The organism is Microbacterium sp. zg-B96, from assembly GCF_030246865.1.
Lineage (GTDB): Bacteria > Actinomycetota > Actinomycetes > Actinomycetales > Microbacteriaceae > Microbacterium.
Map to the genome: position 1 here is coordinate 1,318,378 of NZ_CP126738.1, position 55,970 is coordinate 1,374,347.

56 protein-coding genes (2 of these 56 only partly in view) are annotated in these 55,970 nt (G+C 69.2%); 32 read left to right on the forward strand and 24 right to left on the reverse strand.

Annotated elements, in window-relative coordinates; translation table 11 throughout:
* The 4 genes from rpsA to QNO11_RS06030 all read left to right on the forward strand — a co-directional run.
* Positions 1–321 carry the end of a 30S ribosomal protein S1 gene (gene rpsA, locus QNO11_RS06015; protein WP_257509989.1) on the forward strand. It extends 1,128 nt beyond the left edge of the window, so only the last 321 of its 1,449 coding nucleotides appear in the window; the start codon falls outside the window, past its left edge; its stop codon occupies positions 319–321.
* A 91-nt stretch (positions 322–412) separates the two neighbouring features.
* On the forward strand, positions 413–1,057 hold the full coding sequence (gene coaE, locus QNO11_RS06020) for a dephospho-CoA kinase (protein WP_257509988.1): 645 nt from the start codon (positions 413–415) through the stop codon (positions 1,055–1,057).
* 9 nt (positions 1,058–1,066) lie between these two features.
* Complete coding sequence (locus QNO11_RS06025; RefSeq protein WP_257509987.1) at positions 1,067–2,782, forward strand: ATP-binding protein; 1,716 nt, start codon at positions 1,067–1,069, stop codon at positions 2,780–2,782.
* The gene (locus tag QNO11_RS06030) at positions 2,779–3,945 is read left to right on the forward strand and encodes a GGDEF domain-containing protein (RefSeq protein WP_257509986.1); all 1,167 of its coding nucleotides are present in this window, start codon (positions 2,779–2,781) and stop codon (positions 3,943–3,945) included. Before QNO11_RS06025 ends, QNO11_RS06030 begins: the two co-directional genes overlap by 4 nt.
* On the opposite strand, the gene QNO11_RS06035 is transcribed toward QNO11_RS06030, so the two are convergent.
* Complete coding sequence (locus QNO11_RS06035) at positions 3,942–4,313, reverse strand: response regulator transcription factor (RefSeq protein ID WP_257509985.1); 372 nt, start codon at positions 4,311–4,313, stop codon at positions 3,942–3,944. The genes QNO11_RS06030 and QNO11_RS06035 overlap by 4 nt on opposite strands.
* A gap of 137 nt (positions 4,314–4,450) precedes the next feature.
* Here QNO11_RS06035 and uvrB point away from each other — a divergent pair, with 137 nt between their 5' ends.
* The gene (uvrB, locus tag QNO11_RS06040) at positions 4,451–6,532 is read left to right on the forward strand and encodes an excinuclease ABC subunit UvrB (RefSeq protein ID WP_257509984.1); all 2,082 of its coding nucleotides are present in this window, start codon (positions 4,451–4,453) and stop codon (positions 6,530–6,532) included.
* Between the two features lie 11 nt (positions 6,533–6,543).
* Here uvrB and QNO11_RS06045 read toward each other — a convergent pair whose 3' ends face one another.
* Complete coding sequence (locus QNO11_RS06045) at positions 6,544–6,786, reverse strand: hypothetical protein (RefSeq protein ID WP_257509983.1); 243 nt, start codon at positions 6,784–6,786, stop codon at positions 6,544–6,546.
* A gap of 33 nt (positions 6,787–6,819) precedes the next feature.
* Between QNO11_RS06045 and QNO11_RS06050 the strand changes: the two genes are divergently transcribed.
* The 11 genes from QNO11_RS06050 (at position 6,820) to QNO11_RS06100 (ending at position 18,695) form a co-directional block, all read left to right on the forward strand.
* Positions 6,820–7,257, forward strand: coding sequence for a MarR family winged helix-turn-helix transcriptional regulator (locus QNO11_RS06050; protein WP_257509982.1), 438 nt, complete (start codon positions 6,820–6,822; stop codon positions 7,255–7,257).
* A 49-nt stretch (positions 7,258–7,306) separates the two neighbouring features.
* The gene (gene uvrA, locus QNO11_RS06055; RefSeq protein ID WP_257509981.1) at positions 7,307–10,210 is read left to right on the forward strand and encodes an excinuclease ABC subunit UvrA; all 2,904 of its coding nucleotides are present in this window, start codon (positions 7,307–7,309) and stop codon (positions 10,208–10,210) included.
* Positions 10,211–10,214: 4 nt separating this feature from the next.
* Entirely contained in the window at positions 10,215–12,125 is a 1,911-nt protein-coding gene (uvrC, locus tag QNO11_RS06060; RefSeq protein WP_257509980.1) for an excinuclease ABC subunit UvrC, read from the forward strand.
* Between the two features lie 27 nt (positions 12,126–12,152).
* Positions 12,153–13,028 carry an RNase adapter RapZ gene (gene rapZ, locus QNO11_RS06065; protein WP_257509979.1) on the forward strand — a complete coding sequence of 292 codons (876 nt, stop codon included), beginning with the start codon at positions 12,153–12,155 and terminating at the stop codon, positions 13,026–13,028.
* A 40-nt stretch (positions 13,029–13,068) separates the two neighbouring features.
* A complete protein-coding gene (gene whiA / locus QNO11_RS06070; protein WP_257509978.1) occupies positions 13,069–14,046 on the forward strand; it encodes a DNA-binding protein WhiA in 978 nt (325 codons plus the stop codon).
* A 126-nt stretch (positions 14,047–14,172) separates the two neighbouring features.
* Entirely contained in the window at positions 14,173–14,790 is a 618-nt protein-coding gene (locus tag QNO11_RS06075; RefSeq protein ID WP_257509977.1) for a superoxide dismutase, read from the forward strand.
* 154 nt (positions 14,791–14,944) lie between these two features.
* Positions 14,945–15,949: a type I glyceraldehyde-3-phosphate dehydrogenase gene (gap, locus tag QNO11_RS06080; RefSeq protein ID WP_257509976.1), complete on the forward strand. Its 1,005-nt coding sequence runs from the start codon at positions 14,945–14,947 to the stop codon at positions 15,947–15,949.
* A 2-nt stretch (positions 15,950–15,951) separates the two neighbouring features.
* Complete coding sequence (locus QNO11_RS06085) at positions 15,952–17,166, forward strand: phosphoglycerate kinase (RefSeq protein WP_257509975.1); 1,215 nt, start codon at positions 15,952–15,954, stop codon at positions 17,164–17,166.
* Complete coding sequence (gene tpiA, locus QNO11_RS06090; protein ID WP_257509974.1) at positions 17,157–17,945, forward strand: triose-phosphate isomerase; 789 nt, start codon at positions 17,157–17,159, stop codon at positions 17,943–17,945. The genes QNO11_RS06085 and tpiA overlap by 10 nt, the downstream gene beginning before the upstream one ends.
* Positions 17,946–18,091: 146 nt before the next feature.
* Positions 18,092–18,340 carry a preprotein translocase subunit SecG gene (secG, locus tag QNO11_RS06095; protein WP_257509973.1) on the forward strand — a complete coding sequence of 83 codons (249 nt, stop codon included), beginning with the start codon at positions 18,092–18,094 and terminating at the stop codon, positions 18,338–18,340.
* Between the two features lies 1 nt (position 18,341).
* The gene (locus QNO11_RS06100; RefSeq protein WP_257509972.1) at positions 18,342–18,695 is read left to right on the forward strand and encodes an RNA polymerase-binding protein RbpA; all 354 of its coding nucleotides are present in this window, start codon (positions 18,342–18,344) and stop codon (positions 18,693–18,695) included.
* A gap of 194 nt (positions 18,696–18,889) precedes the next feature.
* Here QNO11_RS06100 and pgl read toward each other — a convergent pair whose 3' ends face one another.
* From pgl to tkt, 6 genes are read right to left on the reverse strand one after another with little or no spacing between them, the layout of a single operon-like run.
* Complete coding sequence (gene pgl, locus QNO11_RS06105) at positions 18,890–19,675, reverse strand: 6-phosphogluconolactonase (protein WP_257509971.1); 786 nt, start codon at positions 19,673–19,675, stop codon at positions 18,890–18,892.
* On the reverse strand, positions 19,668–20,615 hold the full coding sequence (locus QNO11_RS06110) for a glucose-6-phosphate dehydrogenase assembly protein OpcA (RefSeq protein WP_257509970.1): 948 nt from the start codon (positions 20,613–20,615) through the stop codon (positions 19,668–19,670). The genes pgl and QNO11_RS06110 overlap by 8 nt, the downstream gene beginning before the upstream one ends.
* Positions 20,612–22,162, reverse strand: a complete 1,551-nt coding sequence (zwf, locus tag QNO11_RS06115) for a glucose-6-phosphate dehydrogenase (RefSeq protein WP_257509969.1) — start codon at positions 22,160–22,162, stop codon at positions 20,612–20,614. The genes QNO11_RS06110 and zwf overlap by 4 nt, the downstream gene beginning before the upstream one ends.
* 8 nt (positions 22,163–22,170) lie before the next feature.
* A complete protein-coding gene (locus QNO11_RS06120; RefSeq protein ID WP_257509968.1) occupies positions 22,171–23,796 on the reverse strand; it encodes a phosphoglucose isomerase-related protein in 1,626 nt (541 codons plus the stop codon).
* Positions 23,793–24,908 carry a transaldolase gene (tal, locus tag QNO11_RS06125; RefSeq protein ID WP_257509967.1) on the reverse strand — a complete coding sequence of 372 codons (1,116 nt, stop codon included), beginning with the start codon at positions 24,906–24,908 and terminating at the stop codon, positions 23,793–23,795. The genes QNO11_RS06120 and tal overlap by 4 nt, the downstream gene beginning before the upstream one ends.
* On the reverse strand, positions 24,905–27,004 hold the full coding sequence (gene tkt / locus QNO11_RS06130) for a transketolase (RefSeq protein WP_257509966.1): 2,100 nt from the start codon (positions 27,002–27,004) through the stop codon (positions 24,905–24,907). Before tkt ends, tal begins: the two co-directional genes overlap by 4 nt.
* A 263-nt stretch (positions 27,005–27,267) precedes the next feature.
* On the opposite strand from tkt, the gene QNO11_RS06135 reads away from it, so the two are divergent.
* Together QNO11_RS06135 and QNO11_RS06140 are read left to right on the forward strand one after the other, a co-directional pair.
* Positions 27,268–28,191 (forward strand): heme o synthase, encoded by a 924-nt coding sequence (locus QNO11_RS06135; protein WP_257510118.1) that lies wholly within the window; start codon positions 27,268–27,270, stop codon positions 28,189–28,191.
* Between the two features lie 217 nt (positions 28,192–28,408).
* Positions 28,409–29,266 carry an endonuclease domain-containing protein gene (locus tag QNO11_RS06140; RefSeq protein WP_257509965.1) on the forward strand — a complete coding sequence of 286 codons (858 nt, stop codon included), beginning with the start codon at positions 28,409–28,411 and terminating at the stop codon, positions 29,264–29,266.
* Positions 29,267–29,431: 165 nt separating this feature from the next.
* Here the strand turns inward: QNO11_RS06140 and QNO11_RS06145 are convergent, their stop codons facing one another.
* Positions 29,432–29,881: a dinucleotide-utilizing enzyme gene (locus QNO11_RS06145; protein ID WP_257509964.1), complete on the reverse strand. Its 450-nt coding sequence runs from the start codon at positions 29,879–29,881 to the stop codon at positions 29,432–29,434.
* 84 nt (positions 29,882–29,965) lie between these two features.
* Positions 29,966–30,898 (reverse strand): COX15/CtaA family protein, encoded by a 933-nt coding sequence (locus QNO11_RS06150; protein WP_257509963.1) that lies wholly within the window; start codon positions 30,896–30,898, stop codon positions 29,966–29,968.
* A gap of 250 nt (positions 30,899–31,148) precedes the next feature.
* On the opposite strand from QNO11_RS06150, the gene sufB reads away from it, so the two are divergent.
* The 7 genes from sufB to QNO11_RS06185 all read left to right on the forward strand — a co-directional run bounded on the left by sufB (position 31,149) and on the right by QNO11_RS06185 (position 37,827).
* On the forward strand, positions 31,149–32,567 hold the full coding sequence (gene sufB / locus QNO11_RS06155) for a Fe-S cluster assembly protein SufB (protein WP_257509962.1): 1,419 nt from the start codon (positions 31,149–31,151) through the stop codon (positions 32,565–32,567).
* The gene (gene sufD, locus QNO11_RS06160; RefSeq protein WP_257509961.1) at positions 32,567–33,757 is read left to right on the forward strand and encodes a Fe-S cluster assembly protein SufD; all 1,191 of its coding nucleotides are present in this window, start codon (positions 32,567–32,569) and stop codon (positions 33,755–33,757) included. Before sufB ends, sufD begins: the two co-directional genes overlap by 1 nt.
* Complete coding sequence (locus QNO11_RS06165; protein WP_257509960.1) at positions 33,754–34,080, forward strand: non-heme iron oxygenase ferredoxin subunit; 327 nt, start codon at positions 33,754–33,756, stop codon at positions 34,078–34,080. Before sufD ends, QNO11_RS06165 begins: the two co-directional genes overlap by 4 nt.
* A 1-nt stretch (position 34,081) precedes the next feature.
* Entirely contained in the window at positions 34,082–34,852 is a 771-nt protein-coding gene (gene sufC, locus QNO11_RS06170) for a Fe-S cluster assembly ATPase SufC (protein ID WP_257509959.1), read from the forward strand.
* A gap of 9 nt (positions 34,853–34,861) precedes the next feature.
* Entirely contained in the window at positions 34,862–35,191 is a 330-nt protein-coding gene (locus tag QNO11_RS06175) for a metal-sulfur cluster assembly factor (protein WP_257509958.1), read from the forward strand.
* A gap of 102 nt (positions 35,192–35,293) precedes the next feature.
* Entirely contained in the window at positions 35,294–36,469 is a 1,176-nt protein-coding gene (locus QNO11_RS06180; RefSeq protein WP_374113823.1) for a MalY/PatB family protein, read from the forward strand.
* On the forward strand, positions 36,466–37,827 hold the full coding sequence (locus QNO11_RS06185) for an MFS transporter (RefSeq protein ID WP_257509957.1): 1,362 nt from the start codon (positions 36,466–36,468) through the stop codon (positions 37,825–37,827). Before QNO11_RS06180 ends, QNO11_RS06185 begins: the two co-directional genes overlap by 4 nt.
* Positions 37,828–38,063: 236 nt before the next feature.
* Here QNO11_RS06185 and QNO11_RS06190 read toward each other — a convergent pair whose 3' ends face one another.
* The 6 genes from QNO11_RS06190 to QNO11_RS06215 form a co-directional block, all read right to left on the reverse strand.
* Positions 38,064–38,966 carry a siderophore-interacting protein gene (locus QNO11_RS06190; RefSeq protein ID WP_257509940.1) on the reverse strand — a complete coding sequence of 301 codons (903 nt, stop codon included), beginning with the start codon at positions 38,964–38,966 and terminating at the stop codon, positions 38,064–38,066.
* Positions 38,953–39,813, reverse strand: a complete 861-nt coding sequence (locus QNO11_RS06195; RefSeq protein WP_257509939.1) for an ABC transporter ATP-binding protein — start codon at positions 39,811–39,813, stop codon at positions 38,953–38,955. The genes QNO11_RS06190 and QNO11_RS06195 overlap by 14 nt, the downstream gene beginning before the upstream one ends.
* The gene (locus QNO11_RS06200; protein WP_257509938.1) at positions 39,810–40,835 is read right to left on the reverse strand and encodes a FecCD family ABC transporter permease; all 1,026 of its coding nucleotides are present in this window, start codon (positions 40,833–40,835) and stop codon (positions 39,810–39,812) included. The genes QNO11_RS06195 and QNO11_RS06200 overlap by 4 nt, the downstream gene beginning before the upstream one ends.
* Positions 40,832–41,878 (reverse strand): FecCD family ABC transporter permease, encoded by a 1,047-nt coding sequence (locus tag QNO11_RS06205; RefSeq protein ID WP_257509937.1) that lies wholly within the window; start codon positions 41,876–41,878, stop codon positions 40,832–40,834. Before QNO11_RS06205 ends, QNO11_RS06200 begins: the two co-directional genes overlap by 4 nt.
* Positions 41,879–41,883: 5 nt before the next feature.
* Positions 41,884–42,912: an iron-siderophore ABC transporter substrate-binding protein gene (locus QNO11_RS06210; RefSeq protein ID WP_257509936.1), complete on the reverse strand. Its 1,029-nt coding sequence runs from the start codon at positions 42,910–42,912 to the stop codon at positions 41,884–41,886.
* Positions 42,913–43,099: 187 nt separating this feature from the next.
* Positions 43,100–43,789: a DedA family protein gene (locus QNO11_RS06215; protein WP_257509935.1), complete on the reverse strand. Its 690-nt coding sequence runs from the start codon at positions 43,787–43,789 to the stop codon at positions 43,100–43,102.
* Positions 43,790–43,959: 170 nt separating this feature from the next.
* Here QNO11_RS06215 and QNO11_RS06220 point away from each other — a divergent pair, with 170 nt between their 5' ends.
* A complete protein-coding gene (locus tag QNO11_RS06220) occupies positions 43,960–45,558 on the forward strand; it encodes an ABC-F family ATP-binding cassette domain-containing protein (RefSeq protein WP_257509934.1) in 1,599 nt (532 codons plus the stop codon).
* 36 nt (positions 45,559–45,594) lie between these two features.
* Here QNO11_RS06220 and QNO11_RS06225 read toward each other — a convergent pair whose 3' ends face one another.
* From QNO11_RS06225 to QNO11_RS06240, 4 genes are read right to left on the reverse strand one after another with little or no spacing between them, the layout of a single operon-like run.
* Positions 45,595–46,482 carry an SURF1 family cytochrome oxidase biogenesis protein gene (locus QNO11_RS06225; RefSeq protein ID WP_257509933.1) on the reverse strand — a complete coding sequence of 296 codons (888 nt, stop codon included), beginning with the start codon at positions 46,480–46,482 and terminating at the stop codon, positions 45,595–45,597.
* 11 nt (positions 46,483–46,493) lie between these two features.
* Entirely contained in the window at positions 46,494–46,697 is a 204-nt protein-coding gene (locus tag QNO11_RS06230; protein WP_257509932.1) for a hypothetical protein, read from the reverse strand.
* Positions 46,694–47,056: a DUF3099 domain-containing protein gene (locus tag QNO11_RS06235; RefSeq protein WP_257509931.1), complete on the reverse strand. Its 363-nt coding sequence runs from the start codon at positions 47,054–47,056 to the stop codon at positions 46,694–46,696. Before QNO11_RS06235 ends, QNO11_RS06230 begins: the two co-directional genes overlap by 4 nt.
* Positions 47,057–47,097: 41 nt before the next feature.
* Positions 47,098–47,679, reverse strand: coding sequence for a DUF4190 domain-containing protein (locus QNO11_RS06240; RefSeq protein WP_257509930.1), 582 nt, complete (start codon positions 47,677–47,679; stop codon positions 47,098–47,100).
* Positions 47,680–47,791: 112 nt separating this feature from the next.
* Here QNO11_RS06240 and fabG point away from each other — a divergent pair, with 112 nt between their 5' ends.
* Positions 47,792–48,502 carry a 3-oxoacyl-ACP reductase FabG gene (fabG, locus tag QNO11_RS06245; RefSeq protein WP_257509929.1) on the forward strand — a complete coding sequence of 237 codons (711 nt, stop codon included), beginning with the start codon at positions 47,792–47,794 and terminating at the stop codon, positions 48,500–48,502.
* A gap of 155 nt (positions 48,503–48,657) precedes the next feature.
* Here the strand turns inward: fabG and serB are convergent, their stop codons facing one another.
* Positions 48,658–49,290 carry a phosphoserine phosphatase SerB gene (gene serB / locus QNO11_RS06250; RefSeq protein ID WP_257509956.1) on the reverse strand — a complete coding sequence of 211 codons (633 nt, stop codon included), beginning with the start codon at positions 49,288–49,290 and terminating at the stop codon, positions 48,658–48,660.
* A 33-nt stretch (positions 49,291–49,323) separates the two neighbouring features.
* Positions 49,324–50,568 (reverse strand): glucose-1-phosphate adenylyltransferase, encoded by a 1,245-nt coding sequence (gene glgC / locus QNO11_RS06255; protein ID WP_257509928.1) that lies wholly within the window; start codon positions 50,566–50,568, stop codon positions 49,324–49,326.
* A 75-nt stretch (positions 50,569–50,643) separates the two neighbouring features.
* Between glgC and glgA the strand changes: the two genes are divergently transcribed.
* The 3 genes from glgA to QNO11_RS06270 all read left to right on the forward strand — a co-directional run bounded on the left by glgA (position 50,644) and on the right by QNO11_RS06270 (position 52,990).
* Positions 50,644–51,837: a glycogen synthase gene (gene glgA / locus QNO11_RS06260; RefSeq protein WP_257509927.1), complete on the forward strand. Its 1,194-nt coding sequence runs from the start codon at positions 50,644–50,646 to the stop codon at positions 51,835–51,837.
* 9 nt (positions 51,838–51,846) lie between these two features.
* Entirely contained in the window at positions 51,847–52,641 is a 795-nt protein-coding gene (locus QNO11_RS06265) for an ABC transporter ATP-binding protein (protein WP_257509926.1), read from the forward strand.
* Between the two features lie 97 nt (positions 52,642–52,738).
* Positions 52,739–52,990 carry a type B 50S ribosomal protein L31 gene (locus QNO11_RS06270; protein ID WP_257509925.1) on the forward strand — a complete coding sequence of 84 codons (252 nt, stop codon included), beginning with the start codon at positions 52,739–52,741 and terminating at the stop codon, positions 52,988–52,990.
* Between the two features lie 103 nt (positions 52,991–53,093).
* On the opposite strand, the gene QNO11_RS06275 is transcribed toward QNO11_RS06270, so the two are convergent.
* Positions 53,094–53,837 (reverse strand): 3'-5' exonuclease, encoded by a 744-nt coding sequence (locus QNO11_RS06275; RefSeq protein WP_257509924.1) that lies wholly within the window; start codon positions 53,835–53,837, stop codon positions 53,094–53,096.
* A 70-nt stretch (positions 53,838–53,907) separates the two neighbouring features.
* On the opposite strand from QNO11_RS06275, the gene QNO11_RS06280 reads away from it, so the two are divergent.
* On the forward strand, positions 53,908–54,807 hold the full coding sequence (locus QNO11_RS06280) for an alpha/beta fold hydrolase (RefSeq protein WP_257509923.1): 900 nt from the start codon (positions 53,908–53,910) through the stop codon (positions 54,805–54,807).
* Here QNO11_RS06280 and QNO11_RS06285 read toward each other — a convergent pair.
* Positions 54,767–55,327, reverse strand: a complete 561-nt coding sequence (locus QNO11_RS06285) for a CGNR zinc finger domain-containing protein (RefSeq protein WP_257509922.1) — start codon at positions 55,325–55,327, stop codon at positions 54,767–54,769. The genes QNO11_RS06280 and QNO11_RS06285 overlap by 41 nt on opposite strands.
* Positions 55,328–55,400: 73 nt before the next feature.
* Between QNO11_RS06285 and QNO11_RS06290 the strand changes: the two genes are divergently transcribed.
* Positions 55,401–55,970 carry the 5' portion of a DMT family transporter gene (locus QNO11_RS06290; protein WP_257509921.1) on the forward strand. Its footprint extends 450 nt past the window's final position, so 570 of the gene's 1,020 nt are visible here — the first part of the coding sequence; the start codon lies at positions 55,401–55,403; its stop codon lies off the right edge, out of view.

Below are 55,970 nucleotides of genomic sequence, written 5' to 3' on the forward strand. Positions count from 1 at the left end.
GAGTTCGACCCGGCGCTGTACGGCATGGTCACGGAGTACGACGAGAACGGGGAGTACAAGTACCCCGAGGGCTTCGACGCCGAGACCAACCAGTGGAAGGAAGGCTTCGACGAGCAGCGTCTTGCTTGGGAGGCCGAGTACGCCGCTGCCCAGGGTCGCTGGGAGGCTCACAAGGCCGCCGTGGCGAAGGCTCTCGAGGCAGAAGCCGCTGCCGGTGTCGACTCCGGTGCGGGTACCTACTCGTCCGAGAGTGGCTCCGCAGGCACGCTGGCCGACGACGAGGCACTCGCGGCTCTCCGCGAGAAGCTCTCCGGCCGCTGATCCGCAGCGAAGGGCCGTCACTGTTCGCAGTGGCGGCCCTTCGCCGTACCCGGCGCGCTCGCGGCGACGTCGGATCTGGCATGCTCGAAACATGCCGCTCATCGCACTCACCGGCGGAATCGCGTCGGGCAAGTCGACCATCGCCCACCGTCTCGCCGAGCACGGCGCGACCGTGGTCGATGCGGACCGCATCGTCCGAGAGGTGCAGTCGCCCGGTTCGCCGGTGCTTGCCGACATCGCCGCCGCGTTCGGCGCCGACATGCTCACGCCGGACGGCGCGCTGGACCGCGCCCGGCTGGCATCCGTCGTCTTCGGTGACGACGACGCGATCGCCCGGCTGAACGCGATCGTGCACCCCGCGGTGCGGGCGGAATCGGCCCGTCGTTTCGCCGAGGCGCTGCGAGCCGATCCCGACGCCGTGATCGTCTACGACGTCCCGTTGCTGGTCGAGGCCAGGGTGGACGATCCCTGGGATCTGATCGTCGTCGCACACGCGCCGGCGACGCTGCGCACGCGACGTCTGGTGGAGTTACGCGGGATGACCGAGGCCGACGCGCAGGCGCGAATCGCCTCGCAGGTGCCCGACGAGCGGCGATTGGCGATAGCCGACGTCGTGGTGGACACGTCCGGGACACTCGCATCCACCCTGGCGCAGACCGATGCCCTGTGGGAGACCGTGACCCACCTGCAGGGCGGTGCGGCCAGCCGCAACGGGGCAGGCCCGCAGGAACGATAACGTCGAGACATGCAGTCGCTCCCCTCCCCGACGCGCGGCGTGCGCACTCGCTCCACGCGGTGGCCCCGGCTGGACGCCGCGTTCGCCGACCGAGCGGAGATGCGCAGTGCCGCGCTGAGTCAGCTGGTGCTGGCCGGCGTGGTGCTCGTTCTCACCTTCCTGATGTTCCACCACGGATTCACCGGCAACGTGCCGCTGTTCTTCGCCGGCGTCGTGATCGTCTTCGTGCTCACCGCGGTCGCGATCGCTGCGCCCTGGAGCAGGGTCCCGCTCGCATGGACCGCCGTCGTTCCGGTGGGCGACATCATCGCGATCTCGCTGATGCGCTTCGCCGACCCCGCAGCCGGCACCGGTATGCTCTTCGCGTTCCCCGTGCTGTGGCTGTCGGCGAGTTTCGGCCTTGCCGGGTTCGCCGGAGGGGTGAGCATGGCAGTCGTCGGCTTCTCGGCATCGGTCGCGGTGGAACCGCGTCAGTTCACCAACTTCGGTGTCTTCCTCCTGCCGGTCATGCTCATCGCGATCGGGGCGACGGCGTACACCGGTGCGCGGCGGGCCGCTGCGCAACGACGCCTGCTGCGCAGGCAGGCCGAGATCCTCGCCCAGGCGCTGGAACGGTCGCGCCACCAGGAGCAGCTGCTGTCAGAGGTGCTGGACACCGCCGACCTCGGCGTGCTGCACATCGAACACGGCGGTGCCATCTCGATCCTGAACGACGGCGAGGGGCACCTGCAGCACCTCCTGACCGACCCCGACGGCGCAGCGCCGACGGCGTACGAAAGAGACGGCAGGACACGCATCTCCGCCGACCAGCTTCCCCTGGCACGGGCGCTGCGCGGCGAGGAGTTCGACGATGAGCGGGTGTGGATCGAGCCGGTCGCGGGGGAGCGGCGCGCACTGAGCGTCACCGTCCACCGGCTGGCAAATACAGACTCGGAATCCCACGCCGGTGCGGTGGTGGTCTGCCGAGAGGTCACGGCGGAGATGTCGGCGCTGCAGGCGCGCGACCTGCTCGTCTCGTCGGTATCCCACGAACTGCGCACGCCACTGACCTCGATCATCGGGCACATCGAGCTGGCGCTGGACTCCCCGGGCCTACCGCCGAGCGCGGCATCGAGCCTCGCGATCGCCGACCGCAACGCCGACCGCCTGCTGGCCCTCGTCGGCGACGTGCTTGCCGCGTCGAGCCATGCCGCCACGCTGCCGATGACGCCGGAGGATGTGGACGTGCTGGAGATCGTCAAGGCCTCTGCGCAGTCGATCGTGACAGGGGACGGCAGCCGGAACGTCACGATCGACCTGTCGCGGGCCATGCCTGCGCGCGGCTACGTCGATCCGCTGCGGCTGCGCCAGGTCGTCGACAACCTGCTGTCGAACGCGATCAAATACAACCGCGAAGGCGGCCGCGTGTCGTTGATGACGGCGACACGCGGGCGAAAGACCCTCATCCTCGTCGAGGACACCGGTGTGGGTCTGGACGAGGAGGACCTCGTGAATGTCTTCCAGCGCTACTACCGCGGTGCTGCCGTGCGGCGGGCAGGGGTGGAAGGCAGCGGTCTGGGGTTGTCGATCAGCCGTGACATTGTGCGCCGCCTCGGTGGCGACATCTACGTGAACAGCACGCTGGGCGTCGGCTCGACCTTCACCGTGTCGATTCCGGCGGTGCGTCCGGGGGTCGCGACCCAGACCGCGGCGGATGCCGCGCGCGGTACGGGGGCCCTGACATGACCGCCGAGGGGTACCTCGCAGCCATCACCGCGCTGGTGGTGATCGTCTGCGGCGTCTTGTTCATCGCTGAGACCTTCCTGCGCCGTGATGACGCCGCCGGTCGGCTGTGGGCACTGGGCTTCCTCAGCGCCATGCTGACGACACTGAGCTACCTCGTGTGGGCGAGCGACCCCGGCGCGGTGTGGGCGGTCGCGGCGGGCAACGGTACATTCGTGTCCGCCACGGGCTTCATGTGGCTGGGATGCCGTCGCTTCAACGAGCGCTCCATGCGGATACCGGCCGTGCTCGTGGCCGCAGCCTCGGTCGCCGCGATTGTGAGCGTCATCGTCGCCGGCCCCGACGGCGGGGGGTGGGCGGGCGCGCTGTGGATGTTCACGCCGCTGTGCCTGTTCGCGATGGCTGCCGCCGTGGAGACACGCCGGGGATCGATGCGGCGGGCCACCAACGCGACCATGCTGACGCTGGTGTTCGCGTTGCAGTCGGCGTTCTACTTGGGTCGCATCATCGTGTTCGTCGCCGCCGGGCCGGAAAGTCCGGTGTTCAGCGTCTGGCTCGGCACGGTGCCGGCCTCATCGCTGACCGTCATCCTGATGATCACGTCGGTGGTCGCGACCTCGGTACTTCGCGCCACCCGCACGGGTCTTCGCGGCCGCACGCTCCTGCCCGCGGACGGCGGATCGCTGCGGGACATCCAGCCGGCCGCGGTGTTCGCCCGCACCCTCGACGAGGTCGTGAAGGCCGCGCGCCGACACGGTGATCACGTGGCGGTGCTGGTCATCCGGCTGGAGGAGCTGGAGTACATCGCGACCGCGTTCGGGCTCGAACTGGCCGACCAGTTGATCGCGGCGGGCCGCGACGCCGTGCGCAGGGGCGCCCCGCCCCTGGCCGTCGTGGGCGACGACGGCGACGAACGCCTCGCGGTGATCGCCACCGTGCGCTCCGCCGGCGAGGCTCGGCGCCTGGGCATGACCTTGTACCGCGAACTGTTCGACGCGTTCAACGCCGTCAGCGGCGGCGTGCTGCCCTCGCTGGGCGTCGGGGTCTCGGTGACTTCGGCGAGTCGGCAGGACCCGGACGCGCTCCTGCAGGATGCCAGGACGGCGGCGGCCAGAGCGGCATCCAGCGCGGCGTCCGCCGTGCTCGTGGCGGACGCGAGCGCCTAGCTGGCGCCGCGCCGGTCGGGCACCATCTCGAGCCGCGCGCGCAGTTCGCGCGGTCGGAAAGGCTTGCCCAGGTACTCGTCCGCTCCGGCGAGCCGGCCGCGCTCGGCATCCGACTCCTCGACGAAGGCCGAGATCATGATGACGTACGTGTCGCTGACGGCCCGGATCCGCCGGGCTGCTTCGAACCCGTCGATCCCCGGCACGTTGACGTCGAGCGTGGTGAGGACGGGGTTGTGCATGCTGACCAGTTCCACGGCGTCCAGCCCGTTGGCGGTCTCGAAGACCTCGTAGCCGGCGCCCGAGAGCACGGTCGTGATGAGCGACCGAATGTCTTCTTCGTCCTCGAGTACCACTGCCGTCCGATGCACGCTCTCGCCTCGCTCTCGCGGCCATCGTACGCGAGCGGGGGGTGCTGACCGGTCAGGCTTGACGTGATCAACCTCCGGGCGGTATGCCGGAGGCGAACGCACGGCCCGCTGTCGGGAGTGCCGCTTACGCTGGAAGCATGCAGACCACGCGCGCCGTCCGGCCCTTCGAGGTCGTGAGTGACTACACTCCCAGCGGCGACCAGCCGCAGGCCATCGCCGAACTCACCGCCCGCATCAACGCCGGCGAGACCGACGTCGTACTGCTCGGTGCGACCGGCACGGGCAAGTCGGCCACGACCGCCTGGCTCATCGAGCAGGTGCAGCGGCCGACCCTGGTGCTCGCGCACAACAAGACCCTCGCCGCGCAGCTGGCCAACGAGTTCCGCGAGCTGATGCCCCACAACGCCGTGGAGTACTTCGTCAGCTACTACGACTACTACCAGCCCGAGGCGTACGTGCCGCAGACGGACACCTTCATCGAGAAGGACTCGTCGATCAACGCCGAGGTCGAGCGATTGCGCCACTCCACGACCAACTCGCTGCTGAGCAGGCGTGACGTCGTGGTCGTCTCGACGGTCTCCTGCATCTACGGCCTGGGTTCTCCCGAGGAGTATCTGCGGGCGATGGTGGCGCTGCAGGTGGGGGAGCGGTACGACCGCGACGCGCTCATCCGCAAGCTGATCGCGATGCAGTACAACCGCAACGACGTCGATTTCTCCCGCGGCAACTTCCGCGTGCGCGGCGACACGATCGAGATCATCCCCGTCTACGAGGAGTACGCGATCCGCATCGAGCTGTTCGGCGACGAGATCGAAGCGCTGTACATGCTGCACCCGCTCACCGGGGACATCGTGCAGAAGATGGAGAGCGTCCCGATCTTCCCTGCTTCCCACTACGTTGCCGGTGCCGACACCGTGCAGCGGGCGATCGGCACGATCGAGCACGAGCTCGCCGAGCGACTCAAGGAGCTGGAGGGGCAGGGCAAGCTGCTCGAGGCGCAGCGGCTGCGCATGCGCACCACCTTCGACCTCGAGATGCTGCAGCAGCTCGGGTTCTGCTCCGGGATCGAGAACTACTCGCGCCACCTGGACGGGCGGATGCCGGGGGATCCTCCCCACACGCTGCTGGACTTCTTCCCCGACGACTTCCTGATGGTCATCGACGAGTCCCACGTCGCGGTGCCGCAGATCGGCGCCATGTACGAGGGCGACGCGTCGCGCAAGCGCACGCTCGTCGACCACGGCTTCCGGTTGCCCAGCGCGATGGACAACCGGCCGCTGCGGTGGGATGAGTTCAAGGAGCGCGTCGGCCAGACCGTCTACCTCTCCGCCACCCCCGGCCGCTACGAGATGGGCATCGCCGACGGCATCGTCGAGCAGATCATCCGCCCCACCGGGCTGGTCGACCCGCAGATCATCGTGAAGCCCTCGAAGGGACAGATCGATGACCTGCTGGAGCAGATCCGGGTGCGGGCCGCGCGCGATGAGCGGGTGCTGGTGACCACCCTCACCAAGAAGATGGCGGAGGAGCTCACCGACTTCCTCAGCGAGCACGGAGTGCGCGTGCGGTACCTGCACTCCGACGTCGATACGCTGCGCCGGGTCGAACTGCTGAGCGAGCTGCGGGCGGGCGTGTACGACGTGCTGGTGGGCATCAACCTGCTCCGCGAGGGGCTCGACCTGCCGGAGGTGTCACTCGTGGCGATCCTCGATGCCGACAAGGAGGGGTTCCTGAGGTCGGGCACCTCCCTCATCCAGACCATCGGTCGCGCGGCGCGCAACGTCTCCGGCGAGGTGCACATGTACGCCGACAACATGACCGACTCCATGCGCAAGGCGATCGACGAGACCGACCGGCGCCGTGAGAAGCAGGTCGCCTACAACCTCGAGCACGGGATCGATCCGCAGCCGCTGCGCAAGCGCATCGCCGACATCACCGATGTGCTCAACCGTGAGGCATCCGACACCCAGGAACTGCTCTCGAAGCGGTCCAGGGGCGCGCTGAAGAGCGGCAAGGGCAAGAGCCCCACCCCGCAGCTGCGCCGGGAGGGCATCGCCGCCGAAGGCGCGATGCAGCTGGAGTCCACGATCGAGGACCTCTCCAACCAGATGCTCGCAGCGGCAGCCGAGCTGAAGTTCGAGCTGGCTGCGCGGTTGCGCGACGAGGTGCAGGACATGAAGAAGGAACTGCGCGCCATGGAGCGCGCCGGCCACGCCTGATCGCGTCCCCGTCAGGGGCAGGTCATGAGGGGCTTGGGGCCGCTCCGGTCGAACGTGTGCTGCGACATCGGGTGACCGCACAGCGGGCACGCGCGCTCGGTGCGCGACGGTTCGGGGTCCACGTCGTAGGGACCGACCGACGCGGGGCCGGCGACCTTGATCAGACGCGAGTTGAGGTACGCGTACCACCCGCCGGCTTCACGCACACGCTCGCGCAGGGGAGGCCGCTCCGGGTTGCTTTGCGTCATGATCATTAGTGTACAAAGCAACTCGGTAGACTGCACCGCATGGACGTCGGCACAGACCCGCTGAAGCTCGAGAACCAGCTGTGCTTCGCGATGGTCACCGCGGCGCGCAACGTCATCGCGATCTACCGGCCGGTGCTCGAGCCCCTCGGTCTCACCCACCCGCAGTACCTCGTGCTGCTCGCGCTGTGGGAGAGCGCACCGCAGTCGCTGGGGGAGCTGGCCGACCAGCTGGCGATGGAACCGGCGACGCTGTCGCCCATCGTCAAACGGCTGGAGGCGCAGGGGCGGGTGAGCCGCACGCGCCGCCGCGACGACGAGCGGGTGCTCGACATCGCGCTCACCGATGCCGGCCGCGCGCTGCGCACCGACGCGCTGCGCGTCCCCGAGCAGATCATGGCGCGGGCGGGGATGGATGCCGCGCAGCTCACGGCACTGCGCGACGGCCTGGCCCCCTTCGCGGCGGCCGGGCGGGGCTGAGGCTTCCAGGGGTTTCCGAGCCGGTGTCCGAGGCCCGACCTAGACTTGGATGGTGCCCATCGTCTCTGTCCCCGCGCCCGGAAACTCCAGCGGAACGCTCAGCGTTCGCGGCGCCCGCGTCCACAATCTGAAGAACGTCGACCTGGACATCCCTCGCGATGCGCTCGTGGTGTTCACCGGGCTGTCGGGGTCGGGTAAGTCCAGCCTCGCATTCGACACGATCTTCGCCGAGGGTCAGCGTCGCTACGTCGAATCGCTGAGCTCCTACGCGCGGCAGTTCCTGGGCCAGGTCGACCGCCCCGACGTCGACTTCATCGAGGGGCTGAGCCCGGCGGTGTCGATCGATCAGAAGTCGACCAACCGCAACCCGCGGTCCACGGTCGGCACGATCACCGAGATCCACGACTACATGCGGCTCCTGTGGGCGCGCATCGGGGTGCCGCACTGCCCCGAGTGCGGCGAACGCATCCAGCGACAGACGGTGCAGCAGATCGCCGACCAGCTGATGGAACTCGCCGACGGCACCCGCTACCAGATCGTCGCCCCCGTCGTGACGCAGAAGAAGGGCGAATTCGCCGACCTCTTCAAAGAGCTCAGCGCCAAGGGCTACGCCCGCGCCGTGGTCGACGGTGACCTGGTGCAGCTGGCCGAGCCGCCGAAGCTCAAGAAGAGCTACAAGCACGACATCGCCGTGGTCGTCGACCGCCTGGTCGCCAGCCCCGACATCCTCAGCCGCATCACCGACTCCGTCGAGACCGCGCTGCGCCTGGCCGGCGGCATCATGCAGGTCAACTTCGTCGACCACGAGGGCGACGACGCCTGGCAGTCCTTCTCCGAGAAGCTGTCGTGCCCCAACGGGCACGCCCTGCAGCTGACCGAGATCGAGCCGCGTACCTTCTCCTTCAACGCGCCGTTCGGTGCGTGCCCGGCCTGCTCCGGGCTCGGCACCAAGATGTCTGTCGACGTCGACCTGATGGTCGGCGACGAGGACCTGTCGATCAGTCAGGGCGTGCTGATCCCCTGGACGACGCAGGGCAAGGGGCTCTACCAGTACTACGAGCGCCTGCTGGAGGGTCTCGCCCGCGACCTGAAGTTCTCGCTCGACACGCCGTGGCGCAAGCTCCCGCAGGAGATCAAGGATGCCGTGCTGCGGGGGGAGAACTACAAGGTCACCGTCTCGTGGAAGAACCGCTACGGCCGCGAGATGCGCTACGCCTCCGGCTTCGAGGGTGTCGTCCCCTACATCGAGCGCCAGTACGCGCAGGCCGAGACCGACTCGCAGCGCCAGCGCTGGTCGGAGTACCTGCGCGAGGTGCCCTGCCAGGTCTGCAACGGCGACCGGCTCAAGCCCGAGGTGCTCGCGGTGCTGGTTCACGGCCACTCCATCGCCGACGCATCGCGGCTGAGCCTGGCCGAGGCGCAGGAGTACTTCGCCACGCTCGAGCTCACCGAACGCGAGGCGCAGATCGCCGCGGCGGTGCTGCGCGAGATCCGTGCGCGGCTGGACTTCCTCATCCAGGTGGGACTGAACTACCTCACGCTCAGCCGTGCGGCGGGCTCGCTCTCCGGCGGTGAGGCGCAGCGCATCCGGCTCGCCACGCAGATCGGGTCGGGCCTGACCGGTGTGCTGTACGTGCTCGACGAGCCGTCGATCGGCCTGCACCAGCGGGACAACCGCCGACTGATCGAGACGCTGCTGAAGCTGAAGGGCCTGGGCAACACCCTCATCGTCGTTGAGCACGACGAAGAGACCATCCACGCCGCCGACTGGGTGGTCGACATCGGCCCGCGCGCCGGCGTGGACGGCGGCTACGTCGTGCACTCCGGCCCGCTGGCATCCCTCCTGGAGGACCGCTCGTCGCTGACGGCGGACTACCTGTCCGGACGCCGCTTCATCCCGACGCCCACCAAGCGGCGCCCGATCGACAAGAAGCGCATGATCTCGGTGGTCGGCGCGCGCGAGAACAACCTCAAGAACGTCACGGCGGAGTTCCCGCTGGGTGTCATGACGGCCGTGACCGGCGTCAGCGGATCCGGCAAGTCCTCGCTGGTCAACGGCATCCTCTACGAAGTGCTCGCGACCCGCCTCAACGGCGCGCGTCGCGTGGCAGGCAAGCACACCCGCGTCACCGGTCTGGACGACCTCGACAAGGTCGTGCACGTGGACCAGGCGCCCATCGGTCGCACGCCGCGGTCGAACCCGGCGACCTACACCGGCGTGTTCGACCGCATCCGGACGCTCTTCAGCGAGACCCCGGAGGCGAAGGTGCGCGGGTACCTGCCCGGCCGGTTCAGCTTCAACGTCAAGGGCGGCCGCTGTGACGCGTGCTCCGGCGACGGCACCATCAAGATCGAGATGAACTTCCTCCCCGACGTGTACGTCGACTGCGAGGTGTGCCACGGCAAGCGGTACAACCGCGACACGCTCGCGGTGCACTACAAGGGCAAGAACATCGCCGAGGTGCTCGAGATGCCGATCTCCGAGGCCGCCGAGTTCTTCGAGCCGATCCAGTCGATCCACCGGTACCTGAAGACCCTGGTCGAGGTGGGGCTCGGCTACGTGCGGCTCGGTCAGTCGGCCACGACCCTCTCCGGCGGTGAGGCGCAGCGCGTGAAGCTGGCCACCGAGCTGCAGCGCCGCTCCAGCGGCCGCAGCATCTACGTGCTCGACGAGCCCACCACCGGGTTGCACTTCGAGGACGTGCGTCGCCTGCTCGAGGTGCTGAACGGTCTCGTGGACAAGGGCAACACGGTCATCGTCATCGAGCACAACCTCGACGTCATCAAGTCCGCCGACTGGGTCATCGACCTGGGACCCGAGGGTGGGTCCGGCGGTGGCCAGATCGTCGCCACCGGCACGCCCGAGAAGGTCGCTCGTGCCGCGGGCAGCCACACCGGCACGTTCCTGGCCGAAGTGCTCGGGGACGCGCAGGCGGTCCGCAAGGCGGGCTGAGCGCATGGCGCGCTCTGCTCCGACCGTCGCGTACAAACCGAAACCGGGGGAGATCCCCACCAACCCCGGCGTCTACCGCTTCCGTGACGCCGCGGGCCGGGTGCTGTACGTCGGTAAGGCCAAGAACCTGCGCGCCCGGCTGTCGAACTACTTCGCCCCGCTGCACACCCTGCACGAGCGCACCCGACGCATGGTCACCACCGCGGCATCCGTCGAGTGGACGGTGGTGGCCAGTGACGTGGACTCGCTGCAGCTGGAGTACATGTGGATCAAGGAGTTCGATCCGCCGTTCAACGTGCGCTACCGGGACGACAAGTCCTACCCGTTCCTGGCGGTCACCCTCGCCGACGAGGCCCCGCGGGTCATCGTCACGCGCAACCGTCGCATCCCAGGGGCGAAGTATTTCGGGCCCTACCCCAAGGTGTGGGCGGTGCACGACACGATCGACCTGATGATCAAGGTCTTCCCGATCCGCACCTGCTCGGATTCGTCGTACAAGAAGGCGATGGCCAGCGGCCGGCCGTGTTTCCCCGGGCAGATCGGGCGGTGCGGCGGACCCTGCTCGATGAAGGTGACGATCGAAGAGCATCGGGCGATGGTCGACGACTTCGTCGCGTTCATGTCGGGCGGCGACCAGCGCTTCGCGCGGTCGCTGACGGCCCGCATGAAGGAAGCCGCCGCGGCGATGGACTACGAAGCGGCTGCCGTGTACCGCGACAAACTGCAGGCGATCGAGGCGGTGCTGGGCAAGAGCGCCCTGGTGCTGGCGGACGACACCGACGCCGACCTGTTCGGCATCGCCGAGGACGAACTGGCCGCCACCGTGCAGCACTTCGTGATCCGGGGCGGGCGCGTGCGCGGCGTGCGCGCCACGACGATCGAGAAGGAGATCGACATCTCCGGCGCCGACCTGGTCGATCAGGTGCTGCAGCGCAGTTACGGGGATGCCGCGCCCGCAGACATCCCGCGCCAGGTGCTGGTGCCGACCATGCCGGAAGACGCGGCAGACCTCGAGGAGTGGCTGCAGGACCGGCGGGGAAAGCGCGTGTCGATCCAGGTGGCCCAGCGCGGCCGCAAGGCCGACCTGATGAAGACCGCGACGCTCAACGCGCAGCAGGCGCTCATGCTGTACAAGACCCGGCGCACGAGCGACTACGTCGCCCGCTCGCAGGCGCTGACCGACCTGCAGGAGGCGTTGGAGCTGACCGAGGCGCCGCTGCGCATCGAGTGCTTCGACGTCTCGCACCTCGGCGGCACGAACGTCGTCGCCTCGATGGTCGTCTTCGAGGACGGCCTGCCCCGCAAGGACCAGTACCGCACGTTCGGGGTGCCGGAGACGACCGACGACACCGACTCGATCTACCAGGTGCTCACCCGCCGCGTCGCCTACCTGGACCGGCCCGAGGAACAGGACGAGCCCGAGCCGGAGCCGACGGCGGACGGCGAAGTGGTCGCGCCGGCGCGCAAGAAGCCGCGGTTCGCCTATCGCCCCCAGCTGCTCGTCGTCGACGGCGGCAAGCCGCAGGTGGAAGCCGCCGCGCGGGCGCTGGCCGATGCCGGGCACGAGGAGATCGCGCTGTGCGGCATCGCCAAGCGCCTCGAGGAGGTGTGGCTGCCGGGGGAGGAGTTCCCGGTGATCCTGCCCCGCACCTCCGAGGCGCTGTACCTGCTGCAGCGGCTGCGGGACGAAGCGCACCGGTTCGCCATCACGCACCAGCGCAAACGCCGCCGACGCGACATCCAGAGCGTGCTCAGCGAGGTTCCAGGGCTGGGAGCGACGCGCATCAAGTCGCTGCTGCGTCACTTCGGCTCCGTCGCAGCCCTCACCAATGCCACCCCGGAGGAGATCGCCGAGCTGCCCGGCATCGGTCCCAAGCTCGCCGCGACGGTCCACGAGCACCTTGCCCGCCGGTAGGCTGGTACCGACGACGGGGGTCGGTTGATGGCGGGCACGCAGGACGCGGGTGAGGTCCTTATCGTCACGGGCATGTCCGGGGCGGGTCGCACGACCGCCGCGAACGCGCTCGAGGACCTCGGCTGGTACGTCGTGGACAACCTGCCGCCGCAGATGCTGCGGCCGCTGCTGGAGCTCAGCGAGCTGGCCGGCAGTTCGCTGCCGAAGGTCGCCGCCGTCGTCGATGTGCGCGGCCGGGACCTGTTCACGGAGCTGCCTCGCATCACCCAGGCGCTGCGCGACGGCCGTCACCTGCGCGTGCTGTTCCTCGACGCCTCCGACGACGTGCTGGTGCGACGCTTCGAATCGGTTCGCCGCCCCCACCCGCTACAGGGCGAGGGCACGCTGCTGGACGGCATCCATCGCGAGCGGGTGCGTCTGGCGCGCGTGCGGGAGAGTGCCGATCTCATCGTCGACACCTCGCAGAACAACATCCACCAGCTCGCGACGCGCATCGTGGATCTCTTCTCCGCGGAGGGCGCCGCGCGGCACACCCTCACCGTCATGAGCTTCGGCTTCAAGTACGGGCTACCGGCGGATGCCGATCTGGTTGCGGACATGCGGTTCCTCCCGAACCCGTTCTGGGTGGAAGATCTCAAGGCGCTCACCGGCAAGGACGAGCAGGTGCGCGACTACGTCTTCTCGCAGGACGGCGCCAAGGAGTTCCTCGATGCGTACACCACCGCGCTGAAGCCTGTCCTCGCCGGTTTTCAGCGCGAGAACAAGCCGCATTCCACGATCGCGGTGGGGTGCACCGGCGGCAAGCACCGGTCGGTCGCGACCGCCGAAGAACTCGCGCGCCGGCTCGCTTCGTTGCCCGGTGTCGCGGTACGTGTGAAGCATCGGGACCTCGGCCGGGAGTAGGCTGGACGATCGTCCCCTGCGCCCTCTTGGAAGGAATCCCGTGCCTTTGACCGCTGACGTGAAGGCCGAGCTGGCCGCCATCCGCGATCCGCGCCCCACGGCGCGCGTTGCCGAACTGACGGCGCTGCTCCGCTTCTCCGGCGGCTTGCACTCCATCGCCGGCCGTGTCGCGGTCGAGGCGGAACTGGAGTCCGACGGCCTGGCCCGTCGGGTGGCTCGTGACCTCATGGAGATCTACGGCGTGCGCCCCGAGCTCGCCCACGTGCAGGCCTCCGGTGGTCGCGCCGGTGGGCACTTCGCCGTGCGCGTCATCGAGGGTGGCGAGACACTGGCACGCCAGACGGGTCTGCTCGATCAGCGCCGCCGTCCGGTGCGCGGTCTTCCCAACAAGCTCACCACCGGTGCCCGTCCGGACCTCGCCGCCATCTGGCGCGGTGCGTTCCTCGCTGCAGGCACCCTGAGCGACCCGGGTCGCTCCGCGGCGCTGGAGATCACCTGCCCGTCCGGCGAAGCTGCCATGGCGCTCGTGGGCGCCGCACACCGGCTCGGCATCGCGGCGAAGGCGCGCGAAGTGCGCGGCGTGCCGCGTGTGGTGGTGCGTGACGGCGAAGCGATCCGTGCCGCCCTGGCCGAGATGGGTGCCGTGCGCACCGCCGGCGAGTGGGAGCAGCTGCGTCAGCGCCGCGAAGTGCGCGCCGGGGTCAATCGGCTCGTCAACTTCGACGACGCCAACCTGCGCCGTTCCGCGCAGGCCGCAGTCGCTGCGTGCGCACGTGTCGAGCGCGCGCTGGAGATCCTCGGAGACGAGGTCCCGCCGCACCTGAAGCAGGCCGGCGAGCTGCGCCTGGCCCACCGGGACGCGAGCCTGGACGAACTGGGTCACCACGCCGACCCGCCGCTGACCAAGGATGCCGTCGCCGGCCGCATCCGGCGCCTGCTGGCCATGGCGGACAAGAAGGCCGAAGTGGACGGCATCCCCGACACCGAATCGGCTGTGCCGGCCGGCGACGAAGACTGACCTTTCGATACCGCCTGTCGCACCGGGAAGCAACCCCGTGCCCACGGTGTTGCCGCTCACTAGGATGATCCACGTCCCCACTCCGCGCTGAGGACTTCGGCGCGGCGCCGACAGGAAGAAGCGAACATGGCGAAATACACCCTGCCCGAGCTGCCCTACGACTATGCCGCGCTCGAGCCGAGCATCAGCGGCAAGATCATGCAGCTGCACCACGACAAGCACCACCAGGCCTATGTGACGGGGGCCAACACGGCGCTCGAGCAGCTCGCGGAGGCCCGCGAGACCGGCAACTTCGCGAACGTGAACAAGCTGGAGAAGGACCTCGCGTTCAATCTCGGCGGACACGTCAACCACTCGATCTTCTGGACGAACCTCTCGCCGGACGGTGGCGACAAGCCCGTCGGCGATCTGGCCTCCGCGATCGACGACCACTTCGGCTCGTTCGACAAGTTCCAGGCCCACTTCTCCGCTGCCGCGCTCGGCGTGCAGGGATCGGGCTGGGCGGGGCTGTTCTGGGACTCGCTGGGTGAGAACCTGATCATCCAGCAGTTCTTCGACCAGCAGAACCAGCTGGCCGCGGGAACTGTGCCGCTGCTGCTGCTGGACGTCTGGGAGCACGCGTACTACCTCGACTACAGCAACGTGCGCGCCGACTACGTCAAGGCGTTCTGGAACATCGCGAACTGGGCCAACGTGGCCGAGCGGTTCACGACTGCTCGTGAGAAGACCGCCGGTCTGCTGTAGTGTCGAAGACAGGTGAGGATGCCTGAATCCTCCTGGGAACGGGGCGGGATTCCGGCATCCTCTCTGTCTGGAGAGGGCATCCTTTCTGTCTAGAGAGATCGCGTGACTGGAGCGCCGACAAGGCGCGGCCGGCGCGACGGAAACGGGAGACATCGTGTCTGTCAAGATCGGTATCAACGGCTTCGGCCGCATCGGACGCAACTACCTTCGCGCCGCAATGGCGCAGGGTGTTGACCTCGACATCGTGGCGGTGAACGACCTCACCGACAACAAGACTCTGGCGCACCTGCTGAAGTACGACTCCATCCTCGGCCGCCTCGACGCCGACGTGTCGTACGACGCCGATTCCATCACGGTCGGCGACAAGAAGATCAAGGTCTTCGAAGAGCGCGACCCTGCGAACCTCCCCTGGGGCGAGCTGGGCGTGGACATCGTCATCGAGTCGACGGGCCGCTTCACCAACGCTGAGGATGCGCGCAAGCACATCGCCGGCGGCGCCAAGAAGGTGCTCATCTCGGCACCGGCATCGGGTGAAGACGCCACGTTCGTGATGGGCGTCAACGAGGGCGACTACGACCCCGCGAACCACCACATCATCTCGAACGCCTCGTGCACCACGAACTGCCTCGCCCCCATGGCGAAGGTGTTCAACGACACGTTCGGCATCAAGCGTGGTCTCATGACCACCATCCACGCGTACACCGCGGACCAGAACCTGCAGGACGGTCCCCACAAGGACCTGCGCCGCGCCCGCGCCGCAGGCGTGAACATCGTGCCGACCTCGACCGGTGCAGCCAAGGCCATCGGCCTCGTGCTGCCCGAGCTCAAGGGCAAGCTCGACGGCTTCGCGCTGCGCGTGCCGGTGCCCACCGGTTCGGCCACCGACCTCACGATCGAGACCCGCGATGGTGTCACGGTCGAGGAGATCAAGGCGGCATTCAAGACCGCCGCCGAGGGTCCCCTCAAGGGCATCCTGAAGTACACCGAGGACGAGATCGTCTCGAGCGATATCGTCACCGACCCGCACTCGTGCATCTTCGACGCCGGCCTGATCCGTGTCATGGGCAACCAGGTCAAGATCGTCGGCTGGTACGACAACGAGTGGGGCTACTCGAACCGCCTGGTCGACCTCACCAAGCTGGTCGCCGACAAGCTCTGATCATGACTCTGCGCACCCTCGATTCGCTGGGTTCGCTCGCTGGCAAGCGCGTCATCGTTCGTGCTGACTTCAACGTTCCTCTCAAGGACGGAGTCATCACGGACGATGGCCGCGTGCGGGCCGCGCTCCCCACGCTGAACCATCTGATCAACCAGGGCGCGCGTGTCATCGCGTGCTCGCACCTGGGCCGCCCCGCCGGCGCCCCCGACGACAAGTACACGCTGGCCCCGGTGGCACAGCGGCTGTCCGAACTGCTGGGCAAGCCGGTCGCGTTCGCTCGCGACACGGTCGGCCCGTCGGCGCACGACGCCGTCGCGGCGCTGGAAGACGGCGACGTCGCGATCATCGAGAACCTGCGGTTCAACCCGGGTGAGACGGCGAAGGACGACGCGGCTCGCCGCGCCTTCGCCGAGGAGCTCGCGGAACTGGGCGACGTGCTCGTCTCCGACGGGTTCGGCGTCGTCCACCGCAAGCAGGCATCGGTCTACGACCTCGCCGAGATCCTGCCGTCCGCGGCCGGGTACCTCATCGAGAAGGAGGTCGACGTCCTCGACCGCCTCACCGAGAACCCCGAACGGCCCTACACGGTCGTGCTGGGCGGGTCGAAGGTCAGCGACAAGCTGGGCGTCATCGCGCACCTGCTGCCTCGGGTGCAGAAGCTGTGCATCGGCGGCGGCATGATGTACACCTTCCTGGCCGCACAGGGCCACAAGGTCGGCAAGAGCCTCCTGGAACAGGACCAGCTCGAAACCGTCCGCGGCTACCTCACGCAGGCCGCCGAGCGCGGCGTGGAGATCGTGCTGCCCGTGGACGCCGTCGTGGCGGCATCCTTCGCGGCAGACGCCGACCACGTCGTGGCCGACGCCGATTCGCTCGAGGACACCCCGTTCGGTGCCGAGGGTATGGGTCTAGACATCGGACCGAAGACCGCGGAGCTGTTCGCCGACGCGATCCGCAGCAGCAAGACGGTGTTCTGGAACGGCCCCATGGGCGTGTTCGAGATGGCGGCATTCGCCGCCGGCACGAAGACCGTCGCCAAGGCGCTCACCGAAGTCGAGGGCCTGTCGGTCGTCGGCGGCGGCGACTCGGCTGCGGCAGTGCGTCAGCTCGGCTTCGCCGACGACGAGTTCGGGCACATTTCCACCGGCGGTGGGGCGAGCCTGGAGTTCCTTGAGGGCAAGCGCCTGCCCGGACTGGAGATCCTCGGATGGCAGTGAACCGTACGCCCCTCATCGCAGGCAACTGGAAGATGAACCTCGATCACCTGCAGGCGATCGCGTTCGTGCAGAAGCTTGCGTGGACGTTGAAGGACGCCAAGCACGAGGACGGCAGCGTCGAGGTGGCGGTCTTCCCGCCGTACACCGACCTGCGCGCGGTTCAGACGCTGCTGGATGCCGACAAGATCGCTTTCCAGCTGGGTGCACAGGACCTGTCCGCGCACGACTCCGGGGCATACACCGGGGAGATCTCGGGCGCATTCCTGGCCAAGTTGGACTGCAGGTACGTCATCATCGGCCACTCGGAGCGCCGGCAATACCACGCCGAGACCGATGAGGTCGTGGCGGCGAAGGTCAAGGCGGCGCTGCGGCACGGGCTGGTCCCGGTCATCTGCGTCGGCGAGACGGCCGAGGACCTCGAGACACATGGTGCCAGTGCGGTGCCGGTCGGTCAGCTCGAGGTCGCGCTCGAGTCGCTCCCGGCGGATGCCGACATCGTCGTGGCCTACGAGCCGGTCTGGGCCATCGGCTCCGGCCAGGCGGCCACCCCCGAGCAGGCGCAGGAGGTCTGCGCGAAGCTTCGTGCTGTCATCGCTGCCAAGCTCGGGGCCGACGCGGCACAGCGCACGCGTGTGCTCTACGGCGGCTCGGTGAAATCAGGCAACATCGCGAGCTTCATGCGCGAGCCCGACGTCGACGGTGCACTCGTCGGCGGCGCCAGTCTGCTGGTGGATGAGTTCTCGGCGATCATCCGCTTCCAGAAGCACGTCGGGGTCTGACCCCCCGCACGTTTCGTCACGCTTCCTCGCTCAGCGGCCGCGATTTTCGCGGTCGTTGAGCGAGGGGTGCGACTAAGGCGAAACGGCACCGGTATACTCGATCCCTGTGCGGCCCGCAGGGATCGCAGCGAAAGGCTTCTAAGACTGTGCCAATCCTCGAGTTCACCCTTCAGGTGCTGCTGGGTATCACCAGCCTCCTGCTGACCCTCCTCATCCTCCTTCACAAGGGGCGTGGTGGCGGGCTGTCCGACATGTTCGGCGGCGGCATGACGTCGGCCATGGGCTCCTCCGGGCTGGCTGAGCGCAACCTCAACCGGTTCACCGTCATCCTCGCGCTCGCGTGGTTCGTCTCGATCGTGGCCCTCGGCCTGATCACCAAGTTCCAGGGAATCTGACATGGCTACAGGTGGTAACGCGATCCGTGGTACGCGCGTGGGTGCGGGCCCGATGGGCGAGCAGGATCACGGCTTCCACGCCGACCGCGTCTCGGTCTCGTACTGGGACGCTCTCGGCAACGAGACGGTGCGCTACTTCGCGGCCGGCATCACCGAGGAGGAGATCCCCGAGACGATCGACTCCCCGCACTCGGGTCTTCCCGCGGGGCGCGACAAGGAGAACCCGCCGGCTCTGGCCAAGGCCGAGCCGTACAAGACTCACCTCGCTTACGTCAAAGAGCGTCGCACCGACGAAGAGGCAGTGACGCTTCTCGACGACGCACTCACTCAGCTTCGCGAACGCCGGGGTCTGTGACCTGACGGTCGTACCAAGAAGGGGATGCCTTGCGGCATCCCCTTCTCTCGTTCCCGCGCTCATCCCGCGCCGCAACTTCGGAGAACGCCACGAATTCGGAGCGGTTCCGGGGTTCGGGTCCGAAGTACTGCCGAACTCCGAAATTGTGGCGCGCGGTCATACGAAGAAGGGGATGCCTTGCGGCATCCCCTTCTTCAGTACTCGCCGTCGATGAGCTCTGGCGGCACCTGGGAGGCAGCGGCCTCGTCCACGAAGATGATCGTGCGCTTGCGGCCCTTGGCCCCGGCAGCGGGGACGCTGTCGTAGCTGGCCCCGGCGAGCACCAGGCCGAGCGCCGATGCCTTGTCGGTCCCGGCGAGCACGAGCCACACGCGTGCCGATGAGTTGATGACCGGACGGGTGAGCGTGATGCGCTCAGCCGGGGGCTTGGGGGAGTCCCGCACGCCCACGGCGGCCCGATCGGTGATCTGGATCTCCGGGCGATCGGGGAACAGCGACGCGATGTGGCCGTCGGCCCCCACGCCCAGGAACGCGATCTGGAACGTCGGCCATGGATTGCCGACCTCGTCGTCGGCGAAGCGCGCGAGCTCGCGCTCGTATGCCTCGGCGGCGCCGTCCAGGTCGATGCCCGCGTCGGACGCGGGGAAGGCGTGGATGTTCTCCGTCGGCACGTCGATGTGGTCGAACAGGATCGTCGACGCCAGCTTCTCGTTGCGTTCGTCGCTGTCGCGCGGGACGAACCGCTCATCGGTCCACCAGAAGTGCACCAGCGACCAGTTCACGCCGCCGCGCTTACGGTGCTCGGCGATCGCGCGCAGCACCGCTGTGCCCATCACGCCACCGGTCAGTGCCACGTGAGTCACCAAGCCGTCGCGCCCGCGCTTGGTCAGGCGGGAGAGGAAGCGGGATGCCACCGATCGTGCGACGTGTGCGGGGTCGGGGCGAACGACCACCCGTTTCTCGGCGTAGAACTCAGCCATGTGACTCCCGTGTCACGGCGGGGCCGAGCAGATCCCAGCCCTCCGTGATTACACGACCATACAGGACGTCCGGATCGAGCCTTCGCAGCTCCTCGGCGAGGCACTCACGCAGCGTGCGGCGGGGCAGGACGATGTCGTGCGCGGGCTGCTGCGGCTGGGCCAGGCATGCATCCACGTCGTTCGTGCGCTCCAGCAGGATGTCGCCGGAGGCCCGTGTGAGACGTACGGAGTGGATGCCGTGGTCCCACTCCTCCGGTGCCGCGTACCGCCACGTGACGGGCACATCGAGCATCAGCCGCAGCCATGCCGCCAGCAGCGCGGTCGACGGCGAGCTGCCGGCCCCGACGACCTCCACGGCCGTCACCGGCTCGTAGGGCGGCTGGTCCAGCACGGCAGCCAGCTGCTCGCGCCAGTGCGTCAGACGCGTCCAGGCGAGGTCGGTATCGCCCGGGGCGTAGGTGCGGCCCAAGGCGGACAACCGGTCGCTGGAGTAGGGCTTCGTCGAGGCATCCGTGATGCGGCGCTGCGCGATGCGGCCGATGTCCGACTCCGCCGGGACGGTGGGCGGGTGATCCGGCCACCACGCGACCACCGGCGCATCAGGCAGCAGCAGCCCCGTGATGAGGCTGTCGGGGTTGTTGGCGGCGTCGCCGTAGGCGCGCAGCACGATCACTTCGCTGGCTCCGGCGTCGCCGCCCACGCGGATCTGGGCGTCCAGACGCGCGTCGCCTTCGCGACGGCTGATCAGCACGATGACGCGCATGGGGTGCTCGCGGGAGGCGTCGTTGGCCGCCTCGATCGCGTCCTCCTGCAAGCCGTGCGAGGTGGCGATGACGAGCGTCAGTACGCGCCCGAGCGCGACGGCGCCGCCCTCTTCGCGCACCTTCACGAGGGAGCGGGCCACCTGCGACACGGTGGTGTCGGGCAGATCGACGATCATGGGCGCCTCCAGACGCGGCCGTCGCGGGCCAGCAGTTCATCCGCCGACGGCGGGCCCCAGGAACCGGGGGAATACTGTTCGACGGGTCCGCCCTGCGCTGCCCAGTACTGCTCGACGGGGTCGAGGATCTGCCAGCTGAGCTCGACCTCTTCGTGCCTCGGGAACAGCGGCGGGTCGCCCAGCAGCACATCGAGGATGAGTCGCTCGTAGGCCTCGGGGCTGGACTCCGTGAACGCGTGGCCGTAGCCGAAGTCCATCGTGACGTCGCGCACCTCGGTGGCAGCCCCCGGGACCTTCGAGCCGAACCGGATCGTCACGCCCTCGTCGGGCTGCACCCGGATGACAAGCGCGTTCTGACCTTGTTCGGTGGTCTGGTTGCGCAGGAACAGGTGCTGCGGAGCCCGCTTGAACACCACCGCGATCTCGGTGACCCGCCGCCCCAGCCGCTTGCCGGTGCGGAGGTAAAACGGCACTCCAGCCCAGCGGCGCGTCGCGATCTCCAGCTTGAGCGCGGCATACGTCTCGGTCGTGGATGCCGGATCCATACCGTCCTCGTCGAGGAAGCCGGTGACCTTCTCGCCACCCTGCCAGCCGCCGGCGTACTGACCCCGGGCCGCCGCCGTGGCGAGGTCCTCGGGCAGCTGCACCGCGGCGAGCACCTTCTCTTTCTCGGCACGCAGGTGCGTGGCATCCAGCGAGATCGGCTCCTCCATGGCGGTCAGCGCGAGCAGCTGCAGCAGGTGGTTCTGGATGACGTCGCGCGCCGCGCCGATGCCGTCGTAGTAGCCGGCGCGACCGCCCACGCCGATGTCCTCGGCCATGGTGATCTGCACGTGGTCGACGTAGTTGCGGTTCCAGATCGGCTCGAACAGCTCATTGGCAAAGCGCAGCGCGAGGATGTTCTGCACCGTCTCCTTGCCGAGGTAGTGGTCGATGCGGAAGATCGAGTCGGCGGGAAAGGCCACTTCCAGCGCCTCGTTCAGCGCACGTGCCGTCTGCAGATCGCTGCCGAAGGGCTTCTCGATCACGACGCGGCGCCAGCTCGAGTCGCCGGCGGAGCTGTCGTCGACGAGCCCGGATGCCTTCAGTTGCTTGGCGACGAGCGGGAAGTCCTTGGGCGGGATCGACAGGTAGTAGGCGTGGTTGCCCATCGTGCCGCGTTCGACATCGAGGGTGTGCACGGTCTCCCGCAGGCGCCGGAACGCCTCGGGGTCGTGGAACTCGCCGGACACGAACCGGATGCCCTGCAGCAGCTGCTTCCACGTCTCCTCACGGAACGGGGTGCGCGCGTGCTGCTTGACCGCGTCGTACACCACCTGCGCGAAGTCGTCGTCACCCCAGTCGCGGCGGGCGAAGCCGACCAGCGCGAAGCCGGGCGGCAGCAGCCCCCGGTTGGCGAGGTCGTAGACGGCGGGCATGAGCTTCTTGCGTGACAGGTCGCCTGTCACGCCGAAGATGACGAGCGCGCTCGGACCGGCGATGCGGTTCAGGCGACGGTCGTCCGGATCGCGCAGCGGATTGCGGCCGCGCTGGATCTCGACGGTCATCGGTGGGATCAGTCCTCCAGGACGGCTTCGAACAGCGTGAGCACTTCGGCCTGCGGTTCGGTGAGCGTGAACGTGACGACGGGGCGCCCGTGGGCGGCGAGCACTGCGGCATCGCCTGCAGCCTGCGCGCGGATCAGCTGTCCGAACGTGAACGGGCGACCGGGGATCTCCAGATCCACTTCGCCGCCGTCGAGGATCTGCAGGAACACCCCGTTCGCGGGGCCGCCCTTGTGGTACTGCCCCGTCGAGTGCAGGAACCGCGGTCCCCAGCCGAACGTGGTCGGGCGTCCGCTGTCCGCGGCCACCATCTCGCGCAGGCCGGACAGGTGCGACAGCGCGAGGCGGTCGACGTATGCCTGCAGCGACACGTAGCCGTCGGCGGGCACCTGATCCCACAGCGCCTCGAGCACGCCGGCGATGGTGCCCGATGCCGCCAGGGTCGGGTCCGACACGCGCACCTCTACGCCGTCCTGCACGAATGCAGGAACGGACGGCTCCGGGCGGGCCTCGAGCAGGCCGCGGGTGGCGGTCTTGGCCGATTCGACGTCGGGCTGGTCGAACGGGTTGATGGCCAGCAGCAGCCCCGCGATCGCGGTGGTGTACTCCCAGACCACCAGCTGGGCACCGAGCGAGCCGCTGACGAGGATCTCGCCCTCGTGCTGCTCGAACAGGTGGAACTCGTTCGCTTCGTCGACGAGCCGCAGGATCTGCAGATCGGCTGGTTTGGCTTCCAGTTCGGGGGAGACCGGCAGCAGCACGACCGGCAGGATGCCGGTGCCGTTCTTGCCCGTCGACTCCGCGACGAGCTGCTCGATCCAGTCGGGCAGTCCCACGAGGTGGGTGCCGTCGGTGACCAGGCCCAGCTTGTCGCGGCGCGGCTGCCCGCCGGCGATGGCCGCCGCCAGCACGAGCGCCGGGTTGTCGGGGCTGTCGATGGCCACTTCCAGCAGCGTCGCCTCGGCCTCGTCGAGGAGCTCCGCGATATCGACGCCGGCGAGCCCGGTGGGCACCAGGCCGAAGGCCGTCAGCGCCGAGTAGCGGCCGCCGACGGTGGGGTCGGCGTTGAAGACGCGGTATCCGTCGGCGCGAGCCGACACGTCCAGCGGCGAACCCGGGTCGGTGACCACGACGATGTGCTGGGTCGGGTCCATGCCCAGATCCCGCCATGCCGTCTCGAAGGCGCGCTTGGCGGAATCGGTCTCGACGGTGGATCCGGACTTGGATGACACCACGAGTACGGTTTCGGCGAGGCCGCCCGTTTGGGCGTCACCGTCGATCGCGGCGAGCACCTGGCCGGGCGCGGTGGAGTCGAGGATGACCAGCGGCACGCCGTTGGTCTGCGAGATCACCTCGGGCGCCAGCGACGATCCGCCCATTCCGGCGAGGACCACCCGCGTGATGCCGCGCGAGAGGAACTCTTCACGCAGGGCGACGATCTCGGGCACCAGCGGACGCGAGACGCTGACCGCCTGCACCCAGCCGAGGCGCTGCGATGCCTCGGCTTCGGTTTCCGGGCCCCACAGGCTCCCGTCGCCGGCGGTGATCCCGCTGGCGACGAGGCTGGCGACAAGGCTGGGCAGGGTGTGCTCGACGGCCGCCTTGGCGTGTCCCGTGACCCGGATGTCAAAGGTCATGCCTGCGCCTTGGACCCTTCGAGCGCCGCGGTGACGGTGCCCTGCAGATCGTGCCACGAGGCGATGAACTTCTCGACGCCCTCGTCCTCGAGCACCTGGGTGACATCGACGAGGTCGATGCCGAGGCCGGCGAGCTCGTCGAACACGCGGTGGGCGTCGGCGTAGGCACCGGTGACGGCGTCGCCGGTGATCTCACCGTGGTCGAACGTGGCCTGCAGCGTCTTCTCCGGCATCGTGTTGACCGTTCCCGGTGCGACGAGCTCGGTGACGTACAGGGTGTCCGGCAGGGCCGGGTCCTTGACGCCGGTGGAGGCCCAGAGCGGCCGCTGCACGTTGGCCCCGACCTTCAGCAGGTCCTGCGCGCGCTTCTCGGCGAACTTCTGCTCGAACAGCTCGTAAGCCAGTCGGGCGTTGGCGATGCCGGCCTGCGACTTCAGGGCGAGGGCCTCGTCGGTGCCGAGGGCGGTGAGGCGCTTGTCGACCTCGGTGTCCACGCGGGAGACGAAGAAGGAGGCGACGGAATGGATGTGCGACAGGTCGAAGTCGCCGCTGTGGGCGCGCTCCAGCCCGGCGAGGTACGCGTCGATCACGTCGGCGTAGCGCTCGAGCGAGAAGATCAGCGTCACGTTGACGGAGATGCCGGCGGCGATCGTCTCGGTGATGGCGGGGAGCCCTGCCTTGGTGGCGGGGATCTTGATCAGCACGTTCGGGCGGTCAACGGCCGCGTACAGCTGCTTGGCCTGCGCGACCGTCGCGGCGGTGTCGTGGGCGAGGTCGGGGGAGACCTCGATCGACACGCGCCCGTCGACACCCTTGGTGGCGTCGTAGATGGGGCGGAAGATGTCGCACGCGTCGCGCACGTCCGTCGTGGTGAGCGCGAAGATCGTGTCGTCCGCCGAGGCGCCGGCGGATGCCTGTGCCGCGATGGCCTCTTCGTAGCCGATGCCGGCGGAGATCGCGCCCTGGAAGATCGTGGGGTTCGTGGTCACTCCGACGACGTTGCGGGTGTCGATCAGACCCTGCAGGTTGCCGGTGGTGATGCGCTGGCGGGAGAGGTCGTCGAGCCAGATGCTGACGCCGGCAGCGGACAGCTGGGCGGTGGGGGTGGTCATGCGTGGGTCTCCTTGAGCGTCTCGCGCGCCGCGGTGACGACGGCTTCGGCGGTGATGCCGAACTTCTCGAACAGGGTCTTGTAGTCAGCGGATGCGCCGAAGTGATCGATGGCAACCGAGCGGCCCGCGTCGCCGACGATGCCGCGCCAGGTGAGCGGGGAACCTGCCTCGACCGACACGCGCGCCTTCACGGCGGCCGGCAGGACGTGCTCGCGATACGCGGCATCCTGTTCGGCGAACCACTCCAACGAGGGCGCTGAAACGACGCGGGCGTTGATGCCCTCGGCGGCAAGGGTCTCGCGGGCGGCGACGGCCAGCTGCACCTCGGAGCCGGTGGCGATGAGGATCACGTCGGGCGTGCCGCCGGGGGCCTCCGCGAGGATGTAGGCGCCCTTCGCGGTCTGGTCGGCCGGGGCGAACTGGTCGCCCTCGGCGTCGCCGGTGCCGCGCGGGAGCACCGGGATGTTCTGGCGGGTCAGCGCGATGCCGACGGGGCCGCCGTTGCGGCGGAGGATCTCCAGCCACGCCGCGGCCGTCTCGTTCGCGTCGGCGGGGCGGACGACCGTGAAGTTCGGGATCGCGCGGAGGGTCGCCAGCTGCTCGATGGGCTGGTGGGTGGGGCCGTCCTCACCGAGGGCGACCGAGTCGTGCGTCCACACGAAGATCGAGGGCACGTTCATCAGAGCGGCCAGACGCACCGCGGGGCGCATGTAGTCGCTGAAGATCAGGAACGTGCCGCCGAAGGCGCGAGTCGGCCCGTGCAGCACGATGCCGTTGATGATCGCGCCCATCGCGTGCTCACGGATGCCGAAGTGCAGCACCCGGCCGTAGGGCGAACCGGACCACTCGTGGGTGGACCACTGCGCGGGGATGAAGCTCTTGGCGCTCTTGATGGTGGTGAGGTTCGACTCGGCGAGGTCCGCCGACCCGCCCCACAGCTCCGGGAGCTGCTCGGCGAGGGCGTTGATGACCAGGCCCGAGGCGGCGCGGGTGGAGACCGCCTTGCCCGCCTCGAACGAGGGGAGCGCCTCGGCGATGTCGGCGGGGAGTTCGTGCGCCTCGAGGCGATCCAGCAGCGCCTTGCGCTCGGGGTTGGCGGCAGCCCACGCGTCGAAGGCCTCCTGCCACGCGGCGCGCTCAGGGGCGACCCGTTCGGCCAGGCCCCGGGTGCGCTCGATCACGTCGTCGGCGACGACGAAGGACTGCTCGGGGTCGAAGCCCAGCACCTTCTTCGTCGCGGCCAGCTCATCGGCGCCCAGGGCGGAGCCGTGGATCTTGCCGGTGTTCTGCTTGCCGGGGGCGGGCCAGCCGATGATCGTCTTCAGCACGATCATCGAGGGACGGTCGGTCTCGCCCTTGGCCGCCTCGATCGCGGCATACAGCTCGGCGACGTCTTCGACGTATTCGCCGGTGCGCTTCCAGTCGACCGTCTGCACGTGCCAGCCGTACGCCTCGTAGCGCGCGGCGACGTCCTCCGTGAAGGCGACGTTGGTGTCGTCCTCGATGGAGATCTGGTTCGAGTCGTAGATCGCGATCAGGTTGCCCAGCTGCTGGTGGCCGGCGAGCGAGCCCGCCTCGCTGGTGATGCCCTCCTGCAGGTCGCCGTCGCCGGCGATCACGTACACGTAGTGGTCGAACGGCGACTGACCGGCGGGAGCCTCAGGGTCGAACAGGCCGCGCTCGTAGCGGGCGGCGTAGGCGAACCCGACGGCGGAGGCCAGCCCCTGACCGAGCGGCCCGGTCGTGATCTCCACACCGTCGGTGTGACCGAGCTCGGGGTGACCGGGAGTCTTCGAGCCCCACGTGCGCAGCGACTTCAGGTCGTCCAGCTCCAGGCCGAATCCGCCGAGGTAAAGCTGCACGTACTGCGTGAGCGAGGAATGGCCGGCGGAGAGGATGAACCGGTCACGGCCCAGCCAGTGGGTGTCCGTCGGGTCGTGGCGCAGCACCCGCTGATACAGCAGGTAGGCCGCCGGCGCGAGGCTCATCGCGGTGCCGGGGTGGCCGTTGCCGACCTTCTCCACTGCGTCCGCCGCCAGCACACGCGCGGTGTCCACCGCGCGCCGATCGATTTCGTCCCACTGCAACTCCGACACTAGGTCGCCTTTCTCAAGGGGAAAGCACCAGGTGAGGATGCCGGTCCGCAGCCCGCATCCGAGTGGAGTGAAGGGAAGACCGGTGGCACCGGCGCGCGTGTACTCAGCATACCGAAGCGGGCTCAGGCCCAGGCTATTCCCGTGACCTCGTGACACGGATCGCTCACGCGTTGACGGCCGTCCCGACCGAGGCGGCCCGGGTGGCCGCTGCGGGGCCATGCCATAGACTGGGGCGGCAGTACAAGCGGCAACTGGCGGGGGCAATGGACATCACGACGACGTCGAGCAGTGTGCGCACGACGGCACCCTCGTTCGGGAGGACGGTGCGCGCCTATGTCGCGCTGACCAAGCCCCGCGTGCTGGAGCTGCTGCTGGTCACGACCGTTCCGGTCATGGTGCTCGCCCAGGGCGGGCTGCCCAACCTCTGGCTCGTGCTGGCCACCGTCATCGGCGGGTCGCTGAGCGCCGGCTCTGCCGCAGCGTTCAACATGTATCTCGACCGTGACATCGACGCGCACATGAAGCGCACTGCCGGGCGCCCGATCGTCACCGGTGAGATCTCACCCCGCAACGCGCTCATCTTCTCGTGGGTGCTGGCTGTGGCATCCACCGTCTGGCTGCTGCTGACGACCAACTGGCTCGCCGCGACGCTGTCGGCGTTCGCGATCTTCTTCTACGTCGTGATCTACACGATCATCCTCAAGCGCCGCACCGAGCAGAACATCGTCTGGGGCGGGATCGCCGGGTGCTTCCCCGTGCTGATCGGCTGGTCCGCGGTGACGGGTTCGCTGTCGTGGAGCCCGTTCATCCTGTTCGCGCTGGTGTTCCTGTGGACGCCGCCGCACTACTGGCCGCTGTCGATGAAGTACAAGGGCGACTACGCCGAGGTCGACGTGCCCATGCTCGGCGCCACCCGCAACGGCACCCAGGTCGGGCTGCAGGTCATCCTGTACGCGTGGGCAACCGTCGCCTGCTCGCTGCTGCTGATCCCCGTCGCCGAGATGGGCCTGGTCTACTCGGTGTCGGCCGTGGTCTTCGGCGGCTGGTTCGTGTATGAGTCCCACGTGCTCTACAACCGCGCGGTGCGCGGCACCGAACCCAAGCCCATGCGGGTGTTCCACGCGTCGATCACGTACCTGACGCTGCTGTTCGTCGCGATCGCGATCGACCCGCTTCTTCCCTTCTAAGGCGCACGGGGCCATCCATCGCGCCAGTTCTTCGGTGAACTGCGGTAATTCGGAGCCGGGCGGCTGATCCGGTCCGAAGTCGCGGCGTTCCCCGAAGCAATGGCGAGCGGATGCCGCGGCGCAGTGTCTCCTCCATAGGCGCGAGATCGCCGCAGTCGTCCACGGATCGCGGTATCGGCGACGCGGGGTGCGTGCCGTGCCGGGCAGGGTGGGCGCCATGAGCGCGACGATCCGGACCGAGACGGCGATACGGGCACTGCGTGAGGGGGTCACCTCTCGCGGCGGTGTCGCCCGGGTGGCCAGTCTGCAGCGGGCGGGATGGTCGCGCCACTGCATCCGTCTCGCGCTGCAGCGCGGAATACTCGTGCGGGTGCGTCGGGACTGGGTCGCCGTGCCCGATGCGGATGCCGAGCTCGTCGCGGCCGCTCGCGACGGCGTCGTGCTCTCGTGCCTGACGCAGGCCCGGCGACGCGGGCTGTGGGTGCTGCGGGAGGATCGTCCGCACGTGGCAGCCGATCCGCACGCGGCCGGACACAAGGACTCGCGGGCGCTCGTGCACTGGGCGAGGCCGCTCGTGCCGCGGCATCCGGACGCCCTGGTGGATCCGATCGAGAACCTTCTGGCGCTCGTGGCGGCGTGCCAACCCCACGAGGCGGCGCTGGCGGTGTGGGAGTCGGCACTGCAGCAGGGGCTGGTGGTGCGGGCCGCGCTCGAGCGGCTGCCGCTGGATGCGGCATCCCGTCTTCTGCTCGACCAGGCGCAGTCGTTCGCCGGGTCGGGACTGGAGACGATCTTCGCGGCGCGACTGCGGTGGTTGCGAGTGCGGATCCTGCCGCAGGTGTGGATCCTGGGGCACCGCGTCGACTTCCTCATCGGGCAGCGGCTCATCGTGCAGGTCGACGGCAGGCAGCACATCGACCGTCAGCGGGCCGACGATGTCGCACACGACGCGGCGCTGATGCTGCACGGGTACCACGTCATCCGGGTCACGTACGAGCAGGTCCTGGGCGACTGGCCCGCCGTGCAGGACCTCATCTCCCGCGCCGTCGGGCAGGGCCTGCACCTCGCTCGGTGACGCAAACGCCGCGCCACGTCTTCGGAGAACGACGCGATTTCGGATGCAACCGGGGATCCGGGTCCGAGAATCGGGATTTCTCCGAAGACGTGGCGCGGCGAGAGACGCGGGGCGATCGCGCGATCGGGGCGATCGGGGCGATCAGGCGATCAGGCGATCAGGCGATCAGGCGCGGGGAGCTGCGGCGTCTGCCCCGGTGCCATCCGCGGGCGTGCGCGTGATGGCGGGCTCCTCGTGGGTGGTGGCAGCGGTGCGGACGGGCTCGTTCGGAGCGTCCGAAGCGTCGACGGCGGCATGCTCGGCCGACCAGTCGATGGGCTCCGCGGCAGCGACGGGAGCGGCGGCGACGGCGGCGGGCACGGCCGAACGCAGCGAAGCGACGGTGAGCGCGAGGGCCAGGCCCACGATGCCGGCACCGACGAGGATCGCACCGAAGACGGCCTCGATCTGGCCGACGTAGACCTCGACGCCGGTGGCGGTTCCGTCAGTCAGCGCAGAGCTCATGACGCCGAGACGATCGGTGAGGATGAGGGCGCCGGCGATGCCGCTGGCGAGCGATCCCGCGATCAGAACCCAGAACGGGATGCTGCGGACGAGACGGGGACGGGAAGACATACTGCTCCTTGACTGGGGGACGCGGCGCATACCGCCACGTCTTTCCAGCGTGCCCCACCGACCCGGACAGCTCCCCTGAGCGGGCTATGCGTCGGCTGTGCGCGGCGCCTTCAGGTGCAACACGACGACGGTCATCGCCGCCGCGGTGAGGGCGGCGAGCACCATGTGCACACCGACCGCGAGCTCGGGCAAGCCATTGCGGGCCTGGTAGAGCCCCACCGCGATCTGAACGAGCACGACGCCCAGGAGCGTGGTGATCCAGGTGCGGGTGGGCAGGCGCTTCGCCCACGCGCCGACCGTCAGCGCGAGCACCAGGACGAGCAGGGCATAGCCCGGCCACGCGTGGATGTGCTCCAGCAGCTCGGCATTGAAGCCGTTGCGTCCGGCGGCGGCATCGCCGGAGTGGGGCCCTGCGCCGGTGGTCAGCACACCGAAGACGATCGTGAGCGCCAGAACGAGCGTCGTGACGTGGGTGGTGATCGCGTACCAGATCGGCACGGCGCGCTCGCGCGGCCCCGGGGCGGCGTTCATCCGCACCAGGAACGCCGCGCACACGCAGACCAGCACGACCGAGGCGACGTAGTGGAAGCTCACGATGAACGGGTTCAGTCCGGTCAGCACCGTGAAGCCGCCGACGACGGCCTGCGCGACGACGCCGCCGAGCACGATCAGCGACAGCACGAACAGGTCGCGGCGCTGGGCGCGCATGCGCCACACCAACACGACGACGATGACCGCGAGGATGCCGACGAGCCCCGTCAGCGTGCGGTTGCCGAACTCGATGACGCCGTGGATGCCCATCTCAGGGGTGTTCACGAGCGAATCCGGGGTGCACGTCGGCCACGTCGGGCAACCCAGGCCCGAGCCGGTCAGGCGCACCGCACCGCCGGTGGCGATGATGAGCACTTCGGCCAGGAAGGACAGCCACGCGAACACGCGGATACGGCGATCCACCCGGTCGGGCAGCCAATCGCGGAACCGGGATGCCGGTGTCGTGGTCGCAGCCGTGTGGGCCATGTCGTCGCCTCCTGGGAAAGCGCACCGGATCGGGATCGGCCGGGCGCCGTGGCCACGCCGTGGCACCGGCGTTGCCTGTAGACTCGTGGGGTGGGGATGCCGCGCGCAAGCGCCGGACACCACTCACAGTCTAGGCGCGGATTCGCGCCGGTTTAGCGGGCCCGGAAGCGGCATCCCACCCTTTGAACTCCGCGGGGGAACAGGGAATGTCGGGACGGATACACCGTTGCGGCCCAGAGGAGGAATCGTCATGTCGGATGTGCTCATCGATCGTCCCGAGCTTGAAGGGCTGGGGGTGTACGAGTTCGGCTGGCACGACGCCGATGCCGCCGGTGCCACCGCCAAGCGCGGTCTCAGCGAGGCTGTCGTCCGCGACATCTCGGCTCTGAAAGCCGAGCCCGAATGGATGCTCAAGGCCCGCCTGAAGGGTCTGCAGCTGTTCGAGCGCAAGCCGATGCCGACCTGGGGCGCCGACCTCAGCGACATCGACTTCGACAACATCAAGTACTTCGTGCGCTCCACCGAGAAGCAGGCGCAGACCTGGGAAGACCTCCCGGAGGACATCAAGAACACGTACGAGCGTCTCGGCATCCCCGAGGCGGAGCGTGCGCGCCTGGTCTCCGGCGTCGCCGCGCAGTACGAGTCCGAGGTCGTCTACCACCAGATCCAGAAGGAACTGGAGGACCAGGGTGTCATCTTCATGGACACCGACACGGCCCTGCGCGAGCACCCCGAATTCTTCACCGAGTACTTCGGCAGCGTGATCCCGGCCGGCGACAACAAGTTCGCCGCACTGAACACCGCCGTGTGGTCGGGCGGCTCGTTCGTCTACGTCCCCCCGGGCGTGCACGTCGAGATCCCGCTGCAGGCCTACTTCCGCATCAACACGGAGAACATGGGCCAGTTCGAGCGGACGCTCATCATCGCCGACGAAGGCTCCTACGTTCACTACATCGAGGGCTGCACCGCCCCGATCTACCAGTCCGACTCGCTGCACTCCGCGGTCGTGGAGATCATCGTGAAGAAGAACGCTCGCGTTCGGTACACGACGATCCAGAACTGGTCGACCAACGTGTACAACCTCGTCACCAAGCGGGCCATCGCCCACGAAGGCGCGACGATGGAGTGGGTCGACGGTAACATCGGCTCCAAGGTCACCATGAAGTACCCCTCGATCTTCCTCGTCGGAGAGCGCGCGAAGGGGGAGACCCTCTCGGTCGCCTTCGCCGGTCCCGGCCAGCACCAGGATGCCGGCGCGAAGATGATCCACATGGCGCCGTACACGCAGTCGTCGATCATCTCCAAGTCCATCGCCCGCGGCGGCGGCCGTGCCGGCTACCGCGGCGAGGTGCGGGTGGATGCCAATGCGCACCACTCCGCCAACACGGTGCGCTGCGATGCGCTGCTGGTGGACACCAAGTCGCGTTCGGACACCTACCCCGCCATCGACATCCGTGTCGACGACGTGCAGCTGGGTCACGAGGCGACCGTGTCGAAGGTGAGCGAAGAGCAGCTGTTCTACCTGCAGTCGCGCGGCATGCCGGAGGACGAGGCCATGGCCATGATCGTCCGCGGCTTCATCGAGCCCATCGCCCGTGAACTGCCCATGGAGTACGCCCTCGAGCTGAACAAGCTCATCGAGATGGGCATGGAAGGATCCGTCGGCTGATGACGACAGCGACCCAGGCCCCCGCCACCCGCGCGGAGGGCCATATCGACCCTGCCGCGGCATTCGTTCCGGTGCAGACCCGCTCCGAGCGACCCACCTCCTTCGACCCGGCCGATTTCGACGTGCCCACCGGCCGCGAGGTCAACTGGAAGCACAGCCCGATCGCCCGTATGGGCGCCGTGTTCGTCGACGAGGACTCCGCCGCGCACGCGGTGGAGTACCGCTTCGACGTGCCGGCGCAGTTCCGCGTCGAATCGATCGGACCCGACGCGGCCGCACGGGGTGAGGTCTTCCGTCCCGAGGACCGCACCGCGGCGATCGCCTGGAAGCGCACGCCCGACGCGCTGCACGTGCGCATCCCGGCGAACGAGGAGCACGAAGGCACGCTGCGCATCGACCTGGTCGGTCGCGACGCGACGGCTCACGCCAACGCGCACATCATCGTCGAGGCCATGCCAAATTCGGCCGCGACCGTGCTGCTGTACCACTCCGGTGCCGCCCAGTACGCCCAGAACGTCGAGATCATCGTCCGCGACGGCGCCCGGTTGAACCTGGTGTCGGTGCAGCGCTGGGACGAGGATGCTGTGCACGTGGCATCCCACCAGGCGCGCGTGGACCGAGACGCCACCCTCACCCACGTCGTGGTCAGCCTCGGCGGCGGTGTCGTGCGCGTGAACCCCTCCGTGGAGCTGGCCGGCGCCGGCTCCGAGTGCAAGCTGTACGGTGTGTCGTTCTCCGACGCCGGCCAGCACCTGGAGAGCCAGGTGTTCATGCACCACAAGGGCCCGCACACCACCGGCGACGTGCTCTACAAGGGCGCGCTGCAGGGTGCGGATGCTCGCAGCGTCTGGATCGGTGACGTGCTCATCGGACCGGATGCCAGCGGCACCAACTCCTACGAGGCCAACCGCAACCTCGTGCTCACCGACGGCGCCCGCGCCGAGTCGATCCCGAACCTGGAGATCCAGACCGGTGACATCCAGGGCGCAGGTCACGCCAGCGCCACCGGACGTTTCGACGACGAGCAGCTGTTCTACCTGCAGGCTCGCGGCATCGATGAGGAAGAAGCGCGGCGCCTGGTCGTCGTCGGCTTCCTCGGCGAAATCGTGCAGAAGACCGGCATCCCTTCCCTGGAAGCCGAGCTCACCGCCGCGATTCTCGCCGAGCTCGAAGCAGGCGGGCAGGCATGAGCGCGACCCGTATCTGCGCGCTGAGCGAGCTGGAGCAGGACGCTGCCCGCCGTTTCGAGGTGGAGGGCGTGCCGATCGCGGTCGTGCTCGACTCGAACGGTGAAGTGCACGCGATCGGCGACACCTGCACGCACGGCGACATCTCGCTGTCAGAGGGGTTCGTGGAGGGTGAGACCCTCGAATGCTGGGCTCACGGCTCGGCGTTTTCGCTCCGCACCGGCAAGCCCCTCAATCTCCCCGCGTACGAGCCCGTCCCCGTTTACGTCGTCCAGATCGACGGCGACGATGTGCTCATCGACCCGAACCTGAAGAAGGAAGTCTGACATGTCTGTCCTCGAGATCCGCGACCTGCACGTGACGGTCGAGACCGATGAGGGAACGACCCCCATCCTCAACGGCGTGACCCTCACGATCAGCACCGGTGAGACGCACGCCATCATGGGCCCCAACGGCTCGGGCAAGTCCACCCTCGCCTACACGATCGCCGGCCACCCCAAGTACACCGTCACGAGCGGTTCCATCACGTTCGACGGTGACGACGTGCTGGCGATGACCGTCGACGAGCGCGCCCGCGCCGGCCTGTTCCTGGCGATGCAGTACCCGGTGGAAATCCCCGGCGTCACGGTGACGAACTTCCTCCGTACCGCCAAGACCGCCATCGATGGCGAAGCGCCCGCGATCCGCACCTGGACCAAGGACGTCAAGGGCGCGATGAAGAACCTGCGCATGGACCCCAAGTTCGCGCAGCGCAACGTCAACGAGGGCTTCTCCGGCGGCGAGAAGAAGCGCCATGAGATCCTGCAGCTGGAGCTGCTGCGTCCCAAGCTCGCGGTGCTCGACGAGACCGACTCCGGTCTGGACGTCGACGCGCTGAAGATCGTCTCCGAAGGCGTCAACCGCGCCAAGGAGAACACCGGTCTGGGCGTGCTGCTGATCACGCACTACACCCGCATCCTCCGCTACATCCGTCCCGACTTCGTGCACGTCATGGTCGCGGGACGGATCGCCGAGGAGGGCGGCCCCGAGCTGGCCGACCGTCTCGAGAGCGAGGGGTACGACCGTTACCTCGAGCCCGTGACCGACGTGGATGCGTAGAATCGCATCATGACCGCCACCCTCTCTCCAGAGAAGTACGACGAGGTCACCGAGGCGCTCAAAGACGTCATGGACCCCGAACTCGGGATCAACGTCGTCGACCTCGGTCTGATCTACGACCTGGCGTGGGACGACGAGAACGACGCCCTGATCATCCATATGACGCTGACGTCGGCGGGGTGCCCGCTGACGGATGTGCTCGAGGAGCAGACAGCGCAGTCGCTGGACCAGGTCGTCGACCGCTTCCGCATCAATTGGGTGTGGATGCCGCCGTGGGGCCCAGAACGCATCACCGACGACGGTCGGGACATGATGCGAGCCCTCGGCTTCGCCATCTGACGCGACACGGGCCGACACCGGACAACGGTGTCGGCCCGTTTTCATGTCAAGGTGGAGCAGCGCGCCGTCGCGCGCCTGAACCCCGGGACGATTGGCCACAGCGTGAACGACACCCCTCTGCAGGCACCGCCGCTGCAGGCACCGCCGCTCGAGCTGCTGCGCCAGCGCAGCAGCACGAAGTGGCGCACGTACCCCGACGATGTGCTGCCGCTGTTCGTGGCGGAACTGGACTTCGCGCTCGCCCCGGCGATCACCGACGTGCTGACGCAGGCGGTCGCCCGCGGCGACACCGGCTACACCCCGCCCGACCCCGGCATCCGCACCGCCTTCAGCGCGTACGCACGTCGGCACTGGGACTGGGAGGTCACGCCGGAGCGGGTGCGCTCCACCGCCGACGTCATGATGGGCGTCGTGGAACTGCTGCGCGCGACGATCACGCCCGGCGACCGCGTCGTGATCACCCCGCCGGTGTACCCGCCGTTCGCCGACTGCATCCTCGAGGCGGGCGGCGTGGTGGAGCGCGTGCCGCTCGTGGACACCGGTGACGGCTGGGAGCTGGACCTGCTGGGGGTGGAGGCAGCGTTCGCCGGGGGAGCCAGGGCGATGCTGCTGTGCAACCCGCACAACCCCACCGGCACCGTGCATTCGCGCGAGACGCTCGCGGCCCTCGCTGACATCGCCGCCGGATTCGGAGCCACCGTCATCAGCGACGAGATCCACGCGCCGCTGACGCACCCCGGCGCCCGGTTCACGCCCTATCTCGCGTCGTCGCCGGTGGCGGCGCGCACCGGATACGCCGTGACCAGTGCCAGCAAGACCTACAACCTCGCCGGGCTGAAGTGCGCCGTCATGGTGACCGCGGCGGCGGAGACGAACGCCGTCGTCCAGGCCATGCCGGCCGAGGTGGAGTGGCGCACCGGCCTGTTCGGTGCCCTCGCCAACGTGGCTGCGTTCGCGCCCGAGAGCGATGAGTGGCTGCTGAGCCTGCGCGCCGCGCTCGACGAGAACCGCCGGCTGCTGGCTGGCCTGCTCGCCGAGCACGTGCCCGGTGCGCGCTACCGCATCCCCGACGCCGGCTTCCTCGCCTGGGTCGACCTCAGCGCGCTGGGCTGGGGCGACAACCCGGCGGCGAAGATCCTGCGGGAGGCTCGGGTCGCGCTGCACTACGGGCCCGCCTTCGGGGCGGAGGGTGCCGGGTACGTGCGGATCAACTTCGGGTGCTCGCCCGAGGTGCTGCGCGAGGCCGTCGAGCGCGTCGGCGCGCTCGTCCGAGCGTGAGCGGTCAGCGCACCGCGGGGATCTGGGCGCCGCAGTACGTCTGGGTGACCGTCGGCGCGGTCGCGATGATCTTCCTCGCCGCGACGCAGGCCCTGGCCGTGACGACCGTGATGCCGGTGGTCAGCGCCGACCTCGACGGCGAAGCGCTGTACGCCGTCGCGTTCTCGGCGACGCTCGCGACCAGCGTGATCGGCATGGTCGTCGTGGGTGCCTGGTGCGACCGGTCCAGTCCGGTCGCGCCGCTGACCAGCGCGGTGGTGCTGTTCGCGGCGGGGCTGATCGTCGCGGGCTTCGCCCCCACGATGGAGGTGCTCGTCGCCGGCCGACTGCTGCAGGGGCTCGGCACCGGGGGCCAGACCGTGGCGCTGTACGTCGTGGTTGCGCGCATCTTTCCCGCGCAGCTGCACGGTCGCGTGTTCGCGGCGTTCTCCGCCGCCTGGGTGGTGCCGTCGCTGGTCGGTCCGGTGCTGGCCGGTGCGGTGGCGGAATTCCTGCACTGGCGCTGGGTGTTCCTGGGCGTCGCGGCGCTCACCGTCGTGGCGTTCCTGCTGGTGTGGTTGCGGCTGCGCGGCACCGACCTGACCACGGCGCACCCGGACCGATCGCCGATCGCCGCCCGCCTGGTGTGGGCATCGCTCGTCGCCGCCGGTGCACTGGCCCTCAGCCTGGCGGGCGAAGCCGGTGCGTGGATGCCACTGGTGGTGGCGGCATCCGTCCTGCTGGTGCTCGTGACCACGCGGCCGCTGCTGCCGCGGCGCACGCTCACCAGCGGCCGGGGTCTGCCCAGCGTCGTGCTCATGCGCGCGCTGATCGCCGGCTCGCTGTTCGGTGCCGAGATCTACGTGCCGAAGCTGCTGATCGACGACTACGGATTCTCGCCGGTGTGGGCGGGGCTCGGGCTGACCGCCGCCGCGCTGCTGTGGGCGCTCGGCGCCGCGGTGCAGGGCCGCTGGGGCGACCTGCTCGGCAACGCCCGCATCACCGTGCTCGGCACGGTGCTGCTGTTCGCGGCGATCGCGATCGCCGGTGTGACGGCGCTGTGGCACCTCGAACCGGTCGTGCTCGTCGTGGGCTGGTCGCTGGCCGGCGCCGGCATGGGGCTGATGTACCCGCGCCTGACCGTGCTGACGCTGGCGTACTCGACGCCGCAGAACCAGGGGTTCAACTCGTCGGCGCTGTCGATCTCGGACTCGATCGGGTCGGCCGTCGTGATCGCGACCATGGGGATCGTGTTCACCGCCCTGGTCGGCACCGGCGTCGCGTACCCGGTGGTCTTCGGGATCGGTGCCGCGGTGGCGCTGCTGGCGCTGATCCCCGGTCTCCGGCTCGGGCACGCCCACGAGCCCGCCCGCGAGTGAGTATTCGCGCCGCCGAGTGAGTATTCGCGCCGCCGAGTGAGTATTCGGGGGAGGCGACGGCGCGGCATCCGCTTGCCAGTTCTTCGGAGTTCTGCGGTATTTCGGAGCCGATCGCGCGGACTGGTCCGGAGTATTGCGGTTCTCCGAAGTTGTGGCGCGGCAGGGCGGGCAGGGCGGGCAGGGCGGGCAGGGCGGGCTGGACGGGGAGGGCGGGCGGGACGGGCGGATGCCGCGGCTCAGTTCTCCGCTTTGCCCAGGCGCCAGTAGCCCATGAACGCGACCGCGCGGCGGTCGACGCCCTGCTCAGAAACGAGCTGACGCCGCAGCGTCTTGATCGCCCCCGACTCGCCGGCCAGCCACGCGTACAGTGGGGCGCTCTTGAGCGCGGCGCCGCCCTTCGCGGTGCGGGGGACCTCCCAGAGGATCTCGTTGTCCACGTCGATCTCCTCGACCGCGGCTCCGCGACCGGCCGGTGCCAGGCGCGCGGCGGCATCGGCCACAGACGGCAGCAGGTGCGCGTGGCGGTCGTCGCTGCGCGCACTGATGACGTACTCGAACCCGGCGTGATGCGGCAGGTACGCCGCGTCGGCGGGGTCGGGGACTTCCAGCACCACGACTCCGCACGCCTCTTCGGGCAGCTGCTCCAGGATCACGGCGAGCGCGGGCGCGGCGGTCTCGTCGCCGGCCAGCAGCATGTGGTCAGTGCGTGCGGGCGGGACGAAGTCGATCCCGAAGCTCACACCGGTGTGCGCGACGGTGGGCGCGAAGATCAGCACCTCGTCGCCGACGACCGCGCGCTCGATCCACGCCGATGCCGGTCCCTGCACGTCGTGGGCCACCATGTCGATGTCGACCTCGTGCGCGTCGGCGCGCACGGCGCGGGTCGTGTAGGTGCGAAACGGCGGCCGGGCGTCTTCGGGCAGGTCCCGCCACTGCAGGTACCAGTTCTCGCCGGTCGGCATGGCATCCAGCCCCACCGTCAGCGTCGGGAACACGATCTTCACGCGCTGGTCGAATCCGGGGTCGCCGTACTCGGCGAGGTCGTCGCCGGCGAACGTGAACCGGCGGAAGCTGGGGGTCAGGTCGGTGATCGCGCTCACCCGCGCGCGGAAGAAGCGGGACGTGTCAGCGGCTGCCATCGGGATCTCCAGGTGCGGTCGGTTCGGGCACTGCCGGGTCGGGCGCGGGCAGGACGTGATGGCGACCGCGAGGCAGCACGATCGGGGATCCCGAAACAGGGTCGGGGACCACGACGCAATCCAGATCGAACACGTCGCGGATGAGGTCGTCGGTGATGACCTCCGACGGCGCACCGCAGGCTACGACGCGCCCGGAGCGCAGCGCGAACACGTGATCGGCGTAGCGGGCGGCGAGGTTAATGTCGTGCAGCACCATGACGATCGTCGTGCCGCGGTTGCGGTTGAGGTCGGTCAGCAGGTCCAGCACCTCGACCTGGTGCGCCACGTCGAGGAACGTCGTCGGCTCGTCCAGCAGCAGCACGTCGGTCTCCTGCGCCAGCGCCATCGCGATCCACACCCGCTGCCGCTGCCCACCCGACAGCTCGTCCACGGGACGGTCTGCCAGGTCCGTGGTGCCGGTGTCGCTCAGCGCCTGCGCGACGACGGCGTAGTCGTGTTCGCTCCACCGCGCCATCAGCTTCTGATGCGGATGCCGCCCCCGGCCGACGAGGTCCGACACGGCGATGCCCTCCGGCGCGATGGGGCTCTGCGGAAGGAGCCCCAGCGTGCGGGCGATCTCCTTCGTCGGTTGCCCGCGCAGCGCCTTGCCGTCCAGGAGCACCTGACCGGACGTGGGCGAGATGAGCCGGGCCAGCGCGCGCAGCAGGGTCGACTTGCCGCAGCCGTTGGCCCCGACGATCGCGGTGATGCGGCCGGGCGGGATCTCCAGGTCGAGACCGTCGATCACGGTGCGATCACCGTATGCGAGGGTGAGCGCCTCGGCGGTGAGGGTGTGGGCGGTGCTCATAGCGAGCCTCCCGAGCGGTTGGTCCTGACGAGAAGGTAGATGAGGTAGGGCGCACCGAGGATGCCGGTGATGACGCCGACCGGGTACCGGTTGCCGACCGCGAACTGACCGATCAGGTCGGCCACGAGTACGAGCAGCGCGCCCACCAGCCCGGCCGGCAGCAGCAACGACCCGCCGGAGCCGACGACGCGGGCCGCGATGGGTCCCGCCATGAACGCGACGAATGCGATGGGGCCGGCGGCGGCGGTCGCAAAGGCCAGCAGAGTCACCGCGCCGACGATCAGCAGCACCCGCGTGCCGTTGATGTGCACGCCCAGCGCGGCGGCCGTGTCGTCGCCGAGTCGCAGCGCCCCGAGATTGCGCCCCTGGCTGAGCATGATCGGCACGATGAGAACGCACGCTGCGAGCACCGGCAGCACGGTGGACCACGTTGCGCCGTTGAGGCTGCCCGAGAGCCACTGCATCGCCGTCTGCAGGTCCCAGGCCGCAGCACGCGAGAGGACGTACGTCACGACGCTGTCGAGCATCGCCGCGATGCCGATGCCGATCAGGATCAACCGCGTGCCAGCGAACCCGCCCCGGTTGGACAGCAGGTAGATCACCGCCGCGGCCAGCAGCGCGCCGCCGAGGGCGAGCAGCGAGACGGCGCTGTCGTCCAGCGCCAGCACGATGATGCCGATCACCGCGGCAGCGCTCGCGCCGGAGGTGATGCCGATGATGTCGGGGGAGGCGAGCGGGTTGCGCAGCATCGTCTGGAAGGTCGCGCCGGCCAGCCCCAGGGCGAAGCCGGCGAACAGTCCGAGCGTCGCACGGGGAAGGCGCAGCTCACCGACGGTGAACGACGCGCCGGGCACGGTCTGCCCGAAGATGACAGCGAGCACTTCGCCGGGGGAGTAGAAGGTCTGCCCGATCATGAGGCTCAGCGCGTAGACCACCGCGATCAGCGCGATGAGGAGGCAGGTCACCGATGCCCGCCGACGCAGCCGCGACTTCCTGCCGGCGCGGATCAGCTGCGCGGTCACAGTTCTCTCACCTTCTGGCGGCGCACGATCCAGATGAACACCGGGGCGCCGATGAGAGCGGTGATGATGCCGACCTCGATCTCGGACGGGCGTGCGACGACCCGCCCGACGACGTCGGCGGCCACGAGCAGCGCTGCCCCCGCGACGGCGGAGAACGGCAGCAGCCAGCGGTGGTCGGTGCCGATGAGCAGCCGGCACAGGTGCGGGATCACCAGGCCGACGAAGCCGATGGGGCCGGCGATCGCGGTCGCCGCGCCGCACAGCACGATGGCGCCGGCAGAGGAGATGAGCCGCGTGCGCGCGACGTGCTCGCCGAGACCGGCGGCAAGATCGTCGCCCAGCGCCAGCGAGTTCATACCGCGCGCGGTGGCCAGGCAGATCAGCGCGCCGATGGCGAGCACCGGCAGCAGCGCGCCGATGCGGTCCCAGGTGGCGCCGCCGACGCCGCCGATCTGCCAGAAGCGGAACGTCTCGAGCACGTCCACCCGCGGCAGCAGCACCGCGCTGACCAGCGACATGAACGCCGCGGAGGTGGCAGCACCGGCGAGCGTGAGCTTCAGCGGGGTGGCACCGCCGCGGCCGAGCGAACCGACGCTGTAGACGAAGACCGCCGCACCGGCGGCGCCGGCGATCGCGACGGCCATGACGCTGTACGGCGCAGACAGACCGAAGAAGGCGATGCCGACCACGACGGCCAGGCTCGCGCCGCCGGAGACTCCGAGGATGCCGGGGTCAGCCAGCGGATTGCGGGTGACCGCCTGCATCGTCGCCCCTGACATCGCCAGCGCCGCCCCGACCAGGATCGCCAGCACGGTGCGCGGCAGTCGCGCCACGACCGCCGCCTGCGCGATGCCGTCGGTGTCTCCGCCGAAGGCCTGGATGATCTCTGCGAGGGATACATCCCGCACGCCGAAGGCGACGGATGCCACGACGGCCAATGCCAGCACCACGGCGCCTGCTCCGACCCACGCCAGCCGCACCGCCACCGGACGCCGCAGAGCGGCGGTCTCCGGCAGCGGTGCGGGAGTGCGAAGGTCGGTCACCTCGTCTAGCCGAGCGCGCCCGCGAGCACCGCGAAGTACTCGTCGATGCCCCAGCCGATCGACAGCGGCGACGGGTTCGCGGATGCCGCGAGCGGCGTGGAGTCCTCGAGGATCGCGATGCGGCCCTCGGCGATGGCGGGAATGCGTGAGAGCAGCGGATCAGCCTGCAGCTGCTCGATGATCGCCCCGTCGGCGGAGCCGTAGGTGACGAACACGTCGACGTCGGCGAAGCGGTCGGCCTGCTCCGAGCTGACGGTGACGTAGAACGCGTCCGTGCCTTCGGATTCCTCGGTCACTACGGCGGGTGCGGGCAGTCCCAGGCTCTCCAGGAAGCCCGGCCGGGTGTCGTGGCTCGTGTAGAAGCCGACGGTGCTGAGGTCTGCGGCATCCAGGTAGGAGAACAGCACCTTCGCATCGGCAAGTCCCGGCTGCGCCGCAAGGGCGGTGTCGATCTCGGCGTGGAGATCCTCGACCAGCTGCTCGCCTTCCTCGGCGAGACCGAGCGCAGCGGAGTTGAGCAGCGTCATGTCCTCCCACGAGGTGGCCCAGGGGATCTCGGGGAACGCGACGACCGGCGCGATCTTCGACAGCGTGTCGTACTCCTCCTGAGTCAGGCCGGAGTAGGAGGCGAGGATGACGTCGGGGTTCGTGTCGGCGACGGCTTCGAAGTCGATGCCGTCGGTCTCGTCGAACAGCACCGGGGTCTCGGCGTCGAGCTCCTCAAGGCGCTCCTGGACCCACGGCAGCACGCCGTCCCCGTCATCGTCGCCCCACGCCGCCTTGGCCATGCCGACCGGAACGATGCCGAGGGCCAGAGGCACTTCGTGGTTCGCCCACGCGACGGTGGCGACGCGTTCGGGCTTCTCCGTGATCGTCGTCTCGCCGAGTGCGTGCTCGATCGTGACGGGGAACGTCCCATCGGACGATCCGGCCTCGCCGGCGGCATCCTCGGGGGTGTTGCCGGCACAGCCGGAGAGCAGCAGGGTGGCCGCGGCGACGGCGGCGGTGGCGACTGCGAAGCGAGTGCGGGGCATGGCAACCTCCGATGGTTGAGTGAGCCCGACAATGTTAGGGCAGGCTTACTTTACTTCCTGTCCCTGTGATGTGCCGAATCGAAATCGACCAGTCGGTTGCAGCGCAGTGCGGCCAGCAGGAGGGTGAGCACGGCGGCGAGACCGACGCCTGTCCGATGAGGCTATGGACGCGGTGCCCGCGGGTACATCAGCCTGCGGTGCCGTCCGCCCCCGTACCCAGGGGTGAAGTGATGCGGTGGGCGATGAAGTCGTCAAGCTCGCGGGGCGCGGCAGTCCCGCGGGCGTGCCTGCGGCGCCGGATGGCGGAGACCCGGTCGATTGCGACACCGATGACCAGCGCCAGCAGGATGCCGGCGAGGGCGCTGAGCAGCGGCTGGTCGGCAAGCCAGTGGCCCGCCACCAGTCCGAGACCCGTGCTGTACGCCGCCCAGGTGACGACGGCGATGGCGCTGAGCGGGAGGAAGCGGCGCCATCCGAAGCCCAGCGCTCCGGCGGACATGTTCACGGCGACACGGCCGACGGGGATGTAGCGGGCCCCGATGATCAGCGGCGCACCGCTGCGATCCAGGGCTGTCCTTGCCCACGTGAAGGTGGCGGCCACCCGGGGCCGGCGCATCCAGGCCCACCGCCGCATGCCGACCGAGTGACCGACCGCGTAGGCGAGGTTGTCGCCGATCAGCGCACCGGCGGCGGCGACCGTCGCCAGCAGCACCAGGTTCGGACCCCCCGCCGACACCGTCACGGCGGCCGCGGCGACCAGCACCGTCTCGCTCGGCACCGGCGGGAAGAACCCGTCCACGATGGCCAGGGTGAGCATGAGGAGGTACAGCCACGGTGAGGCCACCGCCTGCAGGATGAGCTCGTTGACGACGTCCATACCGCGACGTTATGAACCCGGCGCGCGCTCCCGCATCCCTCTGAAGTAGCACAGGGTCACCCGCTGGTGGTGTCTTGGGGCGTCGGGCGGGCGCCCAGGTGGCCCGACCTATACTGGGAGGCTGGCCCCGCGCCAGACCCCACCACCCCCTTTGAGAACGGACGTTCGCTGTGCTTGCCGTACACGACCTCGAGATCCGCGTAGGCGCCCGCGTGCTTATGTCGAATGTCTCCTTCCGCGTGTCCGACGGCGACAAGATCGGTCTCGTCGGCCGTAACGGGGCGGGAAAGACCACCCTCACGAAGGTGTTGGCCGGCGATCTGCAGCCTGCCGACGGCAGGGTGGACCGCTCCGGAGAACTGGGCTACCTGCCGCAGGATCCCCGCAGCGGCAACCCCGAAGACCTCGCCCGCACCCGCATCCTCGATGCCCGCGGTCTGGGGCAGCTGGCCATCGGCATGCACGAGGCGTCGCTGGCGATGGCATCGGACGATGCGGATACCGCGGCGAAGGCCATGCGCAAGTACGGCAACCTCACCGAGCGGTTCGAGGCCCTGGGCGGCTACACCGCCGAGGCCGAAGCGGCCACCATCGCGCACAACCTGTCGCTGCCGGACCGCATCCTCGACCAGCCGCTGTCGACCCTCTCCGGTGGGCAGCGTCGCCGCATCGAGCTGGCCCGCATCCTTTTCTCCGACGCCGAGACGATGATCCTCGACGAGCCGACGAACCACCTCGACGCCGACAGCGTCGTGTGGTTGCGCGAGTTCCTCAAGAACTACAAGGGCGGGCTCATCGTGATCTCGCACGACGTGGAGTTGGTCGGGGAGACGGTCAACCGCGTGTTCTACCTCGACGCGAACCGCCAGGTCATCGACGTCTACAACATGAACTGGAAGAACTACCTGCGTCAGCGGGTGGCCGACGAGGAGCGCCGCAAGAAGGAGCGCGTCAACGTCGAGAAGAAGGCCACCGTCCTGCAGCTGCAGGCTGCCCGGTTCGGTGCGAAGGCGTCCAAGGCGGCTGCCGCGCACCAGATGGTCGCGCGCGCCGAGAAGATGCTCGCGGGCCTGGACGACGTGCGTCAGCAGGACCGCGTGGCCAAGCTGCGTTTCCCCAAGCCGGCGCCGTGCGGCAAGACGCCGCTCATGGCCACCGGTCTGTCGAAGTCGTACGGGTCGCTGGAGATCTTCACCGACGTCGACCTCGCGATCGACCGCGGCTCGAAGGTCGTGGTGCTGGGGCTCAACGGAGCGGGCAAGACGACGCTGCTGCGCATCCTCGCCGGCGTCGACCAGCCCGACACCGGACGCCTGGAGCCCGGGCACGGCTTGAAGATCGGTTACTACGCGCAGGAGCACGAGAACCTCGATGTGAACCGGTCGGTGCTCGAGAACATGATGTCCGCCGCTCCGGACATCAACGCGACCGAGGCGCGCAAGGTGCTCGGCTCGTTCCTGTTCACCGGTGACGACGTGCTCAAGCCCGCATCTGTCCTCTCCGGTGGCGAGAAGACGCGACTGTCGCTGGCGACGCTCGTCGTCTCCAGCGCCAACATGCTGCTGCTGGATGAGCCCACCAACAACCTCGACCCTGCGTCGCGCGAAGAGATCCTCGATGCGCTGTCGCACTACGAGGGCGCTGTCGTGCTGGTCTCGCACGACGAGGGCGCAGTGCATGCCCTCAACCCCGAGCGGGTGCTCATCCTCCCGGACGGCGTCGAGGACCTCTGGGGCCGCGACTACGCGGACCTGATCACGCTCGCCTGACCGGCCGGCGTCCGCGCCGCCCTCAGGGCGGGCGGCTCAGCGGCCGGCGGTGTCCAGCAGGGCGTCTTCGGCCTCGGCGTCGCGGTCGCGGCGCTTCTTCTCCGGCCGCGGTCGGCGTGCGGGGCGCGGTGCCGGCGCATCCGGATCGCCCGCGTGCGCTGCTGCTGCCGCGGCGTCCGCGCGGTCGGCGGCGTCCTCGCGGCGGTGGCGCAGTTCGGAGCGGATCATGTACGCGATGAAGATGAAGCCCATGATCGCGAAGAGGATCCACTGGATCGCGTACGACAGGTGGGGACCTGGGTCCTCGGACGGTGAGGCGATGGCGTTCGGCACGGTCGCCGGGGCCGGATCCTCGCTGATGAGAAGACCGTAGGCATCCCGCACCAGATCATCGCCGCCGTCGATCTGGTCGGCGATCAGCGGCAGATGGATGGTGGGGACCTGACCTTCGGGGGCCGAGCGACCGGAGGTGGGGAGGGCCTCGCCCGCCTTCAGGCGCACTACGACGGTGGCGGGTCCCTCCGGAGCCGCCGGCACGACATCGGGCTCCGGCTGGTCGCTGCCCGGCCGCACCCAGCCGCGGTCCACCAACAGGACGCGACCGTCGTCGGTGTGGAAGGGCACCAGCACCTCGTACGCCGACGTGCCGCCGTGCGGGCGGTTGCGGACGAGAAGTTGTGAGGCCGTGTCGTACTCGCCGACGAGAGTGACCGGATGCCACTGGTCGCCGGGGTCGAATTCGCCCCCGGCGGGGAGGAGTTCGGCCAGCGGCACCGGAGTGGCGTCGTAGTTCTCGGCCACGAGTTCCAGTTGCGTGCTGCGCGCCTCGTTGCGGTCGAATTGCCATTGCGAGAGGTAGGCGCAGGCGATCGCGAAGACGATGGCCACGGCCACGTACCCCGCCCACCGTGCGGCGGTGGGCATCGGCCGACGGCTCACGGGGTACCCGCCTCGACGAGCGGCTCGACCGCGACCGGGAAGTCGCGCGCGGCCAGGTAGTCCCTCAGATAGTCGACATGCTCGTCGCAGGCCGACCAGAGCTTGCGGCGGTCGGCGGGGTGGATGCGGGGGTTGCGCCACACCACCAGCCACCGGGCCGCGGCCTGGCATCCGGCGCGCGAGCAGACGCTGTCGGTCACTTCTGAATCGCTCCGGGTTCCGATGGTGGCTGTTCGTCGAGCCTGATCACGTCAGGCCGCTCGGCGGGCGACGGCGGCGGGGCAGCGGCAGCAGTGATGGCCCGCTCCGGGTTCTCTGCGACGCGCGACCGGGTGTCCTTGCCGACGTTGGCCAGCACCACCGCGAAGTACGGCAGCACGATCGCGCCCAGCGCGAGCACGGCCGTGTGCCAGCCGTAGGGCGTGATGAGCACCATCAGCACGAAGCACGCGGCACGCACGCCCATCGTGATGTAGTAGGTGGTCATCCGCGAACTCGCATCATCCCGCGGAGCGGGCGGAAGCGAGGTGGCTGACTGCGCTCTGGTCGACTTCTTCACGGTGCATCCAGCCTACGCCGCGCGCGGCGGGCCGGAACCGGTCAGTACATCGTCGAGTTGGATACCCCGATCGCGGCCAGCACGAAGATCAGGATGATCAGGGCGACCAGCCCCAGGCCCACCCAGCCGACGATCACGCCGGCCAGCGCCATGCCGCGGCCCTTCTCGCCGGTCGTGGCGATCTGCTTGAGGGCGATGTGGCCCATGATCGCACCGGCGATGGAGCCGATGATGGGCAGGATGCCGACCGCGCCGACGATGCTCGCGATCATCGACACGATCGCCAGCACGTTCGTCTTCACGCCGCTGTAGCCGTAGCCAGCGCCGTACGGAGCCTGCCCGTACGCGTTGTAGGCGGGCGGCGGGTACGCGCCGGGCTGCGCTGCGGGCGCGCCGTATGCCGGCTGCTCGGTGTACGGCGGCTGCGCCGGGTACGGCGGCTGCGCTGCGGGGTAGGGCTGCTGGGCTGCGGGGTACGACGGCTGCCCGGTTGGCGGGGCGTACGTCTGCGGCGGGCTGTAGGCGGGCGGCGGGGTGTACGGCGGGGGGCTGTACGCAGGAGGAGTCGGCGGCGCCGGCTCGTTCGTGCCTTCGGCGGGGGGAGTGCTGTCCGGAGTGCTCAACGGCGTGCCTTTCCTAGAACCTGCCTTCAGCCTAGTGCCGTCGGGGGCCGCGAAACGGGCGCGGCGTTAGGCTGGGGCGGTTTCGTATCCGCGCACATCAGGGAGCTGGTTCATGACCACCGCACGCGTCGTCCTCGTCACCGGAGGCAACCGCGGCATCGGCCGCGCGATCGCCGCGCGCTTCGTCGCCGAGGGGTACCGGGTGGCCGTCACAGCACGCTCCGGCGAGGGCCCGGAGGGCACCCTGACGGTGCGGGCCGATGTGACGGATGCCGCGTCGTTGGATGCCGCCTACACCGAGGTGGAGCAGCAGCTCGGCCCGGTCGAGGTGGTCGTCGCCAACGCCGGCATCACGAAAGACACGCTGCTGATGCGCATGACCGAGGACGACTTCGACTCCGTCGTCGCCACCAACCTCGGCGGCACGTTCCGGGTGGTCAAGCGCGCGTCGAAGGGGATGCTCCGCGCTCGCTGGGGGCGCGTGATCCTCATCTCCAGCGTCGTGGGCCTGTACGGCTCGGCCGGGCAGACCAACTACGCCGCGTCCAAGAGCGCTCTGGTGGGGTTCGCCCGGTCCCTCACGCGCGAGCTGGCCGGTCGCGGCATCACCACCAACGTCGTGGCGCCCGGGTTCATCGAGACAGAGATGACCGCCGCCCTGCCCGAGCAGACGCAGACCGAGTACAAGCGCAACATCCCCGCCGGCCGCTTCGCGACGGCCGACGAGGTCGCCGGCGTCGTCGCCTGGCTCGCCTCCGACGACGCCGCCTACATCTCCGGTGCCGTGATCCCCGTCGATGGGGGCCTCGGCATGGGTCACTGACCCGCAGCCGGGATCAATTCGCCCTCACGCCGGGCGTGGCATCCGACATCCACCACCGGCCCAGCGTCTCCCCAAGACAGGAGGACTCCCGGACACAGGAGGTTTCGGCCGCAATTGTCCTGTGCCGGTGAGTTCTCCTGTGCCGGGGAGACGCGTCAAGGCAGGAGCGGGATCACTTCGCGCAGGTCCAGCCCGGCGATGACCAGGTCGGCGCGGGCCCGCACCGCGGGCTTGGCGTTGAAGGCCAGGCCCAGGCCGGCGGCCGCCATCATCTGCAGGTCGTTCGCGCCGTCGCCGATCGCGATGGTGCGCGACAGGGGCACCCCGTGATGGGTGGCCCACTCGCGCAGTGCGGCGGCCTTGGCGGCGGCATCCACGATCCCGCCATCGACGACGCCGGTCAGTGCGCCGTCCGCGGCGACGAGCCGGTTGGCGCGCCACACGTCGACGGCGAGGCCCGGGGCGACGGTGTCGAGGATCTCGTGGAACCCGCCGGAGACCACCGCGGCGACGCCGCCGCGGTCGTGGATCTCGTCGATCAGCGCCTGCGCTCCCAGCGTGGGCTCCACTCGGGCGAGTACCCGCGCGAAGAATGCCACCGGCACACCCTGCAGCTGTGCGACGCGTGAGCGCAGGCTCGCGGCGAAGTCGACCTCGCCGCGCATCGCCGCCTCGGTCGCCGCAGCGACCTCGGCGCCGCGCCCTGCTTCATCGGCGATGAGCTCGATGACCTCGTTGCGGATGAGCGTGGAGTCGGCGTCGAACACGACGAGGAACCGGGCAGGCATCACGCCTCCACGCTAGTGCCCGCCCGAGGCGGGTCAGCGATCGACGACGGTGTTCTTGCCGACGATCGTGATGCCGGAGTCGGTAACGGTGAACCCGCGCGACAGGTCTCGCGACCGGTCGACGCCTACCGTGGCGCCGTCCAGCAGCCGCACGTTCTTGTCGAGGATGGCCCGGTGCACCCGTGCCCCCGCGCCGATGGAGACGTGGTCGAACAGGATCGAGTCGGTGATGGTCGAGCCGCCACCGGTGAGAGCCCATGGCCCCACGACGCTGCGTTCCAGGTGCGTGCCGGACAGCACCGAGCCCAGCGACACGATGGAATCGATCGCGTTGCCCATGCGTCCCACCGAGTCGCGCACGAACTTCGCCGGCGGCGAGTTGACCGTCTGCGAGTGGATCGGCCAATCGGTGTTGTACAGGTTGAACACCGGCAGCGTGGAGATGAGATCCATGTGCGCGTCGAAGAACGAGTCGATCGTTCCCACGTCGCGCCAGTAGTCGCGGTCGCGATCGTTGGAGCCCGGCACCTCGTTGCGCTTGAAGTCGTAGACGCCGGCTTCGCCGCGGTCCACGAAGTAGGGGATGATGTCGCCGCCCATGTCGTGGTTGGACGTGGGCACCTCGCCATCGGCCTCGACCGCTGCGATCAGCGCGTCGGTGGTGAAGATGTAGTTGCCCATCGATGCGAGCACCTCGTGCGGCGCGTCGGGCAGGCCGGTGGGGTTCTGCGGCTTCTCGAGGAACCGGTTGATCTTCGTGGGGTCGTCATCGGTGACTTCGATCACGCCGAACTGGTTGGCCATCGAGATGGGCTGGCGGATGCCGGCGACGGTGGCAGGCAGCCCCGAGGCGATGTGCGCGTCGAGCATCTGCTGGAAGTCCATGCGGTACACGTGGTCGGCGCCGACCACCGCGACGATGTCGGGCTTCTCGTCATTGATGAGGTTGAGGCTCTGCAGGATGGCGTCGGCCGATCCGGAGAACCAGCGCTTGCCCAGGCGCTGCTGCGCGGGCACGGAAGCGACATAGGAGTCCAGCAGCGGCGACATGCGCCACGTCTGGGAGATGTGACGGTCGAGGCTGTGGGACTTGTACTGGGTGAGCACGACGATCTGGCGCAACCCCGAGTTGATGAGGTTGGAGATCGCGAAGTCGATCAGGCGGTACTGGCCTCCGAACGGCACCGCGGGCTTGGCTCTGTCCGCGGTGAGCGGCATGAGACGTTTGCCCTCGCCTCCGGCGAGGATGATTCCGAAGACCTTCGGGGTCGCAGGCATGACTCAACACTATGGCCCCGTCAACCGGCGAACCAGCAGGGAGCAAACACTTGCGCTTGTACTAGCGTTCGTGGCATGCGCGTCGACATCGTCACCAAGGAATACCCGCCGGAGATCTATGGCGGGGCAGGGGTCCACGTCACCGAACTGGTCAAATCGCTGCGTGCGCAGCTGGAGGTGCGGGTGCGGGCCTTCGGCGCCGACCGCGACGAGGAGGGCACCGTGTCGTACGGGGTGCCGGCCGAGCTGGCAGACGCCAACGGCGCCGTGCAGACCCTCGGCACGGACCTCGAGATCGTCGGCGACATCGCCGGTGCCGACGTCGTGCACAGTCACACTTGGTACGCCAACTTCGCCGGCCACCTGGCCTCGCTGCTGCACGGCATCCCGCACATCGTCACGGCGCACTCGCTGGAGCCGCTGCGGCCGTGGAAGGCCGAGCAGCTGGGCGGCGGCTACGCCATCTCCAGCTACATCGAGAAGACCGCCTACGAAGGCGCCGCCGCGATCGTCGCGGTGAGCGAGGGCATGCGGCAGGACATTCTGCGCAGCTACCCGGCGCTGGATCCCGACAAGGTGCGGGTGATCTACAACGGCATCGACGTCGATGCGTGGCATCCGGTCTCCGACCCCGGACTGCTCACCGAGTTGGGGGTGGATGCCGCACGGCCCAGTGTCGTGTTCGTCGGTCGCATCACCCGCCAGAAGGGCCTGCCGTATCTGCTCCGCGCCGCGGCTCTGCTGCCCCCCGAGGTGCAGCTGGTGCTGTGCGCCGGGGCGCCGGACACCCCGCAGATCATGGCGGAGGTGCAGGAGCTCGTGCGCGGACTGCAGGAGACCCGCTCCGGGGTCGTCTGGATCGACCGGCACCTGTCCCGGCATGAGCTGTGCACGCTGCTGTCGGCGGCGACCACTTTCGTCTGCCCGTCCGTGTACGAACCGCTCGGGATCGTCAACCTCGAGGCGATGGCGTGCGGTGCCGCCGTGGTCGGCACGGCTACCGGCGGCATCCCCGAGGTGATCGTCGACGGCGTGACCGGTCGACTGGTGCCCATCGAGCAGGTGCAGGACGGCACCGGCACCCCCATCGATCCGGACAAGTACGTCTCCGACCTCGCGGCGGTGCTCACCGAGGTGGTGTCCGATCCGGAACGCGCCGCAGCGTACGGTCGCGCCGGTCGCAGTCGGGCCACCGACGACTTCAGCTGGCAGGCGATCGCCGACAGCACGGCGGCGCTTTACGCGGAGGTGGCCGGCGCCGGCCGTTAGGCTGGGGTCATGGCTGAAGTTCTCGAGTTCTCCGACGTCGTCGTCCGCCGGAATGACCGGAACATCGTCGATCGCGTCGATTGGACCGTCACCGACGATCAGCGGTGGGTGATCCTCGGACCCAACGGGGCCGGCAAGACCACCGTCCTGCAGCTGGCCGCCTCGCTGCTGCACCCGACGTCCGGCGCGGTCACCATTCTGGGCGAGCGGCTGGGCCGCACCGACGTGTTCGAGCTGCGTCCCCGCATCGGCTTCGCCTCGTCCGCGATGGCACGCCGCGTGCCGCCGGAGGAGACGGTGCTCAACGTCGTGCTCACCGCGGCGTATTCGGTGCTGGGCCGCTGGCACGAGGCGTACGAGGACATCGACGAGCGTCGTGCGCTGCGCGTGCTGGCCGAATGGAAGCTCGAGAACCTGGCCGACCGCACGTTCGGCACGCTGTCCGACGGCGAGCAGAAGCGGGTGCAGATCGCCCGTGCCGTGATGACCGACCCGGAACTGCTGCTGTTGGACGAGCCGACCGCGAGCCTGGACCTGGGTGCACGCGAAGAGCTGCTCGGGCTGCTCAGCGGCTACGCGCAGGCACCGACCACCCCCGCCATGGTGATGGTGACCCATCACGTGGAAGAGATCCCGGTGGGCTTCACGCACGTGCTGCTGCTGCGCGACGGCGCCGTGGTCGCCGCGGGCCCCCTCGAGACCACCCTCACGCCGGAGAATCTGCAGGAGACGTTCGGCATGCCGATCGCGCTGCACGTCGTCGGCGGCCGCTACGCCGCACGGGCAGAGTTCGCCGGTTCCTGAGCAGCCCGAACGGCTGATAGAATCGACCCTTGGTGCACTCGCACCTCAGACTTTGACCGTTCTGGCAAAATCCAGAGCATCACCTCAAGGACATCTCATGAAGACTGACATCCACCCCGACTACCGTCCGATCGTGTTCCGCGATCTCGGCTCGGGAGACCTGTTCCTCACCCGTTCGACCGTCACCAGCGACAAGACCGTCGAGTTCGAGGGCACCGAGTACCCCGTGATCGACGTCGAGATCTCGTCGGCCTCGCACCCGTTCTACACGGGCAAGCAGCGCATCATGGACTCGGCCGGTCGCGTCGAGAAGTTCAACCAGCGCTTCAAGAACTTCGGCACCAAGTAAGTCGCCGCGAGAAAGGCCCCGCTTCGGCGGGGCCTTTCTCGTTGCGCGTTGCGCGCGCGTTTCGTCTCGCTGCGCTCGCTCAACGACCGGCGGGGACCGCGCGTCAGCGCACCGGCCAGCTGCCGTCGAGCTTGTCGTCCGCATCGAGCCGGCCGATCTTGACGAAATACTCCGTCAGGCTCGCGGCTTGGGCGCGAGCCCAGGCGATCTGCAGGGTGTGCAGCTCCTGCGCGGTGGGCGGCAGCTGCGCGCCGAAGCGCTCCGCGAGCGCCTGTGCCACCCGGCCGGCGGCGACGGCGTCGGCGCAGGCGTCGTGGGCGCCCTCCAGCGGCACCGCGTAGTGCGCCGCGACGGCCTCGAGCGTGCGCTTGCCGCGCCGGAAGCGGTCGTGTGCCTTGTCGACGACGAGCGGATCGATGACCGGCCCGGGGGTCTTCAGCGGGCGGATGCCGTGGCGCACCGCCTCGTGCTTGAGCAGCGAGAAGTCGTAGCACGCGTTGTAGGCGACCACCGGGATGCCGGCGGCGAACAGGCCGCGCAGCGCCGCGACCACATCGGCGACCACCTCGGGCGCGGCGCGCCCCTCGGCACGCGCGTGCGCGGTGGTGATGCCGTGCACCGCGGTGGCGCCCTCGGGGATCTCCACGCCGGGGTCCGCGATCCAGTCCCGGGCATGCACGACGGCACCGGAGCCGTCGATCACGCCGACGTGGGCCGTGACGATGCGGTCGGTCTCCACGTCGACACCGGTGGTCTCCAGATCGAACACACCCACCAGCCGCGTCCACGCGGGAATGCGCTCGGGCTCGGGGAAATCGAGGAGCGGCTCGGGTTGCCACATCGTCATGCCCCAACGCTAGAGGCGGCCGGCGACATCGGCGGCGAGGCGCACCGCCAGGGGCTCGTAGACTCTATGGATGGCCGCCGCGCACCCGTACGCACAGTCGCTCGCGCGCATCCCGGTGCGCCGCCACGAGGTGCCGGTGCAGGGCGGCGTGACCGCCTACTGGGAATACGGTCCGGCCGATGCGGAGCAGACGATCGTCGCGGTGCACGGCTTCCGCGGCGAGCACCACGGCCTTGAGCCGGTGGTCGCCCACCTTGACGGCATCCGCATCCTCATGCCCGATCTGCCGGGGTTCGGCGAGACCGCGCCGCTGCCGCACCGCCGCCACGATCTGGCCGCTTACGCGCAGTGGCTCACCGACTTCGTCGCGGCGACCGCGCCCGGCGCGGTGATCCTCGGCCACTCGTTCGGATCGATCGTCGTCGCCGCGGCCGTCGCCGGCGGACTGGCGACCCCGCGCGTCATCCTGGTCAACCCGATCGGCGCGCCGGCGCTGGAAGGCCCGCGCGGCATCCTCACTCGCCTGGCGGTGTTCTACTACTTCGCCGGCGCGAAACTTCCGAAGTCGCTGGGTAGCGCGCTGCTGCGCAGCCGCCTGATCGTGCGGGTCATGAGCATGTCGATGGCCAAGACCCGCGACAAGGCGCTGCGCCGTTTCGTGCACGACCAGCACGACACCTACTTCTCCCGCTTCGCCGACCGCGATGTGCTGCACGACGCGTTCCTCGCGTCGGTGTCCAACGACATCCGCGCGCACGCGCCCGCCATCGCCCAGCCGACGCTGCTGGTGGCCGCCGTGCAGGACGACATCACCTCGATCGAGGCCGAGCGGCACCTGGTGACGCTGTTCCCGGACGCGCAGCTGGTCGAGATCGACGGCGTCGGGCACCTCATCCACTACGAGACGCCGCAGCCGGCGGCCGAGGCCATCAGGCGCTTTCTGCAGCCTTCCGACGACGGTACGCGTTGACGTTCATGCGATTGCCGCAGTTGCCGGTGTCGCAGTAGCGCTTCGAGCCGTTCTTGGAGTAGTCGATGTACACCGAGAGGCAGTCGTCGGCTGAGCATTCCCGCACCCGTTCATAGGCGTCGGAGCGGATTATGTCGACGAACGCCATCGCCGTCTCCACCAGGATGCGCGTGGCGAACGGCGCCTCGTCCCCGGCGGCGTGGATGTGCCAGTCGTAGCCTTCGTGGATCACCAGCTGCGGCAGGGCGTGACCATCGCGCAGCATGGCGTTGACGAGGGGGACCGCCCCTGCCCGATCGGTCAGCCACAGCGCGCGCAGCCGGGGGCGGATGCCGCGCACGGCATCCACTTCGCGCTGGTCGTGGGTGAACGACCCGGTGTAGGGGTGCACGGCGAGGAACCGCTGCAGATCCTCCCGGGTTTCGAGTCGGTCCGTGCCGTCGACGTCGGTTTCGGGCATGGTGTTGACCAGGTCGACCGCCGCCGCGAGGGCCAGCGTGGTGTCACGAGCGAAAAGCATGTTGACCCCTGACGTGGGTAGGGCGTACCGTCACCAGTGAACCACACGACACTCCTGACAGGCCAGGCGCGCAATGACCACATCCACTGTTGCATCCTCGCTCGCCGTCGCGGGGACGCCACGCGTCGCGACGTCGGGGCTGATCATGGCCGTGACCTCGGCTTTCGCCTTCTCCTCGAGCGGACCGCTGGTGAAGCCGCTGCTGGAGGCGGGGTGGTCCCTGGGGGCCGCGCTGCTGGTGCGCATGGGGCTGGCCGGGCTCATCCTGTCCCCGGCGCTGGTGCGGGCGATCCGTCGGGAGCGCGGATTCCTCCGCCGCCACGGCGGCATCGTCGTCGCCTTCGGGCTGACCGCGGTCGCCGGCTGTCAGCTGTTCTACTTCGGCGCCATGCAGCGGATGCCGGTGGCCGTGGCCCTGCTCATCCAGTACATCGCGCCCGTGCTGCTGGTCGGCTGGGTATGGCTGCGCACGCGGCGGGCACCGTCCGCTCTGGTCATCGGCGGGTCGGTCGTCGCGATGGCGGGACTCGTGCTCGTGGTGGACCTCACCGGCGCGCGTTTCGACCTGCTCGGCACGCTGCTGGCGCTGTGCGCCGCGGTGTGTGCGGCGGCGTACTTCGCGATCGCCGAGCGCAGTGGCGAC

Excerpts from the sequence above, each read along its gene's own strand:
- coaE (WP_257509988.1), top strand. The coding sequence starts at position 413 with ATGCCGCTCATCGCACTCACCGGCGGAATCGCGTCGGGCAAGTCGACC.
- QNO11_RS06025 (WP_257509987.1), top strand. The coding sequence starts at position 1,067 with ATGCAGTCGCTCCCCTCCCCGACGCGCGGCGTGCGCACTCGCTCCACG.
- QNO11_RS06030 (WP_257509986.1), top strand. The coding sequence starts at position 2,779 with ATGACCGCCGAGGGGTACCTCGCAGCCATCACCGCGCTGGTGGTGATC.
- uvrB (WP_257509984.1), top strand. The coding sequence starts at position 4,451 with ATGCAGACCACGCGCGCCGTCCGGCCCTTCGAGGTCGTGAGTGACTAC.
- QNO11_RS06045 (WP_257509983.1), bottom strand. The coding sequence starts at position 6,786 with ATGATCATGACGCAAAGCAACCCGGAGCGGCCTCCCCTGCGCGAGCGT.
- QNO11_RS06050 (WP_257509982.1), top strand. The coding sequence starts at position 6,820 with ATGGACGTCGGCACAGACCCGCTGAAGCTCGAGAACCAGCTGTGCTTC.
- uvrA (WP_257509981.1), top strand. The coding sequence starts at position 7,307 with ATGGTGCCCATCGTCTCTGTCCCCGCGCCCGGAAACTCCAGCGGAACG.
- uvrC (WP_257509980.1), top strand. The coding sequence starts at position 10,215 with ATGGCGCGCTCTGCTCCGACCGTCGCGTACAAACCGAAACCGGGGGAG.
- rapZ (WP_257509979.1), top strand. The coding sequence starts at position 12,153 with ATGGCGGGCACGCAGGACGCGGGTGAGGTCCTTATCGTCACGGGCATG.
- QNO11_RS06075 (WP_257509977.1), top strand. The coding sequence starts at position 14,173 with ATGGCGAAATACACCCTGCCCGAGCTGCCCTACGACTATGCCGCGCTC.
- QNO11_RS06085 (WP_257509975.1), top strand. The coding sequence starts at position 15,952 with ATGACTCTGCGCACCCTCGATTCGCTGGGTTCGCTCGCTGGCAAGCGC.
- tpiA (WP_257509974.1), top strand. The coding sequence starts at position 17,157 with ATGGCAGTGAACCGTACGCCCCTCATCGCAGGCAACTGGAAGATGAAC.
- QNO11_RS06100 (WP_257509972.1), top strand. The coding sequence starts at position 18,342 with ATGGCTACAGGTGGTAACGCGATCCGTGGTACGCGCGTGGGTGCGGGC.
- pgl (WP_257509971.1), bottom strand. The coding sequence starts at position 19,675 with ATGGCTGAGTTCTACGCCGAGAAACGGGTGGTCGTTCGCCCCGACCCC.
- QNO11_RS06110 (WP_257509970.1), bottom strand. The coding sequence starts at position 20,615 with ATGATCGTCGATCTGCCCGACACCACCGTGTCGCAGGTGGCCCGCTCC.
- zwf (WP_257509969.1), bottom strand. The coding sequence starts at position 22,162 with ATGACCGTCGAGATCCAGCGCGGCCGCAATCCGCTGCGCGATCCGGAC.
- QNO11_RS06120 (WP_257509968.1), bottom strand. The coding sequence starts at position 23,796 with ATGACCTTTGACATCCGGGTCACGGGACACGCCAAGGCGGCCGTCGAG.
- tal (WP_257509967.1), bottom strand. The coding sequence starts at position 24,908 with ATGACCACCCCCACCGCCCAGCTGTCCGCTGCCGGCGTCAGCATCTGG.
- QNO11_RS06135 (WP_257510118.1), top strand. The coding sequence starts at position 27,268 with ATGGACATCACGACGACGTCGAGCAGTGTGCGCACGACGGCACCCTCG.
- QNO11_RS06140 (WP_257509965.1), top strand. The coding sequence starts at position 28,409 with ATGAGCGCGACGATCCGGACCGAGACGGCGATACGGGCACTGCGTGAG.
- QNO11_RS06145 (WP_257509964.1), bottom strand. The coding sequence starts at position 29,881 with ATGTCTTCCCGTCCCCGTCTCGTCCGCAGCATCCCGTTCTGGGTTCTG.
- QNO11_RS06150 (WP_257509963.1), bottom strand. The coding sequence starts at position 30,898 with ATGGCCCACACGGCTGCGACCACGACACCGGCATCCCGGTTCCGCGAT.
- sufB (WP_257509962.1), top strand. The coding sequence starts at position 31,149 with ATGTCGGATGTGCTCATCGATCGTCCCGAGCTTGAAGGGCTGGGGGTG.
- sufD (WP_257509961.1), top strand. The coding sequence starts at position 32,567 with ATGACGACAGCGACCCAGGCCCCCGCCACCCGCGCGGAGGGCCATATC.
- QNO11_RS06165 (WP_257509960.1), top strand. The coding sequence starts at position 33,754 with ATGAGCGCGACCCGTATCTGCGCGCTGAGCGAGCTGGAGCAGGACGCT.
- sufC (WP_257509959.1), top strand. The coding sequence starts at position 34,082 with ATGTCTGTCCTCGAGATCCGCGACCTGCACGTGACGGTCGAGACCGAT.
- QNO11_RS06175 (WP_257509958.1), top strand. The coding sequence starts at position 34,862 with ATGACCGCCACCCTCTCTCCAGAGAAGTACGACGAGGTCACCGAGGCG.
- QNO11_RS06190 (WP_257509940.1), bottom strand. The coding sequence starts at position 38,966 with ATGGCAGCCGCTGACACGTCCCGCTTCTTCCGCGCGCGGGTGAGCGCG.
- QNO11_RS06195 (WP_257509939.1), bottom strand. The coding sequence starts at position 39,813 with ATGAGCACCGCCCACACCCTCACCGCCGAGGCGCTCACCCTCGCATAC.
- QNO11_RS06210 (WP_257509936.1), bottom strand. The coding sequence starts at position 42,912 with ATGCCCCGCACTCGCTTCGCAGTCGCCACCGCCGCCGTCGCCGCGGCC.
- QNO11_RS06215 (WP_257509935.1), bottom strand. The coding sequence starts at position 43,789 with ATGGACGTCGTCAACGAGCTCATCCTGCAGGCGGTGGCCTCACCGTGG.
- QNO11_RS06225 (WP_257509933.1), bottom strand. The coding sequence starts at position 46,482 with ATGCCCACCGCCGCACGGTGGGCGGGGTACGTGGCCGTGGCCATCGTC.
- fabG (WP_257509929.1), top strand. The coding sequence starts at position 47,792 with ATGACCACCGCACGCGTCGTCCTCGTCACCGGAGGCAACCGCGGCATC.
- serB (WP_257509956.1), bottom strand. The coding sequence starts at position 49,290 with ATGCCTGCCCGGTTCCTCGTCGTGTTCGACGCCGACTCCACGCTCATC.
- glgC (WP_257509928.1), bottom strand. The coding sequence starts at position 50,568 with ATGCCTGCGACCCCGAAGGTCTTCGGAATCATCCTCGCCGGAGGCGAG.
- glgA (WP_257509927.1), top strand. The coding sequence starts at position 50,644 with ATGCGCGTCGACATCGTCACCAAGGAATACCCGCCGGAGATCTATGGC.
- QNO11_RS06265 (WP_257509926.1), top strand. The coding sequence starts at position 51,847 with ATGGCTGAAGTTCTCGAGTTCTCCGACGTCGTCGTCCGCCGGAATGAC.
- QNO11_RS06270 (WP_257509925.1), top strand. The coding sequence starts at position 52,739 with ATGAAGACTGACATCCACCCCGACTACCGTCCGATCGTGTTCCGCGAT.
- QNO11_RS06275 (WP_257509924.1), bottom strand. The coding sequence starts at position 53,837 with ATGACGATGTGGCAACCCGAGCCGCTCCTCGATTTCCCCGAGCCCGAG.
- QNO11_RS06280 (WP_257509923.1), top strand. The coding sequence starts at position 53,908 with ATGGCCGCCGCGCACCCGTACGCACAGTCGCTCGCGCGCATCCCGGTG.
- QNO11_RS06285 (WP_257509922.1), bottom strand. The coding sequence starts at position 55,327 with ATGCTTTTCGCTCGTGACACCACGCTGGCCCTCGCGGCGGCGGTCGAC.